Raw genomic sequence first — 55,336 nt, 5'->3', positions numbered from 1 at the left:
TTTCGAGATTTTCACCGGCGCGGACCGGGTAAAGATAGGGGCAGAGGCGAATGCAGCATAACGACAAGATCGTCCGGATGGCGAACCAGATCGCGACCTTCTTCCTGTCGCAGCCCGAGGCCACGCGCGTTCCCGGCGTGTCGAACCACATCAACAAGTTCTGGGAACCGCGCATGCGGCGCCAGTTCTTCGAGATCGTCGATAATGGCGGTGAGGGCCTGCTGCCTCTGGTGATGGAAGCTTCGAAGCAGGTCAATAGGCCACAAGCCCAAGCGCCGGCAGCCTAAGCCCTCCTATTTTCCCGGTATCACCGAATTTTGTCACCCGCCCAGCACGGGGGAAGTGGCCGTGCGAACCGAAATGGCGCAAAGCGGCTTGTAATTGTCGCAAAAAGAAGACAGTCATTCGCAGCGCGATGGAACCCGGCCGGTGACCTCGGCATTTGAGTACAGCCGCGTTGCGTCGTGCGGTTCAGCAGCAATTGAGGAGGGTTGATGACAATGGGGTTGAGGCAGCGTCTGGAGCGGAAGTTCGACGAGGAGATCAGATTCTTCAAGGGTTGGCAGCGGGACAAGAAGGGGGTGGGCGCGCTATTGCCGACCTCTTCGGTAACGGCGCGGCGCATGACCGATGTGATCGACCCTCAATCGGGCTTGCCCGTGCTCGAACTCGGTGCTGGCACCGGCGTCATCACCAAGGCCATACTCGAACGCGGCATAGCACCACAGAACATCGTCTCGATCGAATACGCGCCGCATTTCTATGACCTGCTTCGGGCGCGGTTCCCCGAGGTCGATGTGCGCAATGGCGATGTCTTCGAGCTCGACAACGTACTCGCCGATCGCCGTGCGGAGACATTCGACTGCGTCATCTCAGCGGTGCCCATGCTAAGCTTTCCATTGGACCGCCGCATCGACTTGATGAAGAACCTGCTGTCGCGCATTCCACGCGGAAGACCAGTCGTCCAGATCACCCATGGCCCGCTGTCGCCGTTGCCGGCTATGCCCGATCTCTACTCGATCACGCATTTCGATTTTGTCGTGCGCAACATACCACCCGCGCAGCTCTGGATTTACCGTCGGAATTGATGGCGTTCTAGAAATCCATTGTGCGGCTGCCTAAATACGTCTGGTCTCAAACCATTGCCGTCGTAGCTGAAAAGTGCTATTCGCCCTGCCATGATGGAAAACACTGGGAAAAAGCTGGTTTTCGTGCTGCAGGATCGCAAGCGCCTGCCGGCACGCTTTTTCGCCGAGCTCTCTGGCCTCGCGACCGCGCACATTCTCTGACGTGCCGTTGGCGGCATCCGCCGCAATTCGTTTTCCCTCGCATTTTCAGATATATGGTGAAATCCAATGAGCGCACCCCGCACCCTTTATGACAAGATCTGGGACGATCACGTCGTCGATCAGCAGGACGATGGTACCTGTCTCCTCTACATCGATCGCCACCTGGTCCACGAAGTGACCAGCCCGCAGGCGTTCGAAGGCCTCCGCATGACCCACCGCAAGGTGCGTGCGCCCGAAAAGACGCTCGCTGTCGTCGACCATAACGTGCCGACCACGCTCGATCGCTACGAAGGCATCAAGAACGAGGAAAGCCGCATCCAGGTCGAGGCGCTCGCCACCAACGCGGCCGAGTTCGGCGTCGAATATTATTCCGAGCACGACAAGCGTCAGGGTATCGTCCACATCGTCGGTCCCGAGCAGGGCTTCACCCTGCCCGGCATGACCATCGTCTGCGGCGACAGCCACACCTCGACGCATGGCGCTTTCGGCGCGCTGGCGCATGGCATCGGCACGTCGGAGGTCGAGCATGTGCTCGCCACCCAGACGCTGATCCAGAAGAAGGCCAAGAACATGCTGGTGCGTGTCGACGGCCAACTGCCGCCGCATGTCACCGCCAAGGATATCATCCTCGCCATCATCGGCGAGATCGGCACCGCCGGCGGCACTGGCAGCGTTATCGAATTTGCCGGCGAGGCGATCCGCGCGCTTTCCATGGAAGGCCGCATGACCGTCTGCAACATGACGATCGAAGGCGGCGCCCGCGCCGGCCTCATCGCGCCCGACGAGAAGACCTTCGAATATATCAAGGGCCGTCCACGCGCGCCTGTTGGCGCCCAGCTCGAACAGGCGATCGAATACTGGAAGACGCTGCATACGGATGAAGGCGCGCATTACGATCGCGTCGTCGTGCTCAATGCCGCAGAACTGCCGCCGATCGTGTCCTGGGGTTCGTCACCGGAGGATGTTATCTCGGTTCAGGGCGTCGTGCCGAACCCGGACGAAATCACTGACGAGAACAAGCGGACATCCAAGTGGCGCGCGCTCGATTATATGGGCCTCAAGCCCGGCACGCCGATCACCGATATCACGCTCGATCGCGTCTTTATCGGTTCCTGCACCAATGGCCGCATCGAGGATCTGCGCGAAGTCGCCAAGGTCGTCGAAGGCAAGACCGTTGCCTCGACCGTCAACGCCATGATCGTGCCGGGTTCCGGTCTCGTCAAGGAGCAGGCGGAGGCCGAGGGCCTGGACAAGATTTTCCTCGCCGCCGGTTTCGAATGGCGCGAGCCGGGCTGCTCCATGTGCCTTGCGATGAACGACGATCGGCTGAAGCCGGGCGAGCGCTGCGCCTCGACCTCGAACCGCAATTTCGAGGGCCGCCAGGGCTTCAAGGGCCGCACACATCTCGTCTCGCCCGCCATGGCGGCGGCAGCGGCGATTGCCGGACACTTCGTCGATATCCGCGACTGGCAGTAAGACTTTCCGAAAGCCGCCCCCGGGCGGCTTTCTTCTTTCTCAGCTCAGATGCAGGTGTGCCTCGATCGCAGCGGCGATGAAGGCCTTGCGGGCATCATCCGGTGCCGCCTCGCCGTGCAATGCGTCCTCGCAAGTCGTCTCGGCCAGCCGGTAGCGGCTGCCTGACGTGTCGGGCCAATTGCGGTGCAGCACCGTCTGCGCCTGCCGCACGGTTCTCACCGTCCGCCGGGTTCCGGTCTCGCTATCTTCTACGGTGATCGCGGGCTTCCAGGCTGTTGTGTTCATGACACCCACCTCCATTCGCGGAAGGTCATATTCCGCCTGTTGGTCGCCAGTGTCAGTAAGCGTTGCGAAATGTGGCTAACGAGCCCTTACTTCGCATTGAGCTTGCTGTCCGCCGGGCGCTTGCGATACGCTGGATGTTCCGACAGCGGGAGGCGGTCATGACTGGAGCAGACAAGGTCTTTGCGGGCAACATCCCCGCGATTTATCAACGCTACATGGTCCCCATGATTTTCGACCCCTATGCGCAGGACCTTGCGGGCCGGCTGGCGGTCCTTCGACCGGGCAGGGTCCTCGAAATGGCGGCAGGCACTGGCGTCGTGACCAGGGCGATCGCCGAGAAACTTCCCGAAACCGAGATCGTTGCCACCGACCTCAACCAGCCGATGCTGGATACCGCTGCCGAACTTCAGCGCGGACAGGGCAAGGTCACCTTCCGGCAAGCCGACGCGCTGGCGCTTCCCTTCGAAGACAAGAGTTTCGATACGGTAGTCTGCCAATTCGGGGTGATGTTCTTTCCGGACAAGCATCAGGGCTATCGCGAGGCGTTCCGGGTGCTGCGCCCCAGCGGCGCCTATATATTCTCCGTCTGGGACCGGATATCGACCAACGAATTCATAACGGTCGTCAATGCCGCCCTCGCCGCACGCTTTTCCGACGACCCGCCGAAATTCATGGAGCGGACGCCGCACGGCTACCATGATGTCGATGCGATAGCCGCAGCCGTCAGGGAGGCGGGTTTCTCCAAGGTTTCGGTCGAGACCGTCGACAAGGTGAGCCGCGCCAATTCCGCGCTCGACGCGGCGACCGGCTATTGCCAGGGCAATCCTTTCCGGAACGAGATCGAGGCGCGCGCACCCGGCGAGCTGCAATCGATTACGGAAGCCGTCGCCTCCGCCCTGGCCGAACAGTTCGGCCACGGCCCGATCGAAGGCCGGATTCGTGCGCATGTCATCACGGCGACGCGATAGCCGGCCGAGCGCAAGTAGCGCGTCCGGCCGGGAATGGTCAGAACCCTGCCGTTGCGGGGTTCGGGCCGATGCGCCCGCCGGCATCGTCCAGGCTGTCGAGTGCCTTGAGATCGCTGGCATCCAGTTCGAAGTCGAAGACCTGGAAATTCTCGACGATGCGGCTCGGCGTCACCGATTTCGGGATAACCACCAGGCCGTGCTGGATATGCCAGCGAATGATCACCTGCGCTGGCGTCCTGCCGAGCTTGCGGGCGACTTCACCGACGGTTTCATTCGCCAGGAGTATGCCCTGGCCGAGCGGGCTCCAGCTTTCGGTTTGGATGCCGAACCGCTTATGGGCAGCGCGCAATTCCTTCTGCTGGAAATCCGGATGCAGTTCGACCTGATTGAGCACCGGGGTCACGCCAGTGTCGCCGATAATGGCTTCGAGGTGCTCAGCGCCGAAGTTTGAGACACCGATCGATCGCGCGCGGCCTTCTTCCTGCAGCCGCACGAAAGCCTTCCATGTGTCGCGGTATTTGTTGCGCTTCGGCGAGGGCCAATGAATCAGGTAGAGATCGACATAGTCGGTGCCGAGCCTCTGCAAGCTCTTGTCGAAGGCGCGGAGCGTCGAGTCGAAGCCCTGGTCGTCGTTCCACAGCTTGGTGGTGAGGTAGATATCCTTGCGGTCGACGCCCGACTTGCGAATGCCTTCGCCGACACCCTGCTCGTTGTTGTAGATCGCGGCGGTATCGACATGCCGGTAACCGGCCTTGAGCGCGGCATCGACGGCGGTGATCGCCGTCTCGTTCGGGGTCTGCCAGACGCCGAGGCCCACTTGCGGGATTGAACGGCCGTCATGGAACTGAATATGCGGTTGGTCGGACATGGATATCTCCAGTGTGTCTGAAAGGCGCAACCGTTGCGCATGGGAATGGGAGGGACGCACGGGCAGGGGAGGAGGGGAGGAAGGCCCGGCGTCCAAACTCAATATGGGTGTGGCGTTCCGGATTTTTACCGTCCGCCGGCCAAAAAACTGCTAGCCTTGTGGAAACCATGCGGAAGACGCCGATGCCCAAGCGACTGATCCTGTTTCGTCACGCGAAATCATCGTGGGAGCACGATGTCGATGATCACGATCGGCCGCTCGCCGGTCGCGGCATCAAGACAGCCCCCGTGATGGGCACGTGGCTTGCCGCGAACGGGCTTGTGCCGGATCTTGCGCTCGTTTCGACAGCACGGCGGGCGCAGCAGACATGGGCGCTCGCGGGCCCCGAATTCGGCAAGCCGGTGAAGAAGCAGGATAGCGATGCGATCTATGAAGCGACGGCCGAGAATATACTCGCTGTCATCAAGTCGGTGAAAAAAGCGGTCGGCACATTGATCGTCGTCGGCCACAATCCGGGCTTCGAGCAACTTGCCATGCTGCTGATGAAGGATGAGGGCGGCGAAGCGGGCGCGCGGCTGCGCGAAAAGTTCCCGACGGCAGCCGTCGCGGTTCTGTCATTCGGCGGAAGCTGGGACGATCTCGGCCCGCATTCCTGCGCGCTCGAACATTTCGTGACGCCGAAAATGCTCGGCTAGAGAACGCGCACCACCGTCTCCGGCCCGACCAACGGCAGCAACCGCAGCATGTCGCGGCGCTTGATGGCGACGCAGCCCTCAGTGGGCAGGTAGCCCGGCTTGGCCAGATGGAAGAAGATCGCCGAACCGCGATTGCGGCTGCGGCTGGACATGTTCCAGTCCATGACAAGGCAGATATCGTAGAGATGATCCCCACGCATCATCTTCTCGTGGCTCGGCTTGAAAGGAGCACGTGCCGGTCTGTTGTAACTGGCGTCCTGCGGCGCGTCGCACCACAGCATCGTCTTGTCGATCGGCGTCATCGGCAGCGTCGTGCCGAGCGGCACCTTTACCTGGTCCTTGCGGAAGAAACCGTAGAGCAGGCGCATATCGGCGATCGGGGTCGCGCCATCGCCCTCGCGCTTGCGGCTGGTCCGGCCACCTCGCCCGAGGGCCGCCGGGAATGTCAGATCGCCTGCCTGCACGATCGCCCGGCGCGGGTTGCCGGGGGCCGGTCGCACGATGATTTCGGGGAGAACGGTGCGAGTCATGGCCTACATCGTGTTAATTGCAGTTGATCACATGTATCGGAACGGCACCCGGGCGCATGCCGCGCTTGTTTTAACAACCAAATCTGGCATACCAGTCATTGAAAAATTCCAAACTTGGAAGAACGGTCACGATGACAGCCCGCACCATACTGCTTGTGGATGACGATGCCGACCTGCGCGAGACGCTGGTCGAGCAACTCGGACTCTATGAGGAATTTTCCGTATTGGAAGAGCCGAATGCCGGCAAGGGCATTGCGACTGCCCGCAACACTCAGGTCGATCTCCTGATCATGGATGTCGGCCTGCCTGATATGGATGGCCGCGAGGCGGTGAAGTTGCTGCGCAAGGGCGCTTTCAAGTCACCCGTCATCATGCTGACCGGCCACGATACCGATGCCGATACGATCCTCGGGCTCGAGGCGGGCGCCAATGACTATGTCACCAAGCCGTTCCGCTTCGCCGTGCTGCTGGCGCGCATTCGCGCCCAGCTGCGTCAGTACGAGCAGAGCGAGGACGCCACGTTCAATGTCGGACCCTACGTCTTCAAACCGGCGCAGAAGCTTCTCACCGAGGCCGACGGCAAGAAGATCCGGCTGACCGAGAAGGAAGCCGCGATCATCCGCTATCTCTTCCGTGCCGGCCAGAAGGCGGTCACGCGCGACGAACTGCTGGAGGAGGTCTGGGGCTATAATTCAGGCGTCACCACCCACACGCTCGAAACCCATGTCTACCGGCTGCGGCAGAAAATCGAGAAAGATCCCTCCAACGCCGAGATACTTGTGACCGAAAACGGCGGCTACAAGATCATCCCGTAGGGCACGCGCCGGATGGCACTTCGTGAAGACATCGCAATCCTGAAAGGCCTGTCGATCTTCGACGGCTTGGAGGACGAGCATTTGAGGCTGCTCGCCTTCGGGGCGGAGCGACGCCGGCTGGAGCGCGGCCATGTCCTGTTTCGCGAGGGTGCCGCGGCGGATTCCGCCTTCGTCGTGCTGCAAGGCCAGATCCGGCTGACCCGGAACCTGCCATCGGGCAGCGACCGCGTCATCGGCGAGGCAGGCCCGGGCTCGATCCTCACGGAGATCGCGATGATTTCCGATGCCGAGCGCCATTTCACGGCGACGGCTGCGGTGGAAAGCGAAGTGCTGCGCATCAGCCGCACCCTCTTTCATCGCATGATGGCGGAATATCCTGAAGTGGCGGTGGCGACCGAGCGCCGGCTGAGGGAGAATTTCACGCGTCTCACCGGATCGCTCGCCGAAGCGACCGCGCTGTTGAAGCGCTGACGGCAATCTTACCCCTCACTTGCAATTCCACCAGAATTTGACATTCTTTCCTGACATTCAAATTTTAGGATAAACATGGCGGAAAAACCCCTGGCGAAATCTGCAACTTCGAAGAGCGCAATTCCCTATCAGGATCCGCATGCCGTGCGCGACAAGAAGGTCAACAACCTCGAAATGGCGATCGGCCACGAGGTGCGAACGCTGCGCAAGAAGCTCGGCATCACCGGTTCCGACCTTGCCTCCGCCACCGGCATTTCGCTCGGCATGCTGTCGAAGATCGAGAATGGCAACACCTCCCCATCGCTCACCACGCTACAGGCCCTGGCCCAGGCGCTCGGCGTGCCGGTCACGGCGTTCCTGCGCCGTTTCGAAGAGGTGCGCAATGCGATGTTCGTCAAGGCCGGCGAAGGGGTCGAACTCGAACGCCGCGGTACGCGGGCCGGCCACCAGTACAATCTGCTCGGCCATATCGGCAACAACGCGTCCGGCGTCGTGGTCGAACCCTACCTGATCACGCTGACCGGCGATTCCGACATCTTCCCGACCTTCCAGCATGAAGGACTGGAATTCCTTTATATGCTCGAAGGCTCCGTGCAATACCGGCATGGGGACAAGCTTTATGCGATGGAGCCGGGCGACAGCCTGTTCTTCGATGCCGACGCGCCGCATGGACCGGAAGTGCTGGAAAAGCTCCCCGCCCGCTATCTCTCGATCATCTGTTATCCGGAAACGGTGCGCAAACGCTGACAGGTTTTTTGCACTGCAACAATAACGAGCGAATTCATCCGTGACCATTTCGCCGTGAATAGACGCCTGAACGCGCTGGAAATCCGACGCGGGCTTCGATAGCCTTCGAATGCCAGCATGATTCGTGCAAATCACTTCGGGGCCGAAAACATGATGCCTGAGAAGATATCCGCCTGGACGTCTGTCGAATACGAAGCGGCAATTTCCGAGTTCGGAAAATTATGGAGTACCCGTTCGGGTAACACCCAGGACCGCCGCCTCGACCGGCTCGCAACGCTTCTGGATTCATACGAGGCTGAATACTATCAGGCGCAGCAGCCGGAACAACGCGCTGCAACGCAGTTCCGTTAGGGCAATTTCTGAAGTCGCATCTACCGCAGTGCACACGTTCGTGTTGCTTTCGGAGGCTGGCGGCAACATACATCAAATGACATCATGGACATCCGGGATTTCCCGCATGTCCGGCAAATCTTGAGAGCTTCGCACTTGGTGGGCGATGAACCCCTTGCCATGCTCTCGAACGCGCGATAATGCCGATCCGGAGCCTGAATTTCCGCAACGCAAGATCGATAGGCGCGCCTCATGACCAGCCCCACGAAAAGCTATGTATTGACCGTTACCTGCAAATCCACGCGCGGCATCGTCGCGGCGATCTCGGGTTTCCTCGCCGACAAGGGTTGTTACATCATCGATTCCAGCCAGTTCGATGACCTGGAGACGGGCCTGTTCTTCATGCGAATCACCTTCACCAGCCAGGAAGGCGCGGCTATCGAAGAGATCGACAAGGGTTTTGAGCCGGTCAAGGCCAAGTTCGGTATGACCAGCGAATTCCATGACAGCGACCACAAGATGAAGATCATGCTGATGGTATCGCGCTTCGGCCATTGCCTCAACGATCTGCTCTACCGCTGGAAGATCGGCGCGCTGCCGGTCGAGATCGTCGGCGTCGTGTCCAACCATTTCGATTACCAGAAGGTCATCGTCAACCACGACATTCCCTTCCACCACATCAACGTGACCAAGGCCAACAAGCCTGAGGCCGAGGCCCGCCTGATGGACGTCGTGACTGCGTCGGGCGCCGATCTGATCGTGCTTGCCCGCTACATGCAGGTGCTGTCGGATGCCGTCTGCAAGAAGATGTCGGGCCGGATCATCAACATCCACCACTCCTTCCTGCCGTCTTTCAAGGGCGCCAATCCCTATAAGCAGGCCTATGAGCGCGGCGTGAAGCTGATCGGCGCCACCGCGCATTACGTCACCGAGGATCTCGACGAAGGTCCGATCATCGAGCAGGATGTCGCACGCATCACGCATGCGCAGTCGGCGTCCGATTATGTCTCCATCGGCCGCGATGTCGAAAGCCAGGTCCTGGCCCGCGCGGTGCATGCGCATATCCATCACCGGGTGTTCATGAACGGCAACAAAACCATCGTCTTCCCCGCCAGCCCCGGTTCCTACGCGTCCGAACGCATGGGCTGATTCGGCGTCATTCGGATTGTACCATTGCCGCCCGTTCGTGCTATCGGCGAACGGGCGGAAACGTTTCCGCTCTCAAGGCCAGCGCGGCGGCGGGTGACGATCGATGCAACATAAATTTGTTGGCTGGTACGCAGTCTCAAAATGACGATTAGCAACAGGATATCGCGCATGGCCCGGAAAATTTCCGCCTTTGCCTCAAAATCCTGATAATTCAATGCCAGATTAGCGATAGCGAATCAAAGGCGATGCCCTTCAATCGGTCGCCGATGGATTGACCCGCGCATGTCACAAAGCGTAGGTCTCTGGACGAGGCATTGCAGTTTGGAACGGGGGCCAAGGTGCGTTTCGGCAATATCATGCATTATCTCGTCGCGATCGGCGAAGTTCCTGATCGTGACGTGGCGATCCGGGAGTTTGAGAAGCTGATCGATACGTTCGGCTTCAAATACTATTGTATTTTCCATGAGCCGAAGCCGATCGAGAACCCGGCCCAGCTCATCGTCGCGGCCAATTGGCCGGAGGCGTGGATCGCGCGCTACGTCGAGAAGAAATACATCGTCACGGACCCGACGATCCGGTTCCTGCTCCGCGCTAACAAAAGCTTCTCCTGGGAGCAGGCGGTGGAGGCCTACAAGAACAATCCGCAATATCGCCGCATGCAGAAGATGATGCAGGACGGCAAGGCCCATGGCCTCGGTTCCGGCTATATCTTCCCGGTCTTCGGCCGCAATGCGCTGATGGGTGCCACGACGCTCGGCGGTCCGGGCGAAATCGAGCTGACGCCTTCGGAAATCATGCTGCTGGAGACGGTGACACGCAGCACCTATTTCAAGCTCCTCGAATTCATGGGCGATGCCTATGCCGAGAAGGTTGCCGAAGGCACCGAGATTACACTCACCCATCGCGAGGTCCAGGCCTTGAGCCATATGGCCGATGGCTTAACGTCACCAGAGATCGCCGCCCTGTTGAAGGTCGCGCCGACGACGGTGGACTGGTATGGCGCCAGTCTTCAGGAGAAACTCGGCGCCAAGAACCGCAACCATGCGGTGGCACTAGGCCTGCGCCGGGGGCTGATCCCCTGATCGCCAACGGTTACGGCCGCAATTCGCTTAGGGGCAGGTCAAGACAAAATCGTCAATAGTTTGCTGAAGGCCAGTCAGCTTTGGTCGATGTCCTGACGGCCAATGATCCGCATGATTTCGACGGTATCGTCGATGATGCGATAATAAATGGAATCGACGCCGCATACGCTTCTTCTGTATCCTGGCCGAATATGATCGACGGATGGATAGAGATAAGGCTGCTCTGCTATCCGTTCAAAGCGGCGGAACAATGCATCGTAATACGCATCGGCTTGAGTCTCGCCGTATTCGGCCAGACCGCGTCCGTATATGCGACGGATGTCGTTCTGCGCCTCGTCGTTGAGCTTATAGCTGACCATTGCGCCGCATTTCTTCCTTGATCTCCGATAAGAGCGCTTCGGCTGAGATGGTTGAAGCGTCGCGCTTTTCGGCGGCGAGGAGTTTCGCGCGTATCGCTGAAATCTCGGAAGTCGTTTCCTGCTCCCGCAACTGGCGCTCGCGGATTAACTCGCGGATGACCTCGCTTTCATTGCCGTAATGTCCCGTCGTGATCTGCGTTTTCATCCAGTCACTCTGCTGATCGGTTACGGATATGCTCTTTTTCACCATCGACATGATGTCCACTCCATCCTAGTAAGATATCCTATTTTGTAGCATATTCTACTCTTCGCGTCATGAGCAATTTCACTTGCTTGGGTCTTTGTACGTAAGGCTCCCGTCCTTCTCGGCAGAAATCGACCCTGGGAACCGTCAGCGAAATGTGACGGAAATGAGTCAAAACCAAATTGACTTCGCACTGCAACGCGCTAAGACTTTTCGCGAGTGCAATATTTCTACCGTCCCGCAGCAATTTCTGGCGGAATGAGGCCGTTGCCGGTCGCTAATTGACCGCGCTCGGCGCCGGATTGGCGGTTCATTGCATGCCTGGTTTTGACGTCGCAGCCTGAGGAGGCCAGAGCCTTGCCCATCAAGAAGATACTCGTCGCCAACCGTTCGGAAATCGCCATCCGTGTCTTTCGCGCGGCCAATGAGCTGGGCATCAAGACCGTCGCGATCTGGGCGGAGGAGGACAAACTCGCGCTGCATCGTTTCAAGGCGGACGAGAGCTATCAGGTCGGGCGCGGTCCGCATCTCGATCGCGACCTTGGGCCGATCGAAAGCTATCTGTCGATCGATGAAGTGATCCGTGTTGCCAAGCTGTCGGGCGCCGATGCCATTCATCCGGGCTACGGCCTGCTGTCGGAAAGCCCAGAATTCGTCGATGCCTGCAAGGCTGCCGGCATCATCTTCATCGGGCCAAGCGGCGACACGATGCGCCGGCTGGGCAACAAGGTTGCCGCGCGCAATCTGGCAATCGAGATCGGCGTTCCCGTCGTGCCGGCCACGGAGCCACTGCCGGACGATATGGCTGCGGTGGCCAGGATGGCCGAGAAGATCGGCTATCCGATCATGCTCAAAGCCTCATGGGGCGGCGGCGGCCGCGGCATGCGCGCGATCCGTGACCCCAAGGATCTGGCGCGTGAAGTGGTGGAAGCCAAGCGCGAGGCGATGGCCGCTTTCGGCAAGGACGAGGTCTATCTCGAAAAGCTGGTCGAGCGTGCGCGCCATGTGGAAAGCCAGGTTCTCGGCGATACCCATGGCAATGTCGTGCATCTCTTCGAACGCGACTGTTCGGTCCAGCGCCGCAACCAGAAGGTCGTCGAGCGCGCACCGGCGCCCTATCTGACAGAGGCTCAGCGCACGGAGCTTGCTTCCTATTCGACCAGCATTGCCAAGGCGACCAACTATGTCGGCGCCGGCACGGTCGAATATCTGATGGATATGGACAGCGGCAAATTCTACTTCATCGAGGTCAATCCGCGCATCCAGGTCGAGCATACCGTCACCGAGCAGGTGACCGGCATCGACATCGTGAAGGCGCAGATCCATATCCTCGACGGCTATGCGATCGGGACACCGGAATCCGGCGTGCCGAAGCAGGAAGACATCAAGCTCAACGGTCATGCGCTCCAGTGCCGCATCACGACCGAGGATCCCGAGCAGAATTTCATCCCGGATTACGGCCGCATCACCGCCTATCGCGGCGCGACCGGCTTCGGCATCCGGCTCGATGGCGGCACCGCCTATTCCGGCGCGGTGATCACCCGCTTCTACGACCCGCTCTTGGAAAAGGTGACCGCCTGGGCGCCGACGCCGATTGAAGCGATCAAGCGCATGGAGCGGGCGCTCCGCGAATTCCGTATCCGTGGCGTGGCGACCAACTTGACCTTCCTCGAAGCGATCATCACGCATCCGTCTTTCCAGAACAACACCTACACGACCCGCTTCATCGACACGACCCCGGAGCTGTTTGCCCAGGTCAAGCGCCAGGACCGGGCAACGAAACTGCTGACTTACCTCGCCGACGTGACGATCAACGGTCATCCCGAGGCCAAGGGCCGCGCCCGGCCGCCGAAGGATGCGGCACTTCCGGTCGTGCCGTTCATCGACAAGCAGGTCGCACCCGGCACCAAGCAGTTGCTCGACGAGCTCGGCCCGAAGAAATTCGCGGAATGGATGACCAGCCAGAACCGCGTGCTGATGACCGACACCACCATGCGCGATGGCCACCAGTCGCTGCTCGCCACCCGTGTTCGTACCTTCGATATCGCCAATATCGCCGGGACCTATGCCAAGGCGCTGCCCAATCTCTTCTCGCTGGAATGCTGGGGCGGTGCGACCTTCGACGTCTCCATGCGCTTCCTGACCGAGGACCCGTGGGAGCGGCTCGCGCTGATCCGCGAGAATGCGCCGAACTTCCTGCTGCAGATGCTGCTGCGTGGCGCGAATGGTGTCGGCTACAAGAACTACCCCGACAATGTCGTGAAGTATTTCGTCCGCCAGGCGGCCAAGGGCGGCATTGATCTCTTCCGTGTGTTCGACTGCCTCAACTGGGTCGAGAACATGCGCGTCTCGATGGATGCGGTGATCGAGGAGAACAAGCTCTGCGAAGCAGCGATCTGCTACACGGGCGACATCCTCAATTCGGCGCGGCCGAAATACGATCTCAAATATTATGTCGGCCTGGCGCAGGAACTGGAAAAGGCCGGCGCCCATATCATCGCGTTGAAGGACATGGCCGGCCTGCTCAAGCCGCAGGCGGCGCGCATGCTGTTCCGCGAACTCACGCAGGCGACCTCGCTGCCGATCCATTTCCACACGCATGACACGTCGGGAATATCAGCCGCTACGGTGCTTGCGGCCGTCGAAGCTGGTGTCGATGTGGTCGATGCGGCGATGGATGCGCTGTCCGGCAATACGTCCCAGCCATGCCTGGGCTCGATCGTCGAGGCGCTGGCCGGCACCGAGCGTGACCCTGGCCTCGATCCGGCCTGGATCCGCCGCATCTCTTTCTATTGGGAGGCCGTGCGCACGCAATATGCGGCCTTCGAAAGCGACCTCAAGGGTCCTGCATCGGAAGTCTATCTCCACGAAATGCCGGGCGGCCAGTTCACCAATCTCAAGGAGCAGGCCCGTTCTCTCGGCCTTGAGGCCAAGTGGCACAGGGTGGCGCAGGCCTATGCCGATGCCAACCAGATGTTCGGCGACATCGTCAAGGTCACGCCGTCCTCCAAGGTCGTCGGCGACATGGCGCTGATGATGGTCAGCCAGGATCTCACCGTCGAGGATGTCGTCAATCCGGCCAAGGAAATCTCTTTCCCGGATTCGGTCGTCTCGATGCTGAAGGGCGATCTGGGTCAGCCACCGTCGGGCTGGCCGGAAGCGTTGCAGAAGAAGGCCCTCAAGGGTGAGGCGGCGTATACCGTGCGTCCGGGCTCGCTGCTGCCGCCTGCCGATCTCGACAAGGAACGCAAGGAGATCGAGACCAAGCTCGAACGCAAGGTTTCCGATTTCGAATTCGCCTCCTACCTCATGTATCCCAAGGTGTTCACCGAATTCGCGGTTGCGGCGGATACCTATGGTCCCGTCTCGGTGCTGCCGACGCATGCCTATTTCTATGGCATCGAGCAGGGCGAGGAACTGTTTGCCGATATCGAGCGCGGCAAGACGCTTGTCATCCTCAACCAGGCGCAGGGCGAGACCGACCAGAAGGGCATGGTCACCGTGTTCTTCGAGTTCAACGGCCAGCCGCGTCGCATCAAGGTGCCGGACCGGGCGCATGGCGCATCCAATGGCGCGGTCCGCCGCAAGGTGGAAGTGGGCAATGCCGCCCAGGTCGGCGCGCCCATGCCGGGCGTCATCTCGACCGTCGGCGTCGCGACCGGCCAGCAGGTCAAGGCCGGCGACGTGCTGCTCTCGATCGAGGCGATGAAGATGGAAACCGCGCTGCATGCGGAAAAGGACGGCACGATCGCTGAAGTCCTGGTCAAGGCCGGCGACCAGATCGACGCCAAGGATCTGCTGATCGTCTTCGGCTGATACCAGGCATATCCATCGGACCATTGAAGCGCCGGGTTCCAGCCCGGCGCTTTTTCATATTCGATTCACGATATCGACAGCTTTTCCCATGCAGCTTTGCCGATACGGACAATTTTAATCAAAGTTTCAGCGCTGGTTGATACTTGTCAGGTCCGATATCACGGCACTCCCTGGATACAGCCATGAAGAACGACCTTATCGATTCCCATAGCGCAGCGCCTGCGATGGCGCGTTTCCGGCTGCAGAGCCTGGCAATTGCCGGCGTCACGGTCTGCCTGTTCCTGCTCGCGGTTTCGAACAATTTCTATGGCAAGCTCCAGGCTCTGGTGAATGGCGACCCGTGGGTCCAGACCGGCCAGAAGATGCGCGACATCGGCATCGAATTGGTGATCCGCCCTGAAACGGCCTCCGCCTATAGCCTCGACAACATCCTGACCTTCGGCCTCTTCGCCAGTCTCGGCCTCTCGGCCTTCGCTTTCCAGCAGTCGTGGCGGCTGCGCCGGGCGCTCGAACGCCAGCAGCGGGCCGAGCAGGAAAGCCGCCGGCTCGCCATGCAGGACCAGTTGACGGGTCTCGCCAACCGCCGCAAATTCGAGGAGTTCGGTGCTCATTTCCTGAGCGGAAAGGCACAGTTCGAACGCCGTGCCGTGCTGCTCATCGATCTCGATCACTTCAAGCCGGTCAACGACGTCTATGGTCACGCCGCCGGCGATCAGGTTCTGGTCGACTATGCGAGCCGTATCGAGAAGCATTTCCCGGGCGGCCTCGTGGCGCGTTTCGGCGGCGATGAATTCGCCGTCATCACCCCGCCGCTCGCAAACGAGAGCGAGGCCAATGGCTATGCGCGCGCCTGCATCGCCGGCATCAGCGAGCCGTTCCATTTCAACGACGCGATCCTGCATCTCGGTGCTTCGGTCGGTGTGGCGCTGTTCGGCAAGGATGGGGATACGATCGGCGAGGTGCTGCGCCGCGCCGATATCGCGCTCTACAAGGCCAAGCATGCCGGCCGCCATCAGGTCGCGTTCTTCGAGAACGAGCTTGAGCATGTGGTCAAGGAGCGCAACTGGATCGAGTCCGAGCTGCACAAGGCGCTCAAGGACAATTCGATCGTTCCCTTTTTCCAGCCCATCGTCGATCTCGCGACCCGCGATGTGATCGGTTACGAGGCGCTGGCCCGCTGGCGCCATGCCGAGCGCGGGCTGATCAGCCCGGCCGAATTCATTCCCGTGGCGGAATCATGCGGCCTGATGGCCCAGCTCGGCGAGCAGATGTTGCGTAAGGCCAGCCTCGCGGCACTCACCTGGCCGGCCCATATCAAGCTCTCGGTCAATCTTTCGCCGGTTCAGCTCCGGGAAAAGACGCTTGGTCTCAAGATCATCTCCATCCTCGGCGAGACCGGCCTTTCGCCGCACCGCCTTGAGGTCGAGATCACCGAGAACGCGCTCGTCGCCGATCTGGTCACCGCGCGCGATACGATCGACCAACTTCGCGCCGCCGGCATCACCATCGCGCTCGATGATTTCGGCACCGGCCATTCGACGCTGCAGCATTTGAGAAGCTGCAAGTTCGACAAGCTCAAGATCGACCGCAGCTTCGTCGCCTCGCTGCAGGACAACCACGAGAGCCGCCTCATCGTCGATGCGATCCTCGGCCTGTCGCGCAGCTTCGGGATCCGCTGCACGGCGGAGGGCATCGAAGAGCAGGCTGAACTCGATTTTCTCCACGGCTGGGGCTGCACGGAAGGCCAGGGCTATCTGTTCGGCAAACCGACGGAAGAAGCCCAGCTCGATGGCGTCAGGGCACGGCTGGCCGCGGCCTGAGGCCAGCGCCTAAATTCCACGTCCGTCAAGCATGACTTCGTCAGGCCTGCGCACAACTGAGAGGCTCTTGGCGAGTGCCGCGAGCAAATCTGTCTGTGAGACGATTCCGGCCACCGCGTGATTTTCCCCGACAACAACCACTGCGTGGTTCCGGCCATCGGTCAGGCTGGGCAGAAGGCTGACCGCTGGCGCATCGGGCGAAGCGGTCGCTGCCCGTGACATCGGCATGGGTGCATCATCCGGCAACCCAGCCAGTTCCCGCAATCCAACAGTTCCCACCAGCCGCCTTTCGCCATTCAAGACGGGAAGCGTGCGGATATCGTGCTCCAGCAACAGCCTGCGTGCCGTTGCGGGGCCGTCTTCCGCGGAGACACTGACCACGTCTCGCGACATGATGTCGGCGCAGACGAGTTCGGCATGCGCACGGTTGAGCGCCTTGGCCTCGACCGTCCGCAGAATGCGGTCGAGATCCTCGCGATCGATATCAAGGGTTTCGTTGAATTCCGAAAGGGCCGCGTCGATATCCTGCTTGTTGAAACCGACCCGCATGGCCGGCGGCACGTCCGCGGTCTTGTGGGTATTGGCGACGGGCGCGGGCCTGTGGGGATAGTTGCGCTTTGCCAGCCGGTGGAAGACAAGACCCAGCAGGACCAGGATGACGGAATTGATCGCCACCGGCACGAAGGGGAACCAGAAGCCGGCCGAGACTACCGCCGGCCCGCCGATCACCGCCGTCAGTGCCGCAGCACCGCCAGGTGGATGCAGCGAACGGGTGAGGGACATGGCCAAAATGGCAAGCCCGACCGCCAGGCCCACGGCAAGCATGGGATTGCCGACATAGTGGGCGACGGTGACGCCGACCAGTGCCGATATCGTATTGCCGCCGACGATCGGCCAGGGCTGGGCCAAAGGGCTCGCAGGCACCGCGAACAGCAGCACGGCGGAAGCGCCGATCGGCGCGACGATCAGCGGAAAATGCTCCGGCGTTCCGAATACATAGCCGCATGTCAGCGCCGTCACGCATATGCCGAGCAGGGCGCCCGCGCAGCCAATAAGGCGCTCCTGAAGGGTAGCACCGGCGAGTATGGGATTGAAAAGCTTCAATTTAGGCACTTTGCTGAGAATTTGTTCAATTGTCCGAGGCGCCACGTCTTCGACAGGGAGAATGTGGCGATGGAATAATCACATTTGGCATAGTTGCACAAGATTTTCGCGTTCCGTGCGTCGCCTCCGACATCATTTGCCGCATCGATGGGCAGATGGTGTCTGGCATCGAACTTGCTTCGAACCTGCTGTCCGGCTGGCGTTCCTGCTCCGCCGGACGAATATCGAGGCCGGAGAGTGACGATGAACGGCAATATGGTGCCCATGGTGTTGCTGGTCGCGGCCATTGCGCTGAGTTGGCCGAAATTCCTGGCCATGTTCAGGATCGAGACGAATCCGGCGGCAACGGAACTGGCAATCATATCGGCTGCCTCTGCCGCATGTCTCGGCGCATCAGGACTTGCCCTGCAGCAATACGGTGCCGCCGCTGGTGCAATCATATGTGTTGTCGGCCTCGGAGCGGGGCAATTTCTCCGCAAGGGCGCAACTGTCGCACGACTGGAGACCACGCTCTCCATCGCCTGCCTCGCCATTTTCCTCGCTGCAAAAGCGCCGGTTCTCTAAGTTTCAAGCCCTAGCTTAAGAAATCAAGCTGCCGGATCGGCTTGACGAGTGGTGCACGTTTGTGCATGATTGCGTCAGTTGTTGCCGGATTCAATTCTTATGAACGTTGCCGACCTCTTGCTCCATGAAAGGCAGAGCCTCATCCTGAAACGCCTTCAGGGCGAGGGCCGGATTATCGCGGCCGCGCTCGCACAGGAACTGGCGATCTCGGAGGATACGATCAGGCGGGATCTTCGCGAGATGGCGGCGGCGGGCCTCTGCCGGCGGGTCTATGGTGGCGCGCTTCCCGTCATGACCGACGATTCGAGCCTCACGGAGCGACTCCAGCTGAAGCCGGAGCGTAAGGATGCCATGGCGCGCGCGGCCGTGCCGCTTTTCGAGTCGGGAATGACACTGTTCATCGATGCGGGTTCGACCAATCTCGCCATCGCGCAAGCCATTCCGCCTGGGTTGAAGCTCACGGTCATCACTAATTCCCCGATGGTCGCGTCTGCCCTTCTCGACCGCAGTGAGATCGATGTCGTTGTGCTCGGCGGCAAGCTCGATCACCGCACCGGTGGTGTGATCGGCGCCAAGGCCATGGCCGACGCATCCAATTTCCATCCCGATATCTGCGTGCTGGGCAGCTGCGGCTTCGAGGCTGCGACCGGCATCAGCGCGCAGGATTTCGACGAGGCCGAGTTCAAGCGCTTCATTGCACTTAGGTCGCGCTCCGTGCTTGCCGCCGTGACGAACGAGAAGCTCGGCGCCGCCGCGCCCTTCGAGGTCGTGCCTGTCGGGAAGCGAGACCATGTCGTGCTCGAACATGATGCCGAGGCGGGATATGTGCGTGACCTGACGCGCGCCGGTGTCAATGTCATCGTCGCCCATCCCACCCCCTCGTGACCCTCAGAATCATCCGCAATGATGGGTAGTGGACTTGAACCTGCCTTCAACGCGCTGCAAAAGAACGCCGAAAACTGGACATGACAATGGTTGACCGGACTCTCCCCACACCGGCCCTGATCGGCCGCTATCCGCGCGAGCGCATCGCCGTCAAGCTCTTGTTCCTCGCCAACGGGCTCTATGCAGGCGCCTGGTCGCTCAAGGTGCCCGAGCTCGCCGACCGGCTGATGCTGTCGCCCTTCTATGTCAGCCTGCTTGTCGTCTGCTACGGCGTCGGCTCGGTCACCATCATGCCCTTCTGCGGCGCTGGTATCGCGAAATACGGTTCCAGTGTCGTGGCCAAGGTCACGGGCTCGATCTGGCTCTTCGCCATGCTGCTGATCACGCTGGCGCCGAATGTCTGGACGGCGGGCATGGCCGTCTTCCTGTTCGGCGGCTTTGCCGGCGCCATGGATGTCGCGATGAATGCCAATGCCGTGGAAGTCGAGAAATCGATGCGCAAGGCGATCATGTCGTCCTGCCACGCCTTCTGGAGCCTCGGCGCGCTGTTAGGCTCCGCGGCCAGCGGCTATATGATCGATACGCTCGGGCCGCTCGCCCATGCGCTCATCATCACCGGCGTCAGCGCCGCCGTGCTTTTCTCCGCGCTCTCGATGATCCTGCATGACGGCCCCCATGTCGAGGATATCCATGAAGCGGCGGCGCCGAAGACGAGCCTGTTCAAGAGCCCACTGCCCTGGCTGCTCGGCATCGTGGCGCTGTTCTGCATGGTGCAGGAAGGCGTGGTGATCGACTGGTCGGCGCTCTACCTGAACAAGGAACTCGGCTCGACCCTGACGATCTCGGCCTTCGCGGCGGGCGCCATGCATGGCGCGATGACCATCATGCGGCTGTTCGGCGATGGCATACGCGATCGCTTCGGAGCGGTCAGGACGATGCAGGTTTCGGGCGTCATCGCCTTTGTCGGCATGCTGATCGCCGGTTTTGCGCCCAACGCCTATGTGGCGATCGCCGGCTTCGCGCTCTGCGGCGTCGGCGTCTCCAACATGGTGCCGATCGCCTTTTCGGCGGCGGGCAATCTGCCTGGGATGGCCAAGGGCGTCGGGCTGTCGGTCGTCACGATCATGGGCTATTCCGGCACGCTCTTCCTGCCCACGCTGTTCGGTTTCGTGGCCGAGCATACGGGCTTTGCGGCAATCTTCATCGGCACGCCGATGCTGCTCATCGTGGTGCTCCTGCTCTCCAACCTCACCCGCCATGCGGACGGCATCAAGGGTCATTGAGATCGCCGTTGGGCTCGGCTGCACTTGTGCGAAATCCACAAACATGATTGACCTTTGACGCTCAAGGTTTCGAAGAGGTTTGGCATGGCCGGCAAGGCGCTTGTTGTCATCGACATGCAGTATGATTTTTGCCCGGGCGGCGCGCTGGCGGTGGCAGGCGGCGATGAGATCATTCCGGTCATCAACCGCCTGATATCAGACCACGAGCATGTCATTCTTACGCAGGATTGGCACCCCGCCGGCCATTCGAGCTTCGCCTCTAGCCATCCGGGCAAGGCGCCGTTCGAGATGGTTGAGATGCCCTATGGACCGCAGACGCTGTGGCCGGATCATTGCGTGCAGGGCACGCGTGGCGCCGAACTCCATGACGCGCTGGATCGGACGAACGCCGAACTGGTGCTCCACAAGGGATTCCACCACGAGATCGACTCCTATTCCGCCTTTTACGAAAACGACAGGACGACGCCGACCGGCCTCGTCGGCTATCTCCGGGAATGCGGTATTTCCGAAGTCGTGCTCTGCGGCCTCGCCACAGATTTCTGCGTCGCCTATTCTGCGCTCGACGCTGCCGGTCACGGGTTTGCTACCACGGTCATTCTCGATGCCTGCCGCGGCATTGACCTCAATGGGTCGATGGCCGCGATGAATGAACAAATGAAAGCCGCCGGCGTCACGCTGGTCTGACAGATGACTGGAGGCCGCCATGGCCGCGAAGACCGATATTGCCCGCCGCGTTTGGAGCCATGCCTGGAAGCTCGATCCGATCGTGCGCTCGCTGCTCGATACCGATTTCTACAAGCTGCTGATGCTGCAGATGATCTGGAAGATGCATCCGGATGTCGACACGACGTTCTCGGTGATCAATCGTTCGAAATCGGTGCGGCTCGCCGACGACATCGACGAACAGGAACTGCGCGACCAGCTCGATCATGCGCGCGACCTCAGGTTCTCCAAAAAGGAAATGATCTGGCTCGCGGGTAACACGTTCTACGGCCGCCAGCAGATTTTCGAGCCCGAGTTCCTCGCCTGGCTATCGACCTTCCAGCTGCCGGAATACGAGCTCTCGCGCAGGGACGGCCAGTATGAGCTCACCTTCGCCGGCCGCTGGGCGGAGACCACGATGTGGGAAATCCCGGCGCTCGCCATCATCAACGAACTCCGCTCGCGCGCGGCGATGAAGGGTCTCGGCCAGTTCACGCTCGATGTCATCTATGCGCGCGCCAAGTCGCGGATGTGGGAGAAGGTGCAGCGCCTCCGGCAATATCCGGGCCTCAGGATTTCCGATTTCGGCACGCGGCGGCGGCACTCCTTCCTCTGGCAGCGCTGGTGCGTCGAAGCGCTCAAGGAAGGCATCGGCCCGGCTTTTACCGGCACGTCGAACGTGCTGCTCGCCATGGATACCGACCTCGAAGCTGTCGGCACCAATGCGCATGAACTGCCGATGGTCAGCGCCGCGCTCGCCGAGACCGACGCCGAACTCGCGGAGGCGCCCTACAAGATCCTCAAGGATTGGGAACGGCTCTATGGCGGCAACCTGCTGATTGTTCTGCCCGATGCCTTCGGTACATCTTCCTTTCTGCGCCACGCGCCGGACTGGGTGGCCGACTGGACAGGCTTCCGCCCCGACAGCGCCCCGCCGATCGAAGGCGGCGAGAAGATCATCGCCTGGTGGAAGAGCCATGGCCGCGACCCCAGGGAAAAGCTGCTGATCTTCTCGGATGGCCTCGACGTCGATACGATCATCGAAACCTACAAGCATTTCCAGGGCCGGGTGCGCATGAGCTTCGGCTGGGGCACCAACCTGACCAATGATTTCGAGGATTGCGTGCCCGACGAGGTGACCGGGCTCAATCCGATCTCCGTGGTCTGCAAGGTCGTGGAGGCCAATGGCCGTCCGGCCGTCAAGCTCTCTGACAATCCCAACAAGGCGACGGGAATCGCCTCCGAGGTCGAGCGCTACAAGAAATTCTTCGGCACCGAGGACTTCGTCCTGCAGAAGGTGAAGGTCTGAACGCACTGTTCAGCCTTCACGTTTTCCGGGGGAAGCGCTTGGAATGCGCGATTTTGTCACTTTCTTTGGTCGCGCGTCCCAATTTCTTATGACTGCGACAATTCCATATCTTGACAGCAGCAGTCCCCTTTTGATTAAAGAGGGTATATTTCTGAATCGGCCCGGAATTCCCTGCCATGATGGTTTGCTCCTGCAACCTGATCACCGACAAAGACATCAAGGAAGCGATCATCTCGCTGCTTGACGAGGACTGTTGGCAGTTGATCGTGCCGGGCAAGGTTTATCACGCCCTGCAAAAGCGTGGCCGTTGCTGCGGTTGCTTCCCCAATGTCGTCGATATCATCGTCAAGACCACCGAGGAATATCACGCAGCCCGGACATCCGAAGGCGAAGAAGTCGTGGTCTTCATGGAACGCCTGCGCGTTTTCAAGGAAGAGCAGAAGATCGCCATCCACGCGCGCCGCGAACGTATGGCGCAGGTCGCCTGATTCCCCCCACTCATTGTTTTCATGACATTCCGATCTCCTTTGGAACGATTCTATTTTTTGAATCATTCTAAATTTGGCTCGACATATCAGCCAATTCCTGCTTTGATTATCCCGAAATAATCAGCAGGGAGAACCAAAATGAAGGGCGATCCGAAAGTCATCGAGCGTCTCAACCAGGCGCTTTTCCTCGAACTCGGCGCGGTCAACCAGTATTGGGTGCATTTCCGCCTGCTCGAGGACTGGGGTTACCAGAAGCTCGCCAAGAAGGAGCGCGCCGAATCGATCGAAGAGATGCATCATGCCGACCGCCTGGTCGCCCGCATCATCTTCCTCGAAGGCCATCCGAACCTCCAGACGCTGGCGCCGCTCAGGATCGGCCAGAACATCAAGGAAGTGCTGGAAGCCGATCTCGCGGGCGAATACGACGCGCGCACGGCCTACAAGCAGTCCCGCGACATCTGTCACGCGGCCGGCGACTATGTTTCCATGAAGCTGTTCGAGGAGCTGCTCGGCGACGAGGAAGGCCATATCGACTTCCTCGAGACCCAGCTCGATTTGCTTGGGAAACTGGGCGTGGAGAAATATGGCCAGCTCAACGCGGAACCGGCCAACGAGGCGGAGTGAGCTAGGCGGTAGCGAGAATCGTCCAACCCCGGTCGCATTGCGGTCGGGGTTTTGCGTTTCTGGATAGAAAGTAAGACCCCGCCCCCCTCCCCACAAGGGGGAGGGGCTTAACTTGCAGTACCGCCTCATCTTACTCAATGCAGAGCAAGCAGTGCTGTAGTTCGTCCAACATATCTAGGCGGAATTTTGGACCAAGGCGGGAGCCAAGTATTGGCCCCTCCCCCTTGTGGGGAGGGGTTTCGGGGCGGGGTCATGCTGTTAGCGCCCTAGCCAACATCATTCACCGCCGCCAAAAACCCCTGCATCCGCTCGTTCAGCCGCTGTACCTCGGCGGGCGTCATCTTCGAGCGCTCGATCAGCGTATCCCCGAGACACTTGCTCTCGCCGAGCAGCTTGCGGCCGGCGTCGGTGAGAAACACATTCACCTGCCGCTCGTCTTCCTTGCTGCGCCGGCGCTCCAGCAGGCCCGCTTGCTCCAGCCGCTTGGCGGGTGGCGTCACGGTGCTTGATTCGAGCGCCAGGCGATCGGCAATGGCGCCGATCGTCAGCCCGTCATGCTCGTCGAGCGCGCTCAGCACCAGATATTGCGGATAGGTGATGCCCATCGCGTCGAGCATCGGCTTGTACATGCGGCTGACGGCCATGCTGGCCGAATAGAGCGTGAAGCACAGCTGTTCGTCGAGGGGGCGGGGTGAGGCTCTGGTCATCGTGAAACCCGTGTGTTGGTTCAATGTGAATACGATATCACAAAAAATAATATCGCGATAAATAAAATACTGGACAGGTCCAGAATCTTGCTTTATGCATATCGATATCGCGATATCAAATATCGCGGCATACATGGAGACGGCAATGTTTGAGACAAAAGCGACACGTAGAAATGTCATGAAAGCAGGGCTCGGATTGATTGCCGTTGCCACTGTTTCAAATTTCCCCCAACCTGCCCAGGCCGCTTCCCACACCGCCAACAAGGAGCACACCACAATGTCAGACGGCTTTGTCACCACCAAGGACGGCACACGCATCTATTACAAGGACTGGGGTCCTGGGGATGCACAGGCGATCGTCTTCCATCACGGCTGGCCGCTGTCGGCCGATGACTGGGACAACCAGATGCTCTATTTCTTCGAGCAGGGCTATCGCGTGATCGCGCATGACCGGCGCGGCCATGGCCGTTCGACCCAGACCGCCTATGGCAACGAGATGGACACCTATGCCGCCGATGTCGCCGAGGTCGTCAAGCATCTCGACCTCAAGAACGCGATCCATGTCGGCCATTCCACAGGCGGCGGCGAAGTCGCTCGCTATGTCGCGCAATATGGCGGTGGCGGTCGTGTCTCCAAAGCGGTCCTGATTGGTGCCGTGCCGCCAATCATGGTCAAGTCGGAGAAGAATCCGGGCGGCCTGCCGATCGAAGTCTTCGATGGCTTTCGGTCCGCGCTCGTCGCCAACCGCGCCCAGTTTTATCATGATGTCGCTGCCGGCCCGTTCTACGGCTACAATCGACCGGACGCCAAGGTGTCGCCTGCCGTGGTCGAGAATTGGTGGCGCCAAGGGATGATGGGCGGCGCCAAGGCCCATTACGATTGCATCAAGGCCTTCTCGGAGACGGACTTCACGGAAGACCTGGAGAAAATCGACGTGCCGGTGCTCGTCATGCATGGCGACGACGACCAGATCGTGCCAATCGCTGATTCCGCGCATCTAGCCATCAAGCTGCTCAAGAACGGCAAGCTCAGCGTCCACAAGGGCCTGCCGCATGGCATGGCCACGACGCATCCCGAGATCGTCAACGCGGACCTCCTGGCCTTTTTCAAGTCCTGAGCTATTCACAACGAAGAGGCGCCGGTCGTGAGACCGGCGCCGTTTGCATTCAACCAGTCGCGAGCCTTCAGGCTGCGCCGCGCCGGGCGTCGATGCTCCACGGGCCTGGGCCTGCGAAGACGAAATACAGGAACAGGAAGCAATAGAGGATCGCCGCGTCACCGCCATTGTTGACGGGGAAGAAATTCTGCGGTGCATGTGCGAGGAAATAGGCGGAGGCCATCGCGCCGGAGGCGATGAAAGCCGCGGGGCGGGTGAACAGACCGATCGCGATCAGCGCACCGGCAATCAGTTCGATCACGCCGGCATTCCAGCCCATGGAAAACATCGGCGGGTTCATGTCGCCCGCGGGAAAGCCGAGCAGCTTCTGCGTGCCATGCGCCATGAAAATCAGGCCGGCAACGATGCGGACGATCGAGAGCACGCGCGGCGCCCAGGGGTTGAGAGTGTTCGAGATGGCCATGGGAGCTCCTTGCAAATCTTGGCTGCGATTCTCCACTTCCTCTTAGTCACACCGCCTCGCGGTGTCATGGGGCGCCGTCATCACTTCTGATAAGATTTTCGTGAGCGGCTTGTTCCCGTTTCCTCAAGCAAATTCCGGCGATTAGGCCTTTGTGCCGGAAAGATGCCGGAATTCGGCGACGACCCGGTCATAGACGTTGCGCTTGAAGGCGACGATCAATCCGGGCAGATCCTCCATCGGCTTCCAGGCCCATTCGTCGAATTCCTGCTCGTGGCCGCCGGGCGGTGGGGCGATCTGGATCTCGCTGTCATCGCCGGTGAAGCGGAAGGCGAACCAGGCCTGCGTCTGGCCGCGATACTTGCCCTTCAGCCCGATGCCGATCAGTTCAGGCGGCAGGTCGTAGTTGATCCAGCCCTTGGTGCGCCCTAACAGCGTCACCGTCGTCATGCCGGTCTCTTCATGGAGTTCGCGGTAGGCGGCCTTTTCAGGATCCTCGCCCTTGTCGATCCCGCCCTGCGGCATCTGCCACAGCTGCGGCGAGCCGTCATATTCCGAATTGCCGATCGGCGTGCGGCGCCCGGCCCAGACAAGACCCTCTCGGTTCAGCACCATGATGCCGACGCAGGGACGATAGGGCAGGTCTTCGGCGCGGATTTTGTTCTTCTTGGTCATCGGTCCCTCACGATTGGTGGCCGCCCCTCATCTGCCTGCCGGCATCTTCTCCCCGCAGGTGGGGAGAAGGGACGTGGAGCAATGTCGGCGCCCCCCAGCGCCCCCTCGCCCCGCTTCGGCGGGGAGAGGGTTGGGGTGAGGGGCAATTTTTCTAATTCGGCACATCCGCCAACACCGAAACCCCGACGATCTCGATGCCGCGCCCACCCGCCTCACGTGCCCATTCCGTGACCGCATCGACACTCTCGTCGAAGGCCGAGGCCACGCCGATGGCGGAGCCGTTCTTCATCGCCACGCGCTCGAGGTCGTCGAGCTTCTTGAGCACCGAGGCCTTGCTGACCTCCTGGTCGAGAATGACATCGGCAAAGGCATGCGGCGCGCTGAAGGCCTTGGCATAGGTGCCGGAGAGCGACTGCGCCGACGAGCCGTCGTCGAGGAACAGCAGGCCGCGATCGGCGATATCGCGCATCATGGGTTCCAGCGCCGGCGCATCGGCGAGGAAGCGGCCGCCGAGATAGTTCATGACGCCGGTGTAATTGGTCATCTTGCTCATCGCCTGATGCAGCCGCTTGATGTTCTTCGCCTCGGAATCGGTATGCAGCAGAGTGAGCGCGCCGGGATTGTTGTCGGGGTAGTCGAAGGGTTCGAGCGGCACCTGCAGCAGGATCTCGTGGCCGCCACGTCGCGCCTCCGGCATCCAGCGGAACAGCGAATTGCCGGTTGCGGCAAAGGCGAGCGTGATTTCCTCGGGCAGGGTATTCAGCGCCCGTTGGGTGCCGGTCTGGCTCAGTCCCAGGCCGCCAATGACGATGGCGATACGCGTGCCGCGAGCGCCCGACCATGGCCGGGCATAGCGATCGACCGGCCGCGTGCCGTCGGTGGCGACGATGGGCAGCTTGCCGTCCGGCGTATCCTCGATCAGGGCTTCGTCGGGAAAGGCCGCGGTGCGCTCGTCCTGCGCGTTTTGAGCCGTTGCGTCGATGACGACGGGGCCATCCTTGTCGCGGTTCTTCGGCGTGAACTTGGTGACGACAGAGCCATCGTCCATCACCTGGCGATCGACATTGGCGCCATCATGCGGCCGGGCGCGGACCAGCTTGTCGGCCTGGTCGGTATCCTTGGCTTCGGGCTGTTCCGCGACGACGGCCTCTTCGACCGGCTTGGTCTCGACAGCGGCGACTTCGGGCTTCCCAAGGTTTTCCTCTGGCCGCATGGCGAAGTAGACCGACAGGCCGACGACGAAGATGCCGCCAAAAACAGCGATGAACCGGGCGAGAGAAAAGAAGCCGGGCGATGGTCTCGCCGGCTTCCGGTTTTGTCCCAGTGGCGTATTGATGCCGCTCAATTGGCCGCCTGCACTCGAAATGAGAAACGCGGCGGGTGGACCCGCCGCGTGATTATCACAGCTTCTTCTGCTCGACCTCGACGGCCTTCTTCTGGTCCGGCGGGAAGGCTGCGTTGATTTCCTGGCCGCGCAGCAATTTGAGCGCGGCGGCAAGCTGCACGTCGTCCTTGGGATCCGGCGGCACATAGGCCTGCGAGCCGGAACCCTCGTCGTTCTCGTCCTGGCCCTTGATGTGACCCTTGAGCGAAGATTCGGCGGTCTTTTCCATCTTGCCTTGCAGTTCGGCAGGGATCGGCTGTTCGACGAGGATATCGGGCGAGATGCCGATGCCCTGGATCGATTTGCCCGACGGCGTGTAATAGAGCGCCGTGGTCAGGCGCAGCGCGCCGGAATCGCCGAGCGGGATGATCGTCTGGACCGAGCCCTTGCCGAAGGACCGCGTGCCGAGCACCGTCGCGCGCTTGAGATCCTGCAATGCACCGGCAACGATTTCAGATGCCGAAGCCGAGCCGCCATTGGTCAGGATGATCACCGGCTTGCCGTTGGAGAGATCGCCTTCGGTTGCCGTGAACCGGCGCGTTTCGCTTTCGATTCGGCCGCGGGTCGAGACGATCTCGCCCTTGTCGAGGAAGGCGTCGGAGACGTTGATCGCCTGGTCGAGAAGGCCGCCCGGATTGAGGCGCAGGTCGAGCACAAAGCCCTTGAGCTTGTCGTTCGGCACCTGGGCCTGGATCTTCTCGATGCCCTTCTTCAGGTCGTCGTAAGTCTTTTCGGTGAACGAGATGACACGGAGATAACCGACATCGCCCTCGACGCGGACCTTGACCGCCTGCACCGCGATGATGTCGCGCTTCAGCGTGATCTCGATCGGCTTGTCGGCGCCCTTGCGGATGATCGTGAGCGTGATCGGCGCACCGACCTCGCCGCGCATCTTGTCGACCGCTTCCTCGAGCTTCAGGCCGCGCACATCGGCGCCGTCGATCTTCGAGATCAGGTCGCCGGCCAGCACGCCGGCCTTGGAGGCGGGCGTGTCGTCGATCGGGGTGATGACCTTGACGAGATCCTGGTCCATCGTCACTTCGATGCCGAGACCGCCGAATTCACCCTTGGTCTGGGTGCGCATGTCGTCGGCATCCTTGGCATTCATGTAGCTCGAATGCGGATCGAGCGACGACAGCATGCCCGAGATCGCGGACTCGACCAGCTTCTGCTCGTCCGGCGGCGTCACGTATTGGGCGCGCACGCGTTCGAAAACCTCGCCGAAAATGCTCAGTTCCTTATAGGTCGAGGAGCCTGCGGCATTGGCCGGAATGCCGGCTGCATAGACGCCGACCATGGCGGTAGAGCCCAGAAGCGCGCCGAGAAGCACAAGAGAAGTTTTACGTAGCATTGCGTGCCTTTCCGAGGTCTTTGGCGGACCACCATGGTCGCGAATCGACCGGTTTTCCGTCCTTGCGAAATTCTATGTACAGTGTGGGCCGCTCGGTTTCCAGATGCATGCCCGCCGCACTTGCAATTCTCTTTTCACCCATCGTGCCGAGGGGTTCCCCCGCCACGGCGAACTGTCCCTGTCTTGCGGTCACCGAATCCATGCCCGACATGACGATGTGGTAGCCATCGCCCGCATTCATGATGATCATCTGGCCATAGCTCCGGAAGGGGCCGGCAAACATGATCCAACCATCGGCGGGTGCAGTCACCACCATTCCCGATTTGGCCGCTACGGTAATGCCCTGGGCAGGATGGCCTGTTCCGTCGTCATCACCGAAGACACGCAATACATCGCCGGCCACCGGCAGGTCGAGCTTGGCTTTCAACACCGAAAACGCATATGCGGGCGCAATACGGTTTTTGTCGGGCAAAGCGGGGTCCGCGTCAAGCTTGGCGCGCTCCGAAGCGGTCAGTTTCTGGCGTTTGGCCTCTTCCGCCTTCGCCGCTTCGGATGCCGCCTTTGCGGAGGCGATATCGGTTTCGAGCGAGGAAATCAGGCCTTCGAGGCTGGTCGCTCGGGTTGCGAGTTCCTCGGCCCGCTTCCTCTCGCTTTCGAGTTCGGCGCGGTTCTTCACATTCAGTTTATCGTTCTCGGCGGCGAGCAGCGTCATCTTCTGCTCTTCCTCGATCGCCAAGGCCATGGTGGTCACGTATTTCCGCCGTTCGGCGGCGATTTCGGTCCGGAGATCGGAAAGCGATTTCAGGTCGGCCGCCAGTTTCTCCGTCTCGCCGCGTATGCCGGGCACGACGGCACCGAGCAGGATGGCGCTGCGCACCGAGGACAGCGCGTCGTCGGGCGTCACCAGCAGCGCCGGCGGCGGGTTGCGCGCCATGCGCTGCAGCGCCGCCAGCACTTCCGCCAGCAGCCCGCGCCGCTGATGGAGCGAGGCTTTGACACCCTTTTCTTTAGCGGCCAGTCCGGTCAGCCTGTCCTCGTTGGCGATCACCTGGCGCTCGAGATCCTTGCGCTTGGCGGCGGACGCGACCAGCGCCTCGCGCAGACCGGACGTGGTCTTCTCGACGTCAGCGATCGAAGCTTCGAGGCTCGCCGCCCGCGCCTTTGCGTCGGCAATCGTCTTGGCCAGTTCGCGGAGTTCGCTTTCGGTGGCATTGCGCTTGATGGTGAGCACGCCGATCTGGCCAGTCTCGGTCGGGATCGGGTCCATTTCCTGCGGCACGGCAACGAGCGGCGACAGGCTGGCAATGCCGAAGACGGCCGCCGCCGCCATTCGCGCATATCGTCGCCGCCACACCGTGTTTTGCTTCGTCAAAGGCACACTCGCACTATCGGCGTCAAGTTAAGCTGATTTGCGGCAAGGGGGAAGGGCCAGTCCCAGGCGCCTCAAGCTTGACGAAAGCTAAAATCCGACGGATCGGATTAGGTGAAATTTTCAACCATTGCGCGACAAACCCTCATAGGCTGCATGAGGCGAAGGCAATTCCATGTCGATTTTTGGCGAATCCCGATTGGGGCGCATCGGATATATCGTGATCATTCTGCTGATGCTCGGCTTCGATTTCGCCAAACAGCCGATCGAGCGCTATATCGTGCGCCTGCAGGATGCGACCGCGGAGGAACTCCTGAAGCCGCGCAAGGTCACCAGTGACGGTTCCGCCGATGTGTCGATGATCAAAGACCGGCCGATGCCGTTCATGATGCAGGCGCACGAGGACATCGTGCGCGACATCGTCAAATCAGGCCGCAAGTACAGCAAGAAGGAACTCGAGGCGGTGATCAGCGCACGGCTGAAAGAGACACCACTGTCCTTCATGCCCAATCATAACGCGCCGAAGGAAGTCGTCGATCTCGCCAACCGTCATTCGGCGCTCAGCGCGCTCTATCCGATGGCAGTCATCGCGATGACGGCGATCACGATCATCACCTTGCTCTGGATGGTTTCCGCGCGGCTGAGGGATATCGGCTGGCCGCAATTCTGGTTGTTTGCAATCATCGCGCCGGTCTTCGTGCCGCGCTTGATGGCGCTGCCGCTGCCGGCGGAGATCGCGCAGGTGCTGGGCTGGCTCTTCTATTCCGGCATCGCTGTTCTTGCCTTCATCCCGGCTGGCGGTTTCGCCTCGGGGCCGCCGCCGCCGACGGCCGCCACGGTCCAGCCCGTGACGGTTCGGCGCCAGTCTGGTCAGTTCGGCAGATTGGGAACGTAGCTTATCGTTCCGGCTGCTTCGGATGTTCGTGTGTCAACGACGTCACCAGCTCTTCAGCGTCGATCTCGAGCGGCCGCTTGTATATCCTCTCGAACAGAATGTGCGCCATGGCGTCGCCGCGCCGGCCGATGCCGGCACAATCGGCCTTGTAATTCATGAGATCGCCCCTTTCCCATGGCGCGTCCGAGCCAATGATCACGATGCGCCACGCGCATGCGGCGACCATGTTCACCTTCACCGCGCCGTCGCATCCAAATCTGAGGCAGAAGGCGACGTTGCGTTGCGCGGCGTACTCTCCCCGGTGCGCTCTGGTCCAGTCGTAGACGAATCGGCCCCGCTGCACCCTGCAATAGGGAACATCCTTGGCCGTCGTGCACGACCGCAGCTGAGGGTTCACGCCCTGCGCCGCCGATGCCGGTACGCCCGACATTAATGAGAGGGCGATGCACGATCCCAGAAATCTCATCATATTACCGCCAGTTTCCTTCAAAGCTGTCCATTTCCAAAACTTAGACTGCAATGCCGCGACACGCCAGCACCACACGCGCGGTCGTGACGCCCCGCTCCTCGCCCGGGTCATGGCGGGTGCGCTGATCACACGCGATGGTAAGGATGCCCTGACAATATCGTCACCGCGCGATAGAGCTGCTCCCCCAGCATCACCCGCACGAGCTGGTGCGGCCAGGTCATCTTGCCGAAGCACAGCATATGTGTGGCCTTCGTGGCGAGTGCCGGGTCCAATCCGTCCGGCCCGCCGATGGCGATCACCAGCTCGCGCTTGCCCGCATCGCGGATGCCACCCAGCAGTTCGGCGAAGGCGGGGCTATCCATCGCCTTGCCGCGCTCGTCGAGCAGGATCAGCACGGCGCCATCGCCAAGCATTTTCTCGAGCGATGCCGCTTCCTCGCGCTTGCGGGTTTCGGAATTGCTGGCACGGCTTTCATTGATTTCGGTGATTTTGGCGAGTTCGAGCCCAACAGCGGGGCCGGTCTTGGCAAAACGGTCGAAATACCGTTCGGCAAGCTCTTTTTCGGGCCCGGCTTTCAGCCTGCCCACCGCGAATAGAGAAATCCGCACGATGGGCACCTCGATTTCGGACCAAATTTCTGCTCACGAAAGGAATGACCTTTCGAGATGCTTTTATCGCAACCGACCCGCTTCGAAAAGCAGGCGAGATACGATCAGTGCAGCGTTCCCTCGTCCATATCCGGCGCGGCCCACATCTTTTCGAGATTGTAGAATTCGCGGATTTCCGGGCGGAAGACGTGAACGATAATGTCACCGGTGTCGATGAGCACCCAGTCGCCGGTCTCAAGGCCCTCGATGCGGGCATTGCCAAGGCCACCAGCCTTGATGTCGTCGAGCAGGTGTTCCGCAATCGCGGTCACATGGCGATTCGAGCGCCCGGAGACGACGACCATGTAGTCGCCCAGCGCGGATTTGCCAGTGATGTCGATCGAGGTGACGTTTTCAGCTTTTGAGTCTTCGAGGCTTTCGAGGACCAGCTTGAGAGCGTTGGCCGCAGCGTGTTCGCTACGCTCCATGCTCCGGGAGTATGCGTATGACGCCACTCCTTTCGCGTGTACTGTTGTCAGAGAATTGTCCTTTCTATCCTTAACAGTCATGCACCCGGCGCAGTCGCCCCGGATCATTAAAGATAGTCATCAAACCTTAAAACTTTCAAGACAGGCGGGTTAACTATTTAGCTTCATTCGTTAACTTCTCCAGCCTCGCGCAAGGAACGGGCTTTAGCCAATTCGGCTTTTTGTTGTGAAGACCCCGCCCCGAAACCCCTCCCCACAAGGGGGAGGGGGCAACCCGGCCTCGCCCCTTCAGCCAACTCGTGTGGCAGCAGGGTGCTGAGGCGTCGCTTTGGGCAGTGGGGGAGCGGCGCGTGAAGCCCCTCCCCCTTGTGGGGAGGGGTTTGGGGCGGGGTCTAAAAAACCAGCTCAGGCGCCGCCTAGGGAAGCATACCACCCAGCAACTTCGGGTCAGCGCCTGTTGCAATCGAGGCCTGCTTGATGAAGAAATTCTTCAATCCCGGCATGCGGTCCACGACACCCAATCCGAAGTCGCGGGCGATGCGGATCGGGGTGATGTCATTGGAGAACAGCCGGTTCAGCACGTCGGTGGTCACCCCCATGCGGAACGTGTCGAAGCGCCGCCAGGACTGATAGCGTTCCAGCACATTGAGCGCGCCGATATCGAGACCGAGCCGGTCAGCATCGACGATCGTCTCGGCGAGTGCCGCGACATCCTTGAAGCCGAGATTGAGGCCCTGGCCGGAGATCGGATGGATACCATGGGCCGAATCGCCGGCCAGCGCGACGCGATTCGCCACGAAGGCGCGGGCCAGCGTCAACCCGAGCGGGAAGGCCCGCCTGCCGCCAACGGCCCGAATCGGTCCCAGCTTGTGGCCGAAGCGGCGCTCCAGTTCTTCCTCGAAGACGAGATCGTCGGCCGCGACCAGCTTGTCGGCATCCGCCGTACGCTCGGTCCAGACCAGCGAGGATCGGTTGCCCGGCAGCGGCAGAACGGCAAAGGGACCGGCCGGCAGGAAATGCTCTTCCGCCACGCCGTCATGCGGGCGCTCGTGTTCGACTGTGGTCACGATGCCGGACTGGCCGTAGTCCCAATGCACGGTCTTGATGCCGGCGATGTCGCGCAACCTCGACTTGGCGCCGTCGCAGGCGACCAGCAGCCGCGCTTCCACCGTTTCGCCGGTGGAGAGCTTCGCGCTGACGGACACCGGACCTGCGGCGAATGTCTCGACGCTGGTCGAGAATTTCATTTCGACGCCGAGCGCTTCGGCCGCCTTGAGCAAGGGGCCGACCATGGCCGGGTTGGGGATCATGTGGGCGAAGGGCTCGTCTTTTCCGACTTCGCCATCGAATGTCAGGAAGACTGGCCGCACCGGGTCCGATGTCCGGGAATCGGTGATGATCATCTTGTTGATCGGCTGTGCATGCGGCAGCATCTCGTCCCACAGGCCGAGCGCGGCCAGCATGCGCGAGGCCGCCGCCGCGATTGCCGAAGCCCGGCCATCCCGCTGCCAGGCGCCATCCGGCGCGCCATCCGCCACCATGATCTTGAGATGCGGTGCGGCCTTCTTGATCGAGACAGCAACGGAAAGTCCGACATATCCGCCACCGGCAACCAGGATGTCCAGCATGTCCAACTCCTTGAATTTTCCCGGCTTGCGGCCGTAGTTTCAGGGAGTATAGAGGAAGTCCAATCGTGACGGAACTATGGAGGGCAGTTCATAATGCCGCGCCCCGACAATGCCCTTTCGGAAATGCAGAAGCTGGTCGGCATTCTGACGCTTGAGAAAATCGAGGAGAATCTGTTCCGTGGCCGAAGCCCGGATTCAAGCTGGCAGCGGGTCTTCGGCGGGCAGGTCATCGCCCAGGCGCTGGCCGCGGCCAACCAGACAGTGGTCGAGGATCGCTTCGTACACTCGCTGCACAGCTATTTTCTCCGGCCAGGCGATCCCACTGTCCCCATTCTCTACGAAGTCGAGCGGATTCGCGACGGCGGCAGCTTCACCACCCGCCGGGTGGTAGGCATCCAGCATGGCAAGCCCATCTTCACCCTGTCGGCGTCCTACCAGGTGGATGAAGCCGGGCTTTCGCATCAGGTCGAAATGCCCGATATTCCACTGCCGGAGGATCTGCCGCGCCCGGAAGAGCTCTACGAGACCTATCTGGAAGATGCGCCGGAACATGTGCGGCGATTCTGGCTTCGCGAGCGGCCGGTGGAAATCCTGCCGGTTTCGATGGAGCATTATGTCTCCGACAAGCCGCTGCCGCCGGTCCAGCACATCTGGTTCAAGGCAAATGGCCAGGTGCCCGAGGAGCGGGCGATCAAGTCGGCCGTCCTCGCCTATCTCTCCGATCTCACCTTGCTCGATACGACGCTCTTTCCGCATGGCATGTCGATCTTCGATCGGTCGATTCAGGGTGCTAGCCTCGACCATGCGATGTGGTTTCACGCGACGCCCGATTTCGACGAATGGCTGCTCTATACCCAGGACAGCCCGTTCTCCGGCGGCGCTCGCGGCCTCAGCCGGGGTTCGATCTTCAGCCGCTCGGGCAGGCTGATCGCCTCGACCGCGCAGGAAGGTTTGATTCGGAAACGTGCAACTGATTAATCTTTGCGCAATTCGGCGATTCTGCGCATTTTTTACTCAACTGACATTTCCAGATGTGCCCGTTTTTTAGGGCCTCGAATTTTATCCGTTAAATTTCAGTTACTTACTCTTCCGATCCGAAACTGGCACGGGGCTTGTATTCAAGATGCAAGTCACGGGAGGGCGAACATTTCCCGCGATCACGCTAGAGGCGGTCACCCGCCGGAATTATTCGTCAAAGGATGGGAAACCAGATGAAAATAGTGATGGCTATTATCAAGCCGTTCAAGCTGGATGAAGTGCGCGAAGCGCTCACCGCTGTCGGCATCCAGGGCCTCACCGTAACCGAAGTCAAGGGTTACGGCAGGCAGAAGGGGCATACGGAAATCTACCGCGGTACGGAATACGCCGTCAGCTTCCTGCCGAAGCTGAAGATCGAAATCGCCGTGTCCTCCGAACTCGTCGACAAGACGGTCGAGGCGATCGCTGGGGCCGCCAAGACCGGCCAGATCGGCGACGGCAAGATCTTTGTCTATTCGATTGACCACGCCGTTCGCATCCGCACCGGCGAAACCGATTCCGAAGCGCTCTGACGGCCGCACATTTGCAGGGGAGTTCTACCTGATGTCACTTTCGAAAATTACAAACCCAATAAGCACAGCCTGGCTGACGCTCGGCGTGACGCTGGCGCCGGCCATTGCCTTTGCGCAGGATGCCACAGCGCCTGCCGCACCGGCAGCCGCGCCGACGCCCGACAAGGGCGACACGACCTGGATGCTCATTTCTTCCGTTCTCGTCCTCCTGATGACCGTACCGGGTCTTGCGCTCTTCTACGGCGGCCTCGTGCGCGCCAAGAACATGCTGTCGGTCCTGATGCAGGTGACCACGATCGCCGCCGTCGCGATGATCGTCTGGATCTTCTACGGCTATTCGATGGCCTTCACCGACGGTGGTGGCCTCAACAGCTATGTCGGCGGCTTCTCCAAGATGTTCCTGGTGGGTGTCGATCCCTCGACGATCGTCGAAACCTTCTCGCGCGGCGTCGTCATTCCGGAATACACGTTCGTCGTGTTTCAGATGACCTTCGCGGCCATCACCCCCGGCCTGATTATCGGCGCCTTCGCCGAACGGGTGAAGTTCTCCGCCGTGATCCTCTTCACCATCCTCTGGCTGACCTTCGTCTATTTCCCGATCGCCCATATGGTCTGGTGGTGGCCTGGTCCGGAATTCGCCTCCACGAATCCGGCTGAGGCAACGATCGCCGGTGCCGGCTTGATCTGGGCCTTCGGCGCGATCGATTTCGCCGGTGGCACGGTCGTCCACATCAATGCCGGCATTGCCGGTCTCGTCGGCGCCTACATGGTCGGCAAGCGCACGGGCTTCGGCAAGGACATGATGGCACCGCATTCGATGACGCTCACCCTGGTCGGCGCGGGCCTGCTCTGGGTCGGCTGGTTCGGCTTCAATGCCGGCTCCAACCTCGAAGCCAACGGCTATGCAGCACTCGCCATGATCAACACCTTCGTCGCCACTGCGGCCGCCGTCCTCTCCTGGTCGGTCGTCGAAACGCTGGCGCGGGGCAAGGCCTCGATGCTCGGTGCCGTCTCGGGTGCCGTCGCCGGCCTGGTCGTGATCACGCCGGCCGCCGGCTTTGCCGGTCCGATGGGTGCGGTGGTGATGGGCCTCGTCGTATCTCCGGTCTGCTACTTCTTCGTCTCGACCGTGAAGAACAAGTTCGGCTATGACGACTCGGCCGACGTCTTCGGCATCCATTGCGTCGGCGGCATCATCGGCGCGCTGCTTACCGGCGTGTTCGTCAACCCCGCCCTGGGTGGCGCCGGTATCGTCGACTACGTCGCCAATGCCTCGGTTTATCCGGGCACCGGTACCCAGCTCTGGGCGCAGTTCAAGGGCGTCGTCGTGACGCTGCTGTGGTCCGGCATCATCTCGGCGATCCTCTACAAGATCATCGACCTGACCGTCGGCCTCAGGGTTCCGGCCGAAGCCGAGCGCGAAGGTCTCGACCTCGCCTCGCATGGCGAAGCCGCCTACCACAACTAAGAGCTTGCGGCGCGGAACAATCCGCGCCGCTCAACATCCCGTCGCGGATTATGATCCACATATTCCGCCCTTGGCCCGGCAAGCAATTGCCGGGCTCTTTTATGTCTGTCCCGCGCAGTTGGATCACAAAGCCTCAACCCGACAGTATCGCTTGCCTGTAGCTCTGTGCGCTGCAATATGTGCTCGCGTCGGGCCGCCATGTCCCGCCCAGAGGAAATTCGATGCCCGCGATCCTTGGCGCCATTGCCGCCGCCCTCATTGCATTGACGATTTCGGTGAAGGCGTTGGGCGGCGAATATTGGCTGGTCGATCTGGTCACATTCTTCTGGCCGGTGGCGGCGCTTCTGGCCGTCGTGCTGTTCCTGTCCACGCTTCTTGTTCCGAGCAAGGCGGCCAGGCTGCTTGCGATTCTCGCCGTCGCGGTGACCCTCTATCCGATATTCTCGCTGCCGCCGGCGCCGGATGCCACGGCGGGCAACCGGCTGAGGGTGCTGACGGCCAATCTTCTCAACGAGAACCGCGACACTGCCTCATTCGTCGCGCTGCTCACCCGCGAGCAGCCGGATATCGTGGTCACCCAGGAAACCCGAAACCTTTTCGTGGAAGCCATCCGGGGCTCCGGGCTCTATCCGTTCGAAAGCACGGGAACGGTGTCGGCGAATGACGACAAGAAGGTATTTTCCCGCTACCCGATCCGCGAGCAGGCACGGATCAGCGACGCGCCCGGCACGCCCGTGCTGCGGCGCCATCCCATGCGCCTGGTGATCGACGGACCCGATGGCCCGATCGTCCTCTACGCCATCCATCCGGATACTTCGCGCAGCCTCCGTCAATGGCACAGCAGAAATGCCTATCTCGACCTGCTCGCCAACGCCGTTCGCCGGGAAGCCGACAATGCCGCTGTCATCGTGGCGGGCGACTGGAACGTGCCGGCCTATTCCGTGTTCTTCGACCGCTTCTTCGAAAAGACCGGCTATCGTTTCGCACGGCCCGGCTGGTATCTGCCGGTGACCCGCTTCTGGACGCGCGCCAAGAGCTTCGTCTATTTCGGCTCGACCATCGATCACGTCGCCGTCTCGCCGCAACTGCGCGTCACGGACTGGCGCCGGGGCCGCGATATCGGTTCCAATCATCTGCCCGTGATCGTCGATATCGCCATGCCGGCCGGCAATGCGGTGGCGCGCAATTGATTGCCGATGCCGCCGCCTATTTCGGGCTGTTCCTTGCCGCACTCGCCGCTGGTTCCATCCTGCCGGTGCCGTCGGAAGCGGCCCTCGTCGCGATCATCCTGACATCGGACCATCCGGTCTGGATTGCCGTTGCCGTCGCCACGGTGGGCAATGTGATCGGCTCGATGATCAACTGGACCCTGGGACGCGGGATCGAGCGACTGCGCGGAACCCGCTGGTTCCCCGCCTCGGAGGCGTCGATCGAGCGGGCAGGACGCTGGTATCACAAATACGGTCGCTGGTCCCTGCTGCTCAGCTTCGTGCCCATCATCGGCGATCCACTCACCATCGTCGCAGGCGTGATGAAGGAGTCGCCCTGGTTCTTCTTCATTGTCGTGACGATCGCCAAGCTCGGTCGCTATGTCACCGTCGCGGCCCTGACATTGGGTGGAACCTGACGCTAGGTCAGGTCCCACGCCCGAAGCAGATGCACCCAAAAATAGTCAGCGATACTACCATCTGACCCCCTTTCTAGGGATGGCCTAACTTTGCGGAAAATGTCATAGCCGATGCGCCGAGCGGACGACTGACGTCGTGGGCGCTCTACCCCTAATCAGCGCTATCCTGCAGCCCTGCAAGGATCGCTCGGCCAGTCCTCTCTCCAAGGAACCCCCTATGCCGGTCATCTATCGTGATCCCTGGTGGGAAATAGACGATTCCGATCACCGCGACGGGTTGCAACGCCAATATGGCCGCGAAATCGGAGCTGAGCACATCTTGTGGGGCGCCGGAGGAGTTGTGGTCGGCAAGTGCGACAGCAACGATGATGTTCTCGTGGCGTTGCCGGAGGGACGCTTGGCTATCGTCCATCTCACATGGACATCGAATCCCGGTGGTGCGACTTGGCCGACGACAACAATCTATGACTCGGCGGCAGCGATATCCGCCGCGATTGCCGAAGACCACGCCAGCTACCAATAAGGCTTCGCCTCACGTCTCCTGGCTGTCGATAATCCCCTTGGTGACCGATCCCTCGGCGGGATAAAGCGGGATCAGGCAGGCCTGCAGTGCGTGGTAGATGTCGCCCTTACCGGCGAAGATCGTGTGCGCTGGCTCGAGATCCTCGCTCAGTTCCTCGTGCCAGCCGCCATGCTTGCGGTCGAGGAAATGCGCGGCGATCGTGTCCCAGATCAGCCGATAGCTGCTTTCGTGCATGTCGGATGGCACATGGCCGTTGAGGAAGGCGCCGGCGCCAACTGCCTCGGCCATCGGCCACCAGAGCTTGGAGCGCTTGGCAGGTTGGTCCGCCCAATCGAGCGTGTAGAAGAAGCCGCCTTGTCTGTGATCCCAGCCGAGCGCCATGGATTGGGCGAACAGCTGTTCGGCGGCTTCCGGCATCCAGGTCTTTTCCTTGCCGCCCAGCGCGTAGAGTTGCAGGATCAGCCGCGCCCATTCCAGCCAGTGGCCGGGCGTGGTGCCGGAGGGGCGGAACATCTCGTTGCCGCGATAGTCCTTGAGCAGGTTCCAGTTCTCGTCGAAATGCTCGCCGACCCGGAAGCCAGTCTCGCGCGCCTTGCGATTGATGATGAGATCAGCGATCCGCTCGGCGCGCTCGAGATAGAGATCCTCGCCGGTCGCCTCATAGGCCGACATCAGCGCCTCGGTCAGGTGCATGTTGGAGTTCTGGCCGCGATAGCCGGGGATCGGCGTCCAGTCGGGCTCGAACTCTTCGGCGATGGCGCCATGCTCCTCGTCCCAGAATTTGGTTTCGAGGATCTCGGTCACGTCGTCGATCATCTCATCGGCGATCGGATGGCCAACCAAGGAAGCCGACGAAGCCGCCAGCAGCACGAAGGCATGACCGTAGCCCTGCTTTGTCGCATCCTTCGGCCCGTCATTGCCCATCGTCCAGAAATAGCCGCCATGCTTGCGGTCGCGATGGTGGTTCCAGAGATAGTCCATGCCGTGGTCGATCAGTTGCGAACAACCCGGCCGGCCGAGCAGATGGCCGATCACCATGCAATGGACCATGCGCGCCGTGATATGGATACCGCGCGCCGGATCGTCGCCGCCAAGCGGATTGCCTAAATCGTCGAATTCGTAGAACCCGCCCTTCGGGTTGATCGAGCGATGCTGGAAGAATTCGAACAGGCGATTGGCCTCTCCGGTCAGCCAGTCGCGATGGGTGGCGAGAGAGATCCAGCTTTGAGCGGTCATGGTGTTAATCCCCGGTAAGAATGACTTGCCTATGCGATCTCTCGGCCGGCCCTTCGGGCGGCCTTCCTGATTCAGGCTGCGGCGTTATGCTCTTCTTTCGCCGCTTGCCACACTTCCCTCGCCGCGTCCAGATTCATGGCTGCGATTGCAAAGCCGACGATCAGGTCGGGCCATGCAGCATGCCAGAGATAGGCCGTCACCAATCCAGCAGCGATGATTGCAACATTGGCAAAGGCGTCGTTGCGTGCCGACAGGAACGCGGCCCGCGTCAGAGAACCGCCGGCATGGCGGTATGCGGCCAGGAGATAGGCGCAACCCAGGTTGACCGCCAACGCGCCGAGTCCCGCGAGTGACAAGGCAAAGGGCGCAGGCGGAACGGGATTGAAGAACTTCTGCCATGCGATCCACAGGAAGGCCAGAGCCGGTGCGAGCAGTATGGCCGCCATCGCCGCACCGACCCGAGCACGATTCCTGGCCGACCACGCCATGGCAAAGAAGATGAGGATATTAACGGAAGCATCCTCGAGAAAGTCGGCGCTGTCAGCCAACAGCGACGCGGAGCCGATGGTCAGCGCGACGCTGAACTCCACCCCGAAATAGGCCAGATTGGCAAATGCGACGATCATCACGGCGCGTCGCAGACCGGCATCCGGACTTTTCATGGCCGCGAAGCTAACGGAACGGATTCCGCTTGGCAAACACTGTTCAAGCCGAAAGGTCGGCCAGCCTGCTCTCCGCCAGCCGCACCCAGTAGGATACGCCGTGCGGAATTACCTCGTCGTTGAAATCGTAGCTGGCATTGTGCAGCGAGGCGGTGTCGCCGTTTCCGATGAAGATGAAATTGCCCGGCCGGGCGTTCAGCATGTAGGAAAAATCCTCGCCGCCCATCGTCGGATTGATGTCCGGATCGACATTGACCAGTCCCGCCACGTCGCTGGCGGCACTGAGCGCCACGCCGGTCTGCTCGCCATGGTTCCTGGTTACGGGATAGCCGGTATTGATCGAGACCGAGGCTTCGCCGCCAAGCGCCGACGCCATGCCCTCGGCGATTTCCTTGAGCCGCTTCTTGGAGAGTTCCCGCATCTCGGCATTGAGTGTGCGGATCGTGCCGGCAAAGCTCGCCTCGTTCGGAATGACGTTGGAGGCATCGCCCCCCTTCAGGATCGTCACGGAGATGACCGAGGATTGGAGCGGATCGACATTGCGCGATGCGATTGTTTGCAGCGCGGTGATGATCTGGGCGGCGATCACCACCGGATCCACGCCCTGGTGCGGCATGGCGGCATGCCCGCCGCGTCCCTTGACCGTCACGTGGAACTCATCGGTGGATGCCATGATCGGGCCAGCACGCGTGGCGAACTTGCCCAGTTCCAGACCTGGAAGGTTGTGCATGCCATAGACTTCGGAAATGGCGAATCGCTCCATCATCCCGTCCTCGACCATCTCGCGGCCGCCGCCGCCACCTTCTTCCGCCGGCTGGAAAATCACCGCGATGGTGCCTGCGAAATTGCGCGTCTCGGCGAGGTATTTCGCCGCACCCAGCAGCATGGCGGTGTGTCCGTCATGGCCGCAGGCGTGCATGTTGCCCGCTGTCTGCGACGCCCATTGCTTGCCGGTCTTCTCGGCGATCGGCAGCGCGTCCATGTCGGCGCGGAGCCCGACGGTCGCGCCCGCGCCGCGATTGCCCTTGATCAGGCCCACGACGCCGGTGCGGCCAAGGCCTGTCACGATCTCGTCGACCCCGAATTCACTGAGCTTGGCCTGGACGAAACCGGCGGTCTTGACCACGTCGAAACCCAATTCCGGCATCTGGTGGAGTTCGCGGCGCCACGACGTGATTTCGTCATGCATCTCGCTGGCACGGTTTATGATCGGCATTCTCGCTCACCTGTCATGCGCATCGTAAAATGCCGGGTTTCCCAGCAAAAACTTTCCAAGGCATCTGCCATTTCTCTGCCATATAGGCTAAATATGGCCCGGTCAAAATATTCTTCCCATCTGGAATCAAGGTTACGGACACGATGAGAAATGCAATCCGGCAGGCAATGACAGGGGTGATCGCGGCAACCCTGGGTCTCGCACTTGCCCTTGGCACGACCGCCCAGGCCGTCGCCAATCCGCATATGCTGGTCGATATCCGCTCCGGCAAGGTCATCGAGCACGAGGATGCATTCCAGAAATGGTATCCGGCTTCGCTCACCAAGCTGATGACTGCCTATGTCGCCTTCCGGCAGGTCAAATCCGGCAAGTGGACCATGCAAACGCCCATCGTCATGACCAAGCGCGCTGCAGCCGAGCCGCCCTCCAAGCTCGGCCTCAAGCCCGGCCAGGCGCTGACGCTCGACGACGCGCTGAAGGTTTTGCTCGTCAAATCGGCCAACGACGTGGCCTATGCCATCGCCGAGAATCTCGGCGGCACGATGCCCAACTATGTCGCGATGATGAATGCCGAGGCACGCCGGCTAGGCATGAATTCGACCAATTTCATCAATCCGCACGGTCTTCCGGGCGGCGGCCAGTACACGACGGCACGCGACCTCGCGGTGCTCGTCCTCGCCATCAAGCGGGATTTCCCGCAGTATTCGGGTTACTTCTCTCTTGAAGGCGTGCAGGTCGGCAAGCGCAAGTTCGGCAACTACAACAAGTTGATCGCCCGCTTCGACGGCGCCGACGGCATGAAGACCGGCTATATCTGCGCGTCGGGCTACAATCAGGTTTCGACGGCCACCCGCAACGGCAAGGCTGTGATCTCGGTGGTGCTCGGCTCCGACAGCCTCGCCGGCCGCACGGTCCTCTCCGCCGATCTTCTCCAGAAGGGCCTGACCGAAGGCACCGGCTTTGGCGATCCCACGGTCTACAAGCTCAAGCCTTATGGCGCCACCCGCGACCAGGTGAGCGACATCAGCGAGATGATGTGCCGCAAGCGCGGCAAGAAGAAGAAGAAGGTGGTCCGCTCGGAATCAACCGACGAGGTCGGCGACAAGAAGACGTCGCCATGGGTCCACCAACTCACCCGCCCGCTCGCCATGGCGCAGATCACCATCATTCCCGCCGGCAAGGATTCTGCAGCGGCCGAGGCTGACGCAGCGGTGGAGGAAGTCGCGGATGCCGGCCTCCTCGTCGTTAACGGCAGGAAGGTCTCCGTTCCGGTTCCGCAGCCCCGGCCCGTCAACTGATGGTCCAGCCATCCGATCGCATCCCGGTGTCCATCATCACCGGGTTCCTCGGCGCGGGCAAATCGACCCTGCTCAACCGCCTGCTGCGCGACCCTGACATGAAGGACGCCGCCGTCATCATCAACGAGTTTGGCGAGGTCGGCATCGATCACCTGCTGGTCGAGGCTTCGGGAGATTCCATGGTCGAGCTTTCCAACGGCTGCCTCTGCTGCACCGTGCGCGGCGAGCTCACCGACACGCTGATCTATTTCCGCGAGGCGCTGGCCGATGGCCGGATCAAGGCGCTCAAGCGTGTCATCATCGAGACGACGGGACTTGCCGATCCCGCGCCTGTCATCCAGTCGATCATCGGGGCTACCGACATTTCCCGCGATTTCTCGGTCGATGGCGTCATCACGCTGGTCGATGCGGTCAACGGTCTCTCTACGCTCGACAATCATGAGGAAGCCCGCCGCCAGGCCGCCGTCGCCGACCGGCTGATCCTGACCAAGCAGACGCTGGCCGATGCCGGGGCGATCGCTGAAGTCACCACGCGCCTGCGAAAACTCAATCCCGGTGCGCCGCTGATCGATGGCGATGCTCCGGAGGCAGCCGGCTACGCCGTGCTATCCGCCGGCCTCTACGACCCGGCGACCAAGATCGCCGATGTCTCGCGCTGGCTGCATGACGAAGATCATCACGATCATCATAGTCACGATGGGCATGATCACCATGGCCACGACCATCATCACCATCATCACGATGAGGCGATCCAGTCCTTCTCGATCGTCCATGAGCGCCCGGTCGATCCTGCGGCACTCGGCATGTTCATCGATCTCCTGCGCTCGGCCCATGGCGAGAAGTTGCTGCGCATGAAGGCCGTCGTCCAGCTCTCGGATGATCCGGACCGGCCGCTAGTGCTGCATGGCGTGCAATCCATCTTTCACCAGCCCGAACGCCTGCCCGCCTGGCCCGATCCGTCCGATCGTCGCACCCGCATGGTGCTGATCACCAAGGACCTGCCGGCCGAATTTGTGCAGAGCCTGTTCGATGCTTTCACCGGCACGCCAAGGATAGATCAGGCCGATCGCCAGGCGCTGGAGGAAAACCCGCTCGCGATTCCGGGCATGCGGATGTAAGCCCGGATCAAGCCGTTCAGTTTCCTGTTGGAGCCTTCGGACAGGTCTGCGCAAGGCCGGCAATGGTAGTTTGCAAAGTTGCAGGCAAGCCACCACCGGACGGACCGACCATGATCACCAAAGCCGACGATGTCATTGAATATCTGGGCCGCGCGACCTCGCTCGACAGCGTTCGCACGATCGGCGACGCGGTGCAGGGCATCAAGGACGACAAGCTCAGGAATGTCTGTATCGTCAACGGCACGGCGTTCAATCCCTTCTTCGTGCCGCATGGCGAGGTCTCGCAGCCGACGCTGAATTCCACGCAATGGCTCTATGTCGTCTCGCAGGCGCGGATCACCGCCGCCAACACGAAAACCCGCCGCATGATGGTCGCCGCGCCGATGAAGAGCGGTTCGACCTTCGTATCCAAGGCGCTGGCGACCGCGCTGGACGTGCCGCGGATCAGCCTGATCATGCTGCTCGCCCGCGCCTACGACTACACGGTCTATGGCGCCGCCACCCGGCCGCACGAGATCGATGAACTGGCGCTGCTTTCGGCCTGCTGCAGGCCCTCGGGCTTTCTCGCCCATCATCATATGCTGGCCTCGCCCTTCCTTTGCCGCCAGGCCTCGCTCTACGGGCTCGATATCATCCTGATCCGCCGCAACGTCTTCGACATGCTCGTCAGCCTCGATGACTTCCTGCGCAAGCACGGCGAGGACGCCGCTGCCGACGGTACGGACAATTTCTTCCGCCAGGGTCTGCCCGACAATTATCGCCACCTCGATTTCGAGGCGCGGATTTCCCGCCTGCTTGACCGTAACCTGAATTTCTACGTCTCCTACTACGTGTCCTGGACGCTTGCCGAACAGAGCGGGCTGATCGAACCGTTCTGGATTTCGTATGAGGACGAGATCGCCGCGAACGCCAGCGCGCTGGCTGCCCGCATGTCGGGGGTCTTTGCGAAAACAGAAGCGGAGGAAGACGAGATCGCGCGCGTATTTTCGCGGGGCGGCAATATGGATCATATCCATTTCAACCAGGGCATTGCCGGCCGGGGCGCCGCGATCACCGGCCGCAACCGCGAGCGCGTGCTCGAAGCCTTCGCCGATTTCGGCAATGTCGCCGACTGGAGCGAGATCCTCGGCTGAGGCGAGAAGGGGTGTCGGGCACTCCCCTCATCGGGGAAATGCCGTACGACAGCGCCTTACTCGAAAATGCCCTTCGGCGTCTCGCCCTTCATGAACGGCTCGATGAAGCCCATCAGCAGATCGACCTGGTCGGGCACGGCGGTGTGCGAGGTCGCGGGCAGCACGGCCAGACGCGAGGCGGCGAGCGGCTTGCCCATGTCGCCCATCGCGCCGCCGCCGAGCAGCCGGAACAGCGCCACGGAATGTTCCAGTGTCGAGACATCGGCATCGCCGGATATGATCAGGATCGGCGTCTTGATCTTCTTGACATCCTCCTCCCAGGCCATCGGCTCCTTCTCGAGCGCGATCAGCTTGGCGACCAGACCAGGGAAACCATCCGGATTGGCGGCGAGCTTCTTGTAGTCCTGGGCGAAGGGCATGTTGACGAACATCTCGACCGTCATCTGCGGAATGAAGGCGATGAATTCCGGCTGCCAGCCCTTGGTATCATAGGCGACCGAAGCCAGCACCGCCTTGTTGACCTTGTCAGGATGCCGGATGATAAGCTGCAGGCCGGCGGCAGCACCCATCGAATAGCCGAAGATATCAGCCTTCTTCAGCCCGACCTTGTCCATGAATACCGCCACATCGTCGGCGAGGTTGGGATAGGTGATCGGCCGGTCGATGTCGGTGGTGCGGCCGTGACCCTGGAACTCGATCGCATAGACCTTGTGGGTCTCGGCGAGCTTGGGAATGATCGCGCCCATCGACGGGATGTTCATATAGGCGCCGTGCAGCACGACCATCGGCTCGCCCTGGCCGGACACTTCATAATACATCCGCATGCCGTTCACCTCGACACGCTTGCCCTCCGGCTTGTCTTGAGCGATGGCCGGGGCGGCGGCGGGTGCGGCGATCATCAGTGCGAGCGCCATCAAAATCTTGCGTAGCATTGAAACCTCTCCTGATTTTTCGAGACGGGCCGATGCCCGGCGTCGGATGTAAGACGATGGGCATCTGCCGGAGCCGACATCACAGGAGAAAAAAAATTCGACGCGACGCAATTGCCATCGCGGATGACCTTTCGATCACCGCGAGGGGAAACCTGACTCAGAAAATGAAGTCGCCGGCATTGAGTTCGGACATCTTCATGTCCTTGATCGTGATGTCGTCATTGCCGAGGGTGAGCACGAGGTCATCACCCGAGACCGTCACGATCGCCTGGATATCGGCGAAATCGTCAATCGTGTTCCAGCCGCTGACGTCGATACGATCCACGCCATTCTGGAAGTCCATGATGCGGTCGCTGTCGCCGCCAGTGCCGAAGTCGAAAGTATCGATGCCCTTGCCGCCGCGAAGGATGTCGTCGCCCGCGCCACCATCGAGCAGGTTCTTGCCGCGATTGCCCGTGACGGAGTTATCGAGGTCGTTGGCGACAATGGTGATGTTGGCCTTGCCGATCGCCACGAACTTTTCCATCTCGCCTGCTTGAGTCGCGGTGAAGCTCACGGATGTCTTGAGCGTGTCGATGCCCTGGCCGGCATATTCGTAGGCCTGCCCGTCATTCTGGTTGACGATGTAGGTGTCATTGCCCAAGCCACCGGACACAATGCTGGTCGTCGAACCATTGCGGAGATCGGCAACATCGTTGCCTTCGCCGAGAAAGGCGGCGCCATCGAGCGTGCCCCTGTTCACGAAGCGGTCATCGCCATATCCGAGATAGACCTCGATGGACTTGCTGGCGACATCGGCGATGGTGCCCCGGTTTATGAAGGTCACCGGTCCGCCATTGATGGCGTTGAAGATGCCCTCGATCGTTCCGCCTTCCTCATTGATGATCTTCCCGCTGCTGAATCCCGAATCGAGGAGGATCGCATCGCCATCCATCAAGTCCGAGGTCGTGATGAGGCCGGAATTCCTGACGAGGTAGTTCTTGCCATCGAGATCGAGTCCGGCAGCGGATCCTGTAATCGTGCCCTGATTGATGACTTCGAAATTGTCGCCGAGGGACGTCATTCCCCGGTACTTGCCTTCTACCGATCCCGAATTGGCGATCTCAACACGTGTATCCTTGCCTCTGTTGATAATGCCGTCCCACATCGTGGAATTCGTGTCGCCAATCTGGCCCGCGATAACGAGGCGGGTGTCCTTTGCTGCCGGAAGCACGGAAAAGCCAAAGCCGTCCGCAACATCGACAACGACCCCCGCCTTGAGAATCCAGGTGCTGTCGTCCTGCTTGATCTCGAACGTCGTCGTTGAGTCCTGTTTGATTACATGCTTGCTTGCCATCGTGCTTGCCTTGAGAAATTGGGATGGCGGCTGTCCCGCCCCGATTAACGTTGCAGGGGAATTACACGCGTTTTGCCAGCAATGCTGTTACCGGGGAGACAAGCGCATTGGCTTGTTTCAAATGCGATGAAACGCCCAAAATGCAGTGTAAAGCAAAACAGGCGATCACGTCGTGCATGATGGCCGCCGCGGTTCAGGCGCGCCTGATCATGTCGATTTTGATCGGCTGATCGAGGATAAGCCTGCCGGTCTCCTTGCGCGCTGCCTTCAGCACCGCAGCTGTTATGTCCGCGCGATTGCCCTCGATGGTCCGCTGCCGTGCCGGATCGACCGCGACGACCCTGTCGAAGAACTGTTCGACCGTATCAAACGACTCGGCACGGCTGTAGGTCAGCGATTCGATCAGCCGGATACCGCCTGCCGCCAGTTCTTCAGTGATGACGGCCTGGGCCGCCAACCGGACGATGGTCTCGTCTTCGATTGGAAGCAGGGCTTCGAAGAATGTTCCCTTCGTTAGTGGCTCGGCGATCAGCAGCACACCGTCGTCGGCCAGCACCCGCACAGCTTCGTGTATGGCTAGGCGCATGGACTCCATGGGAACGTGATGAAGCGAATTGACCATCATCGCCACGTTGACGCTCATATCGTCGAGCGGCAGCGCCTCCGCCACGCCGATCAGGAAGCGGCCTTCGGGAGCCGCATTGGCGGCGGCATGGATCGCGGACGCCTCCGGATCTATGCCGGTCACATCGGCGCCAGCCGCAATCAGTTGCCTCGCCAGTGCGCCGGTCCCGCAACCTATGTCGAGAATTCGCATCCCTGCGATCCGGCGGATCGACTGCAATGCTGCCACTGGGCTGTTGATCTCGGACATGTGATCGATCCTTTCGAGAGCTTGTTCACGCCCTTGTTGAATTCACCTTTCGCCGATCAGCGCCGCGAACGTGGCGAGATCGACATTGCCGCCGCTGAGCACGATGCCGACCCGCCTGCCGGAACAGGCGATCACGCCATGCAGGATGGCGGCCGCCGCAAGGCACCCTGTCGGCTCGACGATGATCTTCATGCGCTCGGCGAAGAACCGCATCGTCGCGACCAGTTGCGCGTCGGACACCGTGACGATGTCATCGACATTGGCCTGCATGATGGGAAAATTGTGCTCGCCGACATGGGTCACGAGCGCGCCGTCGGCGATCGATTTCGGCACGGGGATGCGGACGATCTCGCCCTTATCAAGGGATTGCTGCCCATCGTTGCCGGCCTCCGGCTCGACGCCGATCACCTTGCATCCGGGCGAAAGCGCCCGGGCCGCAAGCGCGCTGCCCGAAAGCAGGCCTCCGCCGCCGAGCGGCGTCACCAGCAGATCGAGTTCGCCGACGGATTCGAAAAGCTCGAGCACAGCCGTGCCCTGGCCGGCAATCACATCGGGATAATCATAGGGCGGAATCAGCGTGGCCCCTCGCGCCACGGCAACGCGCCGGCTGATGGCCTCGCGATCTTCGGTGTAGCGATCGTAGAACACGACGTCCGCGCCATATCCCTTCGTCGCTGCCACCTTCATGTCGGGCGCGTCATTCGGCATGACGATGGTCGAATGAATGTTCAGGAGCTTTGCGGCATAGGCGAGTGCCTGCGCATGGTTTCCGGAGGAAAAGGCCACCACGCCGCCTGCACGGGTCGAGGCATCAAGCGCTGCAATAGAATTATACGCACCCCGGAATTTGAACGCACCGCCCCGCTGGAGATTCTCCGCCTTGAAGAAAAGCTGTGCGCCCACCTGCGCGTCGGCGGTCCGGGAGGTCAGGACCGGTGTCACATGCGCGATGCCCTCGATGCGCTTCCGCGCGGCCTTAACGTCGTCGAATGTAGGGATGCGCCATGCGGTCATGCTCTGCTACTCCTGCGTGAGACTCCGTCTTGGATGGTACCTTGCATCGAGTCGGATTGAAATTTGGTAACGGTGAAAATCACCCCTCACCAACTCCGGCCAGGCATTCGACCTTTAGTCTCATGCGGCCTTCGTATCCTCTCCCGCAGGGGGAGAGGTAAAATCCGTAGCACCGCTCGCCTCAAACAAAGGTCGAGCGTGAGGCACCCTACCTCTCCCCTTGCGGGAGAGGATACGCAGGCCGGGTGAACGTAGTGAACCCTTGGCCGAAGTTGGTGAGGGGTGATTCGTTGGGTCATTTTCTTGTCAACTAAATCAATATCTTATTACCAGAAATAGGAAAATAATCCTCATTCATATTTCCAAATCCCCAATTCTGTGCCATACTCCCTGCCGTTCCGTATCGGCTACACCTTGAGGCGTCAGGGCGAGGCGGGACCGGTGACCTTCATGGAGAAGCGACGTAAGTCTCCGTGCGGGGCGTCCGCGAGAAGGGCCAGTCCTCTGGGGACGGCGGCCGAAAGGCTGAGTTTCGCCCCGGACGTGCGCTGTAGCGCACACATATCCGCCTCCCGTCCCGCAAGGATGGGTAACGGGGGCAGTGCTGGCGAGTTCGTGGATGGAGACACTGTTCAACGGGGCACGGCGACGTGTCTTAACGGCCGCGAAAGCGGTCATATAATCCGGCACGGAGACGTGCCCCGGCCGATTTCCTTTGTTCAGGCGAAGGGATCGGGGACGTGCACGGTCATACCACGGAGCGGAATCGCCCGCGTGAACGCGGAGGTGTGTTTGGAAGCGGCGGATTAGAGGACGAATTGGTGTTGCAGAGCAGAGGCTTAGCTGAATAAGTGAGAGAGAATTAGAAACTTTGAGGGCACGAAGTTGAAAAGCAGAGGACAGAGAATTGCTGAGCATTTCCTATTGGGGCCGTTGGGCTTCAGGTATCGAACCATCTTGGTGGCGATGATCGCCGCACTGACAAATGCGATCTTCTTTCCAACCAATCCCTACGTATTCGTCATAATAATGGCCGTTTACCTCTGCTTTGGGATAACAGGTGTGGAACGCAAGCTGCTGCTTAGGCTTTTCCATCACCACAAATAGGGAAAAATCGCTTCATAACGACGGCCGGCATGGCAAGGCTGCCAAGCATCCACAGCTCATCAAAGGCGACAGGAGAATCAATTTCCTCGCGCCCAACCGCTATCAAAATGTCCGGCTCAGACCTCTTTATTTCCCTGATATCCATACCCATATTGCGGTCAGCCGGGAAATCATTCATCCCGGCACGGCCAGCCTACGGGGGGCCGATCTTGACCAACGCTTCGCGCCTTTGGAGGGCGGGGCGGGAAACGGAGAGACACTATGAATCTACAGAAATATTCCGAACGGGTCCGCGGATTCCTTCAGAATGCCCAGAGCTATGCACTTGGCGAGGGCAATCCTCAATTCACCGCCGAACATGTGCTGAAGGCGTTGCTCGATGACGAGCAGGGCATGGCCGCGTCGCTGATCGACCGCGCCGGCGGCGATTCCAAGATCGCGCGCCTGGCCAATGACGAAGCGATCAAGAAACTGCCGAAGAGTTCGGGCGGTAATGGCCAGCTTTCGCTTGCCCAGCCACTCGCCCGCATTTTCAACGCCGCCGAGGACGCCGCCAAGAAGGCCGGCGATTCCTTCGTCACTGTCGAGCGCCTGCTTGTGGCACTCGCCATCGAGTCGACGGCCTCGACCGCCGATACGCTGAAGAAGGCCGGCGTCTCGCCTGTTGGCCTCAACCAGGTGATCAACGAAATCCGCAAGGGCCGCACCGCCGACTCGGCCAATGCCGAACAGGGCTTCGATTCGCTGAAGAAATATGCCCGCGACCTCACCGCCGAGGCCCGCGAAGGCAAGCTCGACCCGGTCATCGGCCGCGACGACGAAATCCGCCGCACGATCCAGGTGCTGTCACGCCGCACCAAGAACAATCCGGTGCTGATCGGCGAGCCGGGCGTCGGCAAGACCGCGATCGCCGAAGGCCTCGCGCTCCGCATCGTCAATGGCGACGTGCCGGAATCGCTCAAAGACAAGAAGCTGATGGCGCTCGACATGGGCTCGCTGATCGCGGGCGCAAAATTCCGCGGCGAGTTCGAGGAGCGGCTGAAGGCCGTGCTCAACGAAGTACAAGCGGAAAACGGCGAGATCATCCTGTTCATCGACGAGATGCACACGCTGGTCGGCGCCGGCAAGGCGGAAGGCGCAATGGATGCGTCGAACCTGCTCAAGCCCGCGCTCGCCCGTGGCGAGTTGCACTGCGTCGGCGCCACCACGCTTGCCGAATATCGCAAGCATGTTGAGAAGGACGCCGCACTTGCCCGCCGTTTCCAGCCGGTATTTGTCGACGAGCCGAATGTGATCGATACGATCTCGATCCTGCGCGGCCTCAAGGAAAAATACGAGCAGCATCACAAGGTCCGGATCTCCGATTCGGCGCTTGTCGCGGCGGCTACCCTTTCCAACCGCTACATTACCGACCGCTTCCTGCCCGACAAGGCGATCGACCTGATGGACGAAGCTGCCTCGCGGCTCCGCATGCAGGTTGATTCCAAGCCCGAGGAGCTCGACGAACTCGATCGCCGCATCATGCAGCTCAAGATCGAGCGCGAGGCGCTGAAGAAGGAAACCGACCAGGCGTCGCAGGACCGGCTCGAAAAGCTCGAACTCGATCTCGCCAAGATCGAGGAGGAAGCCGGTGCGCTCACCGCCCGCTGGCAATCGGAGAAGCAGAAGCTCGGCCTTGCCGCCGATATCAAGAAGCAGCTCGACGACGCTCGCAACGAGCTGGCGATCGCCCAGCGCAAGGGCGAATTCCAGCGCGCCGGCGAACTGGCCTATGGCGTGATCCCCGGTCTTGAAAAGCAGCTCGAAGCCGCCGAAAGCCATGGCGACAAGACCACGGCCGACCTGGTGCAGGAAGTCGTGACGCCGGATCACATCGCGCACATCGTGTCGCGCTGGACCGGTATCCCCGTTGACAAGATGCTGGAAGGCGAACGCGAAAAGCTGCTGCGGATGGAAGACGAGCTGGCAAGGTCCGTGGTCGGGCAGGGCGAGGCGGTGCAGGCCGTGTCGCGTGCGGTCCGCCGTGCGCGCGCCGGGCTCCAGGATCCGAACCGGCCGATCGGCTCGTTCATCTTCCTCGGCCCCACCGGCGTCGGCAAGACCGAGCTTACCAAGTCGCTCGCCCGTTTCCTCTTCGACGACGAGACGGCGATCACCCGGATGGACATGTCCGAATATATGGAGAAGCACTCGGTCTCGCGTCTGATCGGCGCGCCTCCCGGCTATGTCGGATACGAGGAAGGCGGCGCGCTGACCGAAGCGATCCGGCGCAGGCCCTATCAGGTGATCCTGTTCGACGAGATCGAGAAGGCGCATCCGGATGTGTTCAATGTGCTGCTGCAGGTTCTCGACGACGGCCGCCTGACCGATGGTCAGGGCCGCACCGTGGACTTCAAGAACACGATCATCATCATGACGTCGAACCTGGGTGCGGAATTCCTCACCCAGCTCGGCGAGAATGACGAGGTCGAGACGGTGCGCGAAATGGTGCTCGGTGTGGTGCGTTCGGCCTTCCGTCCGGAATTCCTCAACCGCGTCGACGAGATCATCCTGTTCCATCGCCTGCATCGCAAGGAGATGGGCACGATCGTCGACATTCAGTTGGAGCGGCTGATGAAGCTGCTTGCCGATCGCAAGATGGTGCTGGAACTCGGCGCCGATGCACGCGGCTGGCTTGCCGACAAGGGCTACGACCCGATCTATGGCGCCCGTCCGCTCAAGCGCGCGATCCAGCGCTATATCCAGGACCCGCTCTCCGAGCGCATACTGTCGGGCGATTTCCCGGATGGCTCGAAGATCCTGGTCTCGGCCGGGTCCGACAGGCTGGTCTTCTCGGCCAGCCGTCCCATCGAGGCGGCGCCGGCGGAAGCCGCGTAACTCCAAACGAACATTCGACCGGCGGCAGCGATGCCGCCGGTTTTCATTTGCCGGTCGTCGGAAAAACTATTGGGTCTCGGCGACCTTGGTCGCCTCGGCGGTGCCGAGCAGGGTGTCGATGCGCTTGCGCTCGTCCTCGAACTTCACGAGTTCGTCGCCCTTCAGCGACTTGCCGCCTGGCAGGCGGATCCGCTGCGGATCGACCTTGTTGCCGTTGACGATGACTTCGTAATGCAGATGCGGCCCGGTCGATTGTCCCGTCGAGCCGACCCAGCCGATCACCTGGCCCTGTCGAACCTTGGCACCTTCCTTGATCCCCTTGGCGATGGCGC

General features: G+C 61.0%; 58 protein-coding genes (2 of these 58 running past the window's edge). 33 read left to right on the top strand and 25 right to left on the bottom strand.

The window, feature by feature from the left end; translation table 11 throughout:
* The 4 genes from fdhD to leuC all read left to right on the top strand — a co-directional run.
* Window positions 1-61: the 3' end of a formate dehydrogenase accessory sulfurtransferase FdhD gene (gene fdhD, locus IHQ71_RS23555; protein ID WP_258158837.1), read on the top strand. It extends 767 nt beyond the left edge of the window; the window shows 61 of its 828 coding nt (coding positions 768-828); its start codon lies beyond the left edge, outside the window; the stop codon is at window positions 59-61.
* Entirely contained in the window at window positions 51-287 is a 237-nt protein-coding gene (locus IHQ71_RS23550) for a formate dehydrogenase subunit delta (protein ID WP_258158836.1), read from the top strand. Before fdhD ends, IHQ71_RS23550 begins: the two co-directional genes overlap by 11 nt.
* Before the next feature lie 207 nt (window positions 288-494).
* Window positions 495-1,088: a phospholipid N-methyltransferase PmtA gene (gene pmtA / locus IHQ71_RS23545; protein ID WP_258158835.1), complete on the top strand. Its 594-nt coding sequence runs from the start codon at window positions 495-497 to the stop codon at window positions 1,086-1,088.
* Window positions 1,089-1,355: 267 nt separating this feature from the next.
* On the top strand, window positions 1,356-2,765 hold the full coding sequence (gene leuC, locus IHQ71_RS23540; RefSeq protein ID WP_258158834.1) for a 3-isopropylmalate dehydratase large subunit: 1,410 nt from the start codon (window positions 1,356-1,358) through the stop codon (window positions 2,763-2,765).
* A gap of 39 nt (window positions 2,766-2,804) precedes the next feature.
* Here leuC and IHQ71_RS23535 read toward each other — a convergent pair whose 3' ends face one another.
* Window positions 2,805-3,050: a DUF982 domain-containing protein gene (locus IHQ71_RS23535; protein ID WP_258158833.1), complete on the bottom strand. Its 246-nt coding sequence runs from the start codon at window positions 3,048-3,050 to the stop codon at window positions 2,805-2,807.
* Window positions 3,051-3,208: 158 nt separating this feature from the next.
* Between IHQ71_RS23535 and IHQ71_RS23530 the strand changes: the two genes are divergently transcribed.
* Window positions 3,209-4,018, top strand: a complete 810-nt coding sequence (locus IHQ71_RS23530; RefSeq protein ID WP_258158832.1) for a class I SAM-dependent methyltransferase — start codon at window positions 3,209-3,211, stop codon at window positions 4,016-4,018.
* A gap of 37 nt (window positions 4,019-4,055) precedes the next feature.
* Here the strand turns inward: IHQ71_RS23530 and IHQ71_RS23525 are convergent, their stop codons facing one another.
* The gene (locus IHQ71_RS23525; RefSeq protein ID WP_258158831.1) at window positions 4,056-4,886 is read right to left on the bottom strand and encodes an aldo/keto reductase; all 831 of its coding nucleotides are present in this window, start codon (window positions 4,884-4,886) and stop codon (window positions 4,056-4,058) included.
* Window positions 4,887-5,068: 182 nt separating this feature from the next.
* Here IHQ71_RS23525 and IHQ71_RS23520 point away from each other — a divergent pair, with 182 nt between their 5' ends.
* A complete protein-coding gene (locus IHQ71_RS23520) occupies window positions 5,069-5,581 on the top strand; it encodes a histidine phosphatase family protein (RefSeq protein WP_258158830.1) in 513 nt (170 codons plus the stop codon).
* On the opposite strand, the gene IHQ71_RS23515 is transcribed toward IHQ71_RS23520, so the two are convergent.
* Window positions 5,578-6,111, bottom strand: a complete 534-nt coding sequence (locus IHQ71_RS23515; protein ID WP_258158829.1) for a L,D-transpeptidase — start codon at window positions 6,109-6,111, stop codon at window positions 5,578-5,580. The two genes, IHQ71_RS23520 and IHQ71_RS23515, sit on opposite strands and share 4 nt — an antisense overlap.
* 131 nt (window positions 6,112-6,242) lie before the next feature.
* Between IHQ71_RS23515 and IHQ71_RS23510 the strand changes: the two genes are divergently transcribed.
* The 6 genes from IHQ71_RS23510 to IHQ71_RS23485 all read left to right on the top strand — a co-directional run bounded on the left by IHQ71_RS23510 (window position 6,243) and on the right by IHQ71_RS23485 (window position 10,705).
* Window positions 6,243-6,926, top strand: coding sequence for a response regulator transcription factor (locus tag IHQ71_RS23510; RefSeq protein WP_258158828.1), 684 nt, complete (start codon window positions 6,243-6,245; stop codon window positions 6,924-6,926).
* 12 nt (window positions 6,927-6,938) lie between these two features.
* The gene (locus IHQ71_RS23505; protein WP_258158827.1) at window positions 6,939-7,397 is read left to right on the top strand and encodes a cyclic nucleotide-binding domain-containing protein; all 459 of its coding nucleotides are present in this window, start codon (window positions 6,939-6,941) and stop codon (window positions 7,395-7,397) included.
* Between the two features lie 75 nt (window positions 7,398-7,472).
* Window positions 7,473-8,144: an XRE family transcriptional regulator gene (locus tag IHQ71_RS23500; RefSeq protein WP_258158826.1), complete on the top strand. Its 672-nt coding sequence runs from the start codon at window positions 7,473-7,475 to the stop codon at window positions 8,142-8,144.
* Window positions 8,145-8,261: 117 nt separating this feature from the next.
* Window positions 8,262-8,495 (top strand): hypothetical protein, encoded by a 234-nt coding sequence (locus IHQ71_RS23495; protein WP_258158825.1) that lies wholly within the window; start codon window positions 8,262-8,264, stop codon window positions 8,493-8,495.
* A gap of 231 nt (window positions 8,496-8,726) precedes the next feature.
* Window positions 8,727-9,623, top strand: coding sequence for a formyltetrahydrofolate deformylase (gene purU, locus IHQ71_RS23490; RefSeq protein ID WP_258158824.1), 897 nt, complete (start codon window positions 8,727-8,729; stop codon window positions 9,621-9,623).
* 314 nt (window positions 9,624-9,937) lie between these two features.
* Entirely contained in the window at window positions 9,938-10,705 is a 768-nt protein-coding gene (locus tag IHQ71_RS23485) for a LuxR family transcriptional regulator (protein ID WP_258158823.1), read from the top strand.
* A 74-nt stretch (window positions 10,706-10,779) separates the two neighbouring features.
* Here the strand turns inward: IHQ71_RS23485 and IHQ71_RS23480 are convergent, their stop codons facing one another.
* Window positions 10,780-11,064, bottom strand: a complete 285-nt coding sequence (locus tag IHQ71_RS23480; RefSeq protein ID WP_258158822.1) for a type II toxin-antitoxin system RelE/ParE family toxin — start codon at window positions 11,062-11,064, stop codon at window positions 10,780-10,782.
* Window positions 11,051-11,320, bottom strand: coding sequence for a type II toxin-antitoxin system ParD family antitoxin (locus tag IHQ71_RS23475; protein ID WP_258158821.1), 270 nt, complete (start codon window positions 11,318-11,320; stop codon window positions 11,051-11,053). Before IHQ71_RS23475 ends, IHQ71_RS23480 begins: the two co-directional genes overlap by 14 nt.
* A 345-nt stretch (window positions 11,321-11,665) precedes the next feature.
* Between IHQ71_RS23475 and pyc the strand changes: the two genes are divergently transcribed.
* Window positions 11,666-15,124 carry a pyruvate carboxylase gene (gene pyc, locus IHQ71_RS23470; RefSeq protein WP_258158820.1) on the top strand — a complete coding sequence of 1,153 codons (3,459 nt, stop codon included), beginning with the start codon at window positions 11,666-11,668 and terminating at the stop codon, window positions 15,122-15,124.
* Window positions 15,125-15,306: 182 nt separating this feature from the next.
* On the top strand, window positions 15,307-16,944 hold the full coding sequence (locus tag IHQ71_RS23465; protein ID WP_258158819.1) for a bifunctional diguanylate cyclase/phosphodiesterase: 1,638 nt from the start codon (window positions 15,307-15,309) through the stop codon (window positions 16,942-16,944).
* Window positions 16,945-16,953: 9 nt separating this feature from the next.
* Here IHQ71_RS23465 and IHQ71_RS23460 read toward each other — a convergent pair whose 3' ends face one another.
* Window positions 16,954-18,057, bottom strand: a complete 1,104-nt coding sequence (locus tag IHQ71_RS23460; RefSeq protein ID WP_258158818.1) for an HPP family protein — start codon at window positions 18,055-18,057, stop codon at window positions 16,954-16,956.
* Between the two features lie 234 nt (window positions 18,058-18,291).
* Here IHQ71_RS23460 and IHQ71_RS23455 point away from each other — a divergent pair, with 234 nt between their 5' ends.
* The 7 genes from IHQ71_RS23455 to bfr all read left to right on the top strand — a co-directional run bounded on the left by IHQ71_RS23455 (window position 18,292) and on the right by bfr (window position 23,903).
* On the top strand, window positions 18,292-18,612 hold the full coding sequence (locus IHQ71_RS23455; RefSeq protein ID WP_258158817.1) for a hypothetical protein: 321 nt from the start codon (window positions 18,292-18,294) through the stop codon (window positions 18,610-18,612).
* A gap of 99 nt (window positions 18,613-18,711) precedes the next feature.
* Window positions 18,712-19,497 carry a DeoR/GlpR family DNA-binding transcription regulator gene (locus IHQ71_RS23450; RefSeq protein ID WP_258158816.1) on the top strand — a complete coding sequence of 262 codons (786 nt, stop codon included), beginning with the start codon at window positions 18,712-18,714 and terminating at the stop codon, window positions 19,495-19,497.
* A gap of 86 nt (window positions 19,498-19,583) precedes the next feature.
* On the top strand, window positions 19,584-20,780 hold the full coding sequence (locus IHQ71_RS23445) for an MFS transporter (RefSeq protein ID WP_258158815.1): 1,197 nt from the start codon (window positions 19,584-19,586) through the stop codon (window positions 20,778-20,780).
* Between the two features lie 84 nt (window positions 20,781-20,864).
* Window positions 20,865-21,464 carry a bifunctional nicotinamidase/pyrazinamidase gene (gene pncA / locus IHQ71_RS23440; RefSeq protein ID WP_258158814.1) on the top strand — a complete coding sequence of 200 codons (600 nt, stop codon included), beginning with the start codon at window positions 20,865-20,867 and terminating at the stop codon, window positions 21,462-21,464.
* 19 nt (window positions 21,465-21,483) lie between these two features.
* Entirely contained in the window at window positions 21,484-22,791 is a 1,308-nt protein-coding gene (gene pncB, locus IHQ71_RS23435) for a nicotinate phosphoribosyltransferase (RefSeq protein WP_258158813.1), read from the top strand.
* A gap of 176 nt (window positions 22,792-22,967) precedes the next feature.
* Window positions 22,968-23,279, top strand: coding sequence for a bacterioferritin-associated ferredoxin (locus IHQ71_RS23430; RefSeq protein ID WP_258158812.1), 312 nt, complete (start codon window positions 22,968-22,970; stop codon window positions 23,277-23,279).
* A 138-nt stretch (window positions 23,280-23,417) separates the two neighbouring features.
* Window positions 23,418-23,903, top strand: a complete 486-nt coding sequence (bfr, locus tag IHQ71_RS23425; protein ID WP_258158811.1) for a bacterioferritin — start codon at window positions 23,418-23,420, stop codon at window positions 23,901-23,903.
* Window positions 23,904-24,169: 266 nt separating this feature from the next.
* Here the strand turns inward: bfr and IHQ71_RS23420 are convergent, their stop codons facing one another.
* Complete coding sequence (locus IHQ71_RS23420; RefSeq protein WP_258158810.1) at window positions 24,170-24,610, bottom strand: MarR family winged helix-turn-helix transcriptional regulator; 441 nt, start codon at window positions 24,608-24,610, stop codon at window positions 24,170-24,172.
* A gap of 277 nt (window positions 24,611-24,887) precedes the next feature.
* On the opposite strand from IHQ71_RS23420, the gene IHQ71_RS23415 reads away from it, so the two are divergent.
* Window positions 24,888-25,727 (top strand): alpha/beta fold hydrolase, encoded by an 840-nt coding sequence (locus IHQ71_RS23415; protein WP_258158809.1) that lies wholly within the window; start codon window positions 24,888-24,890, stop codon window positions 25,725-25,727.
* A 67-nt stretch (window positions 25,728-25,794) separates the two neighbouring features.
* On the opposite strand, the gene IHQ71_RS23410 is transcribed toward IHQ71_RS23415, so the two are convergent.
* The 5 genes from IHQ71_RS23410 to IHQ71_RS23390 form a co-directional block, all read right to left on the bottom strand.
* Entirely contained in the window at window positions 25,795-26,190 is a 396-nt protein-coding gene (locus IHQ71_RS23410; RefSeq protein ID WP_258158808.1) for a DoxX family protein, read from the bottom strand.
* 141 nt (window positions 26,191-26,331) lie between these two features.
* Entirely contained in the window at window positions 26,332-26,862 is a 531-nt protein-coding gene (locus tag IHQ71_RS23405) for an RNA pyrophosphohydrolase (protein ID WP_258158807.1), read from the bottom strand.
* Between the two features lie 151 nt (window positions 26,863-27,013).
* Window positions 27,014-28,207, bottom strand: coding sequence for a divergent polysaccharide deacetylase family protein (locus IHQ71_RS23400; protein ID WP_374989909.1), 1,194 nt, complete (start codon window positions 28,205-28,207; stop codon window positions 27,014-27,016).
* 55 nt (window positions 28,208-28,262) lie between these two features.
* Window positions 28,263-29,597, bottom strand: a complete 1,335-nt coding sequence (locus IHQ71_RS23395; RefSeq protein ID WP_258158806.1) for a S41 family peptidase — start codon at window positions 29,595-29,597, stop codon at window positions 28,263-28,265.
* The gene (locus tag IHQ71_RS23390) at window positions 29,587-30,927 is read right to left on the bottom strand and encodes a murein hydrolase activator EnvC (RefSeq protein WP_258158805.1); all 1,341 of its coding nucleotides are present in this window, start codon (window positions 30,925-30,927) and stop codon (window positions 29,587-29,589) included. The genes IHQ71_RS23395 and IHQ71_RS23390 overlap by 11 nt, the downstream gene beginning before the upstream one ends.
* 214 nt (window positions 30,928-31,141) lie before the next feature.
* On the opposite strand from IHQ71_RS23390, the gene IHQ71_RS23385 reads away from it, so the two are divergent.
* Window positions 31,142-31,861 (top strand): hypothetical protein, encoded by a 720-nt coding sequence (locus tag IHQ71_RS23385; RefSeq protein WP_258158804.1) that lies wholly within the window; start codon window positions 31,142-31,144, stop codon window positions 31,859-31,861.
* Window position 31,862: 1 nt separating this feature from the next.
* On the opposite strand, the gene IHQ71_RS23380 is transcribed toward IHQ71_RS23385, so the two are convergent.
* The 4 genes from IHQ71_RS23380 to IHQ71_RS23365 all read right to left on the bottom strand — a co-directional run bounded on the left by IHQ71_RS23380 (window position 31,863) and on the right by IHQ71_RS23365 (window position 35,033).
* Complete coding sequence (locus IHQ71_RS23380; protein WP_258158803.1) at window positions 31,863-32,330, bottom strand: hypothetical protein; 468 nt, start codon at window positions 32,328-32,330, stop codon at window positions 31,863-31,865.
* Window positions 32,331-32,455: 125 nt separating this feature from the next.
* Complete coding sequence (rlmH, locus tag IHQ71_RS23375) at window positions 32,456-32,938, bottom strand: 23S rRNA (pseudouridine(1915)-N(3))-methyltransferase RlmH (protein WP_258158802.1); 483 nt, start codon at window positions 32,936-32,938, stop codon at window positions 32,456-32,458.
* Window positions 32,939-33,042: 104 nt separating this feature from the next.
* A complete protein-coding gene (gene rsfS, locus IHQ71_RS23370) occupies window positions 33,043-33,513 on the bottom strand; it encodes a ribosome silencing factor (protein ID WP_258158801.1) in 471 nt (156 codons plus the stop codon).
* Between the two features lie 308 nt (window positions 33,514-33,821).
* Window positions 33,822-35,033: a ubiquinone biosynthesis hydroxylase gene (locus IHQ71_RS23365; RefSeq protein ID WP_258158800.1), complete on the bottom strand. Its 1,212-nt coding sequence runs from the start codon at window positions 35,031-35,033 to the stop codon at window positions 33,822-33,824.
* Window positions 35,034-35,126: 93 nt separating this feature from the next.
* Between IHQ71_RS23365 and tesB the strand changes: the two genes are divergently transcribed.
* From tesB to IHQ71_RS23335, 6 genes are all read left to right on the top strand, one after another.
* Window positions 35,127-36,011, top strand: coding sequence for an acyl-CoA thioesterase II (gene tesB / locus IHQ71_RS23360; protein WP_258158799.1), 885 nt, complete (start codon window positions 35,127-35,129; stop codon window positions 36,009-36,011).
* Between the two features lie 221 nt (window positions 36,012-36,232).
* Window positions 36,233-36,583 (top strand): P-II family nitrogen regulator, encoded by a 351-nt coding sequence (locus IHQ71_RS23355; protein WP_308737879.1) that lies wholly within the window; start codon window positions 36,233-36,235, stop codon window positions 36,581-36,583.
* 31 nt (window positions 36,584-36,614) lie between these two features.
* Complete coding sequence (locus IHQ71_RS23350) at window positions 36,615-38,051, top strand: ammonium transporter (protein ID WP_258158797.1); 1,437 nt, start codon at window positions 36,615-36,617, stop codon at window positions 38,049-38,051.
* A gap of 221 nt (window positions 38,052-38,272) precedes the next feature.
* Window positions 38,273-39,241: an endonuclease/exonuclease/phosphatase family protein gene (locus tag IHQ71_RS23345; RefSeq protein ID WP_258158796.1), complete on the top strand. Its 969-nt coding sequence runs from the start codon at window positions 38,273-38,275 to the stop codon at window positions 39,239-39,241.
* Window positions 39,241-39,678 carry a YqaA family protein gene (locus IHQ71_RS23340; protein WP_258162931.1) on the top strand — a complete coding sequence of 146 codons (438 nt, stop codon included), beginning with the start codon at window positions 39,241-39,243 and terminating at the stop codon, window positions 39,676-39,678. The genes IHQ71_RS23345 and IHQ71_RS23340 overlap by 1 nt, the downstream gene beginning before the upstream one ends.
* Window positions 39,679-39,895: 217 nt before the next feature.
* A complete protein-coding gene (locus IHQ71_RS23335; protein ID WP_258158795.1) occupies window positions 39,896-40,201 on the top strand; it encodes a hypothetical protein in 306 nt (101 codons plus the stop codon).
* Between the two features lie 9 nt (window positions 40,202-40,210).
* Here IHQ71_RS23335 and IHQ71_RS23330 read toward each other — a convergent pair whose 3' ends face one another.
* The 3 genes from IHQ71_RS23330 to IHQ71_RS23320 form a co-directional block, all read right to left on the bottom strand.
* Window positions 40,211-41,437, bottom strand: coding sequence for an AGE family epimerase/isomerase (locus tag IHQ71_RS23330; protein WP_258158794.1), 1,227 nt, complete (start codon window positions 41,435-41,437; stop codon window positions 40,211-40,213).
* 71 nt (window positions 41,438-41,508) lie between these two features.
* Window positions 41,509-42,063 (bottom strand): cation transporter, encoded by a 555-nt coding sequence (locus IHQ71_RS23325; RefSeq protein ID WP_374989908.1) that lies wholly within the window; start codon window positions 42,061-42,063, stop codon window positions 41,509-41,511.
* 79 nt (window positions 42,064-42,142) lie between these two features.
* Window positions 42,143-43,315 carry a M20 aminoacylase family protein gene (locus IHQ71_RS23320; protein ID WP_258158793.1) on the bottom strand — a complete coding sequence of 391 codons (1,173 nt, stop codon included), beginning with the start codon at window positions 43,313-43,315 and terminating at the stop codon, window positions 42,143-42,145.
* A gap of 143 nt (window positions 43,316-43,458) precedes the next feature.
* Between IHQ71_RS23320 and IHQ71_RS23315 the strand changes: the two genes are divergently transcribed.
* The 3 genes from IHQ71_RS23315 to IHQ71_RS23305 all read left to right on the top strand — a co-directional run bounded on the left by IHQ71_RS23315 (window position 43,459) and on the right by IHQ71_RS23305 (window position 46,864).
* Entirely contained in the window at window positions 43,459-44,613 is a 1,155-nt protein-coding gene (locus IHQ71_RS23315) for a D-alanyl-D-alanine carboxypeptidase family protein (protein WP_258158792.1), read from the top strand.
* A complete protein-coding gene (locus tag IHQ71_RS23310; RefSeq protein WP_258158791.1) occupies window positions 44,613-45,731 on the top strand; it encodes a GTP-binding protein in 1,119 nt (372 codons plus the stop codon). The genes IHQ71_RS23315 and IHQ71_RS23310 overlap by 1 nt, the downstream gene beginning before the upstream one ends.
* Window positions 45,732-45,841: 110 nt before the next feature.
* Window positions 45,842-46,864 carry a hypothetical protein gene (locus tag IHQ71_RS23305; protein ID WP_258158790.1) on the top strand — a complete coding sequence of 341 codons (1,023 nt, stop codon included), beginning with the start codon at window positions 45,842-45,844 and terminating at the stop codon, window positions 46,862-46,864.
* A 56-nt stretch (window positions 46,865-46,920) separates the two neighbouring features.
* On the opposite strand, the gene IHQ71_RS23300 is transcribed toward IHQ71_RS23305, so the two are convergent.
* From IHQ71_RS23300 to IHQ71_RS23280, 5 genes are all read right to left on the bottom strand, one after another.
* On the bottom strand, window positions 46,921-47,796 hold the full coding sequence (locus IHQ71_RS23300) for an alpha/beta fold hydrolase (protein ID WP_258158789.1): 876 nt from the start codon (window positions 47,794-47,796) through the stop codon (window positions 46,921-46,923).
* 157 nt (window positions 47,797-47,953) lie between these two features.
* Window positions 47,954-49,132 carry a calcium-binding protein gene (locus tag IHQ71_RS23295; RefSeq protein ID WP_258158788.1) on the bottom strand — a complete coding sequence of 393 codons (1,179 nt, stop codon included), beginning with the start codon at window positions 49,130-49,132 and terminating at the stop codon, window positions 47,954-47,956.
* 193 nt (window positions 49,133-49,325) lie between these two features.
* Window positions 49,326-50,006 (bottom strand): class I SAM-dependent methyltransferase, encoded by a 681-nt coding sequence (locus tag IHQ71_RS23290; protein WP_258158787.1) that lies wholly within the window; start codon window positions 50,004-50,006, stop codon window positions 49,326-49,328.
* 42 nt (window positions 50,007-50,048) lie between these two features.
* Window positions 50,049-51,020: a threo-3-hydroxy-L-aspartate ammonia-lyase gene (locus IHQ71_RS23285; RefSeq protein ID WP_258158786.1), complete on the bottom strand. Its 972-nt coding sequence runs from the start codon at window positions 51,018-51,020 to the stop codon at window positions 50,049-50,051.
* A 1,081-nt stretch (window positions 51,021-52,101) separates the two neighbouring features.
* Window positions 52,102-52,305: a hypothetical protein gene (locus IHQ71_RS23280; protein WP_258158785.1), complete on the bottom strand. Its 204-nt coding sequence runs from the start codon at window positions 52,303-52,305 to the stop codon at window positions 52,102-52,104.
* A gap of 83 nt (window positions 52,306-52,388) precedes the next feature.
* Between IHQ71_RS23280 and clpB the strand changes: the two genes are divergently transcribed.
* A complete protein-coding gene (clpB, locus tag IHQ71_RS23275; protein ID WP_258158784.1) occupies window positions 52,389-55,004 on the top strand; it encodes an ATP-dependent chaperone ClpB in 2,616 nt (871 codons plus the stop codon).
* A 66-nt stretch (window positions 55,005-55,070) separates the two neighbouring features.
* On the opposite strand, the gene IHQ71_RS23270 is transcribed toward clpB, so the two are convergent.
* Window positions 55,071-55,336: the 3' portion of a M23 family metallopeptidase gene (locus IHQ71_RS23270; RefSeq protein ID WP_258158783.1), read on the bottom strand. 1,687 nt of this gene lie beyond the right edge of the window; the window shows 266 of its 1,953 coding nt (coding positions 1,688-1,953); the start codon falls outside the window, past its right edge — the gene reads right to left on this strand; the stop codon is at window positions 55,071-55,073.

The organism is Rhizobium sp. TH2 (assembly GCF_024707525.1).
Lineage (GTDB): Bacteria > Pseudomonadota > Alphaproteobacteria > Rhizobiales > Rhizobiaceae > Rhizobium_E.
Note: the sequence above shows the minus strand (reverse complement) of the source record. Positions and strands in the feature narration are given on the sequence as shown.

What these genes read in the sequence shown, in the direction of transcription:
- IHQ71_RS23550 (WP_258158836.1), top strand. Translation starts at nt 51, where the DNA reads ATGCAGCATAACGACAAGATCGTCCGGATGGCGAACCAGATCGCGACC.
- pmtA (WP_258158835.1), top strand. Translation starts at nt 495, where the DNA reads ATGACAATGGGGTTGAGGCAGCGTCTGGAGCGGAAGTTCGACGAGGAG.
- leuC (WP_258158834.1), top strand. Translation starts at nt 1,356, where the DNA reads ATGAGCGCACCCCGCACCCTTTATGACAAGATCTGGGACGATCACGTC.
- IHQ71_RS23535 (WP_258158833.1), bottom strand. Translation starts at nt 3,050, where the DNA reads ATGAACACAACAGCCTGGAAGCCCGCGATCACCGTAGAAGATAGCGAG.
- IHQ71_RS23530 (WP_258158832.1), top strand. Translation starts at nt 3,209, where the DNA reads ATGACTGGAGCAGACAAGGTCTTTGCGGGCAACATCCCCGCGATTTAT.
- IHQ71_RS23525 (WP_258158831.1), bottom strand. Translation starts at nt 4,886, where the DNA reads ATGTCCGACCAACCGCATATTCAGTTCCATGACGGCCGTTCAATCCCG.
- IHQ71_RS23520 (WP_258158830.1), top strand. Translation starts at nt 5,069, where the DNA reads ATGCCCAAGCGACTGATCCTGTTTCGTCACGCGAAATCATCGTGGGAG.
- IHQ71_RS23515 (WP_258158829.1), bottom strand. Translation starts at nt 6,111, where the DNA reads ATGACTCGCACCGTTCTCCCCGAAATCATCGTGCGACCGGCCCCCGGC.
- IHQ71_RS23510 (WP_258158828.1), top strand. Translation starts at nt 6,243, where the DNA reads ATGACAGCCCGCACCATACTGCTTGTGGATGACGATGCCGACCTGCGC.
- IHQ71_RS23505 (WP_258158827.1), top strand. Translation starts at nt 6,939, where the DNA reads ATGGCACTTCGTGAAGACATCGCAATCCTGAAAGGCCTGTCGATCTTC.
- IHQ71_RS23500 (WP_258158826.1), top strand. Translation starts at nt 7,473, where the DNA reads ATGGCGGAAAAACCCCTGGCGAAATCTGCAACTTCGAAGAGCGCAATT.
- IHQ71_RS23495 (WP_258158825.1), top strand. Translation starts at nt 8,262, where the DNA reads ATGATTCGTGCAAATCACTTCGGGGCCGAAAACATGATGCCTGAGAAG.
- purU (WP_258158824.1), top strand. Translation starts at nt 8,727, where the DNA reads ATGACCAGCCCCACGAAAAGCTATGTATTGACCGTTACCTGCAAATCC.
- IHQ71_RS23480 (WP_258158822.1), bottom strand. Translation starts at nt 11,064, where the DNA reads ATGGTCAGCTATAAGCTCAACGACGAGGCGCAGAACGACATCCGTCGC.
- IHQ71_RS23475 (WP_258158821.1), bottom strand. Translation starts at nt 11,320, where the DNA reads ATGTCGATGGTGAAAAAGAGCATATCCGTAACCGATCAGCAGAGTGAC.
- IHQ71_RS23465 (WP_258158819.1), top strand. Translation starts at nt 15,307, where the DNA reads ATGAAGAACGACCTTATCGATTCCCATAGCGCAGCGCCTGCGATGGCG.
- IHQ71_RS23455 (WP_258158817.1), top strand. Translation starts at nt 18,292, where the DNA reads ATGAACGGCAATATGGTGCCCATGGTGTTGCTGGTCGCGGCCATTGCG.
- IHQ71_RS23450 (WP_258158816.1), top strand. Translation starts at nt 18,712, where the DNA reads ATGAACGTTGCCGACCTCTTGCTCCATGAAAGGCAGAGCCTCATCCTG.
- IHQ71_RS23445 (WP_258158815.1), top strand. Translation starts at nt 19,584, where the DNA reads ATGGTTGACCGGACTCTCCCCACACCGGCCCTGATCGGCCGCTATCCG.
- pncA (WP_258158814.1), top strand. Translation starts at nt 20,865, where the DNA reads ATGGCCGGCAAGGCGCTTGTTGTCATCGACATGCAGTATGATTTTTGC.
- pncB (WP_258158813.1), top strand. Translation starts at nt 21,484, where the DNA reads ATGGCCGCGAAGACCGATATTGCCCGCCGCGTTTGGAGCCATGCCTGG.
- IHQ71_RS23430 (WP_258158812.1), top strand. Translation starts at nt 22,968, where the DNA reads ATGATGGTTTGCTCCTGCAACCTGATCACCGACAAAGACATCAAGGAA.
- bfr (WP_258158811.1), top strand. Translation starts at nt 23,418, where the DNA reads ATGAAGGGCGATCCGAAAGTCATCGAGCGTCTCAACCAGGCGCTTTTC.
- IHQ71_RS23420 (WP_258158810.1), bottom strand. Translation starts at nt 24,610, where the DNA reads ATGACCAGAGCCTCACCCCGCCCCCTCGACGAACAGCTGTGCTTCACG.
- IHQ71_RS23415 (WP_258158809.1), top strand. Translation starts at nt 24,888, where the DNA reads ATGTCAGACGGCTTTGTCACCACCAAGGACGGCACACGCATCTATTAC.
- IHQ71_RS23410 (WP_258158808.1), bottom strand. Translation starts at nt 26,190, where the DNA reads ATGGCCATCTCGAACACTCTCAACCCCTGGGCGCCGCGCGTGCTCTCG.
- IHQ71_RS23405 (WP_258158807.1), bottom strand. Translation starts at nt 26,862, where the DNA reads ATGACCAAGAAGAACAAAATCCGCGCCGAAGACCTGCCCTATCGTCCC.
- IHQ71_RS23395 (WP_258158806.1), bottom strand. Translation starts at nt 29,597, where the DNA reads ATGCTACGTAAAACTTCTCTTGTGCTTCTCGGCGCGCTTCTGGGCTCT.
- IHQ71_RS23390 (WP_258158805.1), bottom strand. Translation starts at nt 30,927, where the DNA reads ATGGCGGCGGCGGCCGTCTTCGGCATTGCCAGCCTGTCGCCGCTCGTT.
- IHQ71_RS23385 (WP_258158804.1), top strand. Translation starts at nt 31,142, where the DNA reads ATGTCGATTTTTGGCGAATCCCGATTGGGGCGCATCGGATATATCGTG.
- IHQ71_RS23380 (WP_258158803.1), bottom strand. Translation starts at nt 32,330, where the DNA reads ATGATGAGATTTCTGGGATCGTGCATCGCCCTCTCATTAATGTCGGGC.
- rsfS (WP_258158801.1), bottom strand. Translation starts at nt 33,513, where the DNA reads ATGATCCGGGGCGACTGCGCCGGGTGCATGACTGTTAAGGATAGAAAG.
- IHQ71_RS23365 (WP_258158800.1), bottom strand. Translation starts at nt 35,033, where the DNA reads ATGCTGGACATCCTGGTTGCCGGTGGCGGATATGTCGGACTTTCCGTT.
- tesB (WP_258158799.1), top strand. Translation starts at nt 35,127, where the DNA reads ATGCCGCGCCCCGACAATGCCCTTTCGGAAATGCAGAAGCTGGTCGGC.
- IHQ71_RS23355 (WP_308737879.1), top strand. Translation starts at nt 36,233, where the DNA reads ATGGGAAACCAGATGAAAATAGTGATGGCTATTATCAAGCCGTTCAAG.
- IHQ71_RS23350 (WP_258158797.1), top strand. Translation starts at nt 36,615, where the DNA reads ATGTCACTTTCGAAAATTACAAACCCAATAAGCACAGCCTGGCTGACG.
- IHQ71_RS23345 (WP_258158796.1), top strand. Translation starts at nt 38,273, where the DNA reads ATGCCCGCGATCCTTGGCGCCATTGCCGCCGCCCTCATTGCATTGACG.
- IHQ71_RS23335 (WP_258158795.1), top strand. Translation starts at nt 39,896, where the DNA reads ATGCCGGTCATCTATCGTGATCCCTGGTGGGAAATAGACGATTCCGAT.
- IHQ71_RS23330 (WP_258158794.1), bottom strand. Translation starts at nt 41,437, where the DNA reads ATGACCGCTCAAAGCTGGATCTCTCTCGCCACCCATCGCGACTGGCTG.
- IHQ71_RS23325 (WP_374989908.1), bottom strand. Translation starts at nt 42,063, where the DNA reads ATGATCGTCGCATTTGCCAATCTGGCCTATTTCGGGGTGGAGTTCAGC.
- IHQ71_RS23320 (WP_258158793.1), bottom strand. Translation starts at nt 43,315, where the DNA reads ATGCCGATCATAAACCGTGCCAGCGAGATGCATGACGAAATCACGTCG.
- IHQ71_RS23315 (WP_258158792.1), top strand. Translation starts at nt 43,459, where the DNA reads ATGAGAAATGCAATCCGGCAGGCAATGACAGGGGTGATCGCGGCAACC.
- IHQ71_RS23310 (WP_258158791.1), top strand. Translation starts at nt 44,613, where the DNA reads ATGGTCCAGCCATCCGATCGCATCCCGGTGTCCATCATCACCGGGTTC.
- IHQ71_RS23305 (WP_258158790.1), top strand. Translation starts at nt 45,842, where the DNA reads ATGATCACCAAAGCCGACGATGTCATTGAATATCTGGGCCGCGCGACC.
- IHQ71_RS23300 (WP_258158789.1), bottom strand. Translation starts at nt 47,796, where the DNA reads ATGCTACGCAAGATTTTGATGGCGCTCGCACTGATGATCGCCGCACCC.
- IHQ71_RS23295 (WP_258158788.1), bottom strand. Translation starts at nt 49,132, where the DNA reads ATGGCAAGCAAGCATGTAATCAAACAGGACTCAACGACGACGTTCGAG.
- IHQ71_RS23290 (WP_258158787.1), bottom strand. Translation starts at nt 50,006, where the DNA reads ATGTCCGAGATCAACAGCCCAGTGGCAGCATTGCAGTCGATCCGCCGG.
- IHQ71_RS23285 (WP_258158786.1), bottom strand. Translation starts at nt 51,020, where the DNA reads ATGACCGCATGGCGCATCCCTACATTCGACGACGTTAAGGCCGCGCGG.
- IHQ71_RS23280 (WP_258158785.1), bottom strand. Translation starts at nt 52,305, where the DNA reads ATGAATGATTTCCCGGCTGACCGCAATATGGGTATGGATATCAGGGAA.
- clpB (WP_258158784.1), top strand. Translation starts at nt 52,389, where the DNA reads ATGAATCTACAGAAATATTCCGAACGGGTCCGCGGATTCCTTCAGAAT.